The sequence below is a fragment of the Streptomyces sp. NBC_01669 genome (assembly GCF_026339735.1).
Taxonomy (GTDB): Bacteria; Actinomycetota; Actinomycetes; order Streptomycetales; family Streptomycetaceae; genus Streptomyces; species Streptomyces yanii.
The window spans coordinates 630,566-686,362 of sequence record NZ_JAPEQG010000002.1; the positions used below are offsets into that span (position 1 = coordinate 630,566).

Annotated in this window: 53 protein-coding genes, 1 tRNA gene and 7 pseudogenes (2 of these 61 only partly in view); 33 read left to right on the plus strand and 28 right to left on the minus strand. The window is 68.5% G+C overall.

All coding sequences use genetic code 11. The features are described from left to right. Positions 1-18 carry the start of a site-specific integrase gene (locus tag OG972_RS43780; protein WP_266992053.1) on the minus strand. The gene continues 1,116 nt to the left of window position 1, outside the view, so 18 of the gene's 1,134 nt are visible here — the first part of the coding sequence; it begins with the start codon at positions 16-18; its stop codon lies beyond the left edge, outside the window. Between the two features lie 389 nt (positions 19-407). Between OG972_RS43780 and OG972_RS43785 the strand changes: the two genes are divergently transcribed. The 4 genes from OG972_RS43785 to OG972_RS43800 all read left to right on the plus strand — a co-directional run bounded on the left by OG972_RS43785 (position 408) and on the right by OG972_RS43800 (position 2,832). After that, positions 408-704 (plus strand): DUF6225 family protein, encoded by a 297-nt coding sequence (locus OG972_RS43785; RefSeq protein WP_266992055.1) that lies wholly within the window; start codon positions 408-410, stop codon positions 702-704. A gap of 227 nt (positions 705-931) precedes the next feature. Continuing rightward, on the plus strand, positions 932-1,228 hold the full coding sequence (locus OG972_RS43790) for a transposase (RefSeq protein WP_266991198.1): 297 nt from the start codon (positions 932-934) through the stop codon (positions 1,226-1,228). 29 nt (positions 1,229-1,257) lie between these two features. Continuing rightward, positions 1,258-2,157 carry an IS3 family transposase gene (locus OG972_RS43795; RefSeq protein ID WP_266992057.1) on the plus strand — a complete coding sequence of 300 codons (900 nt, stop codon included), beginning with the start codon at positions 1,258-1,260 and terminating at the stop codon, positions 2,155-2,157. Between the two features lie 249 nt (positions 2,158-2,406). Then, positions 2,407-2,832 (plus strand): hypothetical protein, encoded by a 426-nt coding sequence (locus OG972_RS43800; RefSeq protein ID WP_266992059.1) that lies wholly within the window; start codon positions 2,407-2,409, stop codon positions 2,830-2,832. A gap of 261 nt (positions 2,833-3,093) precedes the next feature. Here OG972_RS43800 and OG972_RS43805 read toward each other — a convergent pair whose 3' ends face one another. The 3 genes from OG972_RS43805 to OG972_RS43815 all read right to left on the minus strand — a co-directional run bounded on the left by OG972_RS43805 (position 3,094) and on the right by OG972_RS43815 (position 5,624). Beyond that, positions 3,094-3,861, minus strand: a complete 768-nt coding sequence (locus tag OG972_RS43805; RefSeq protein ID WP_014173938.1) for a dienelactone hydrolase family protein — start codon at positions 3,859-3,861, stop codon at positions 3,094-3,096. A 243-nt stretch (positions 3,862-4,104) separates the two neighbouring features. Continuing rightward, positions 4,105-4,383, minus strand: coding sequence for a hypothetical protein (locus tag OG972_RS43810; protein WP_266992062.1), 279 nt, complete (start codon positions 4,381-4,383; stop codon positions 4,105-4,107). After that, positions 4,380-5,624, minus strand: a complete 1,245-nt coding sequence (locus OG972_RS43815; RefSeq protein WP_266992064.1) for an IS110 family transposase — start codon at positions 5,622-5,624, stop codon at positions 4,380-4,382. Before OG972_RS43815 ends, OG972_RS43810 begins: the two co-directional genes overlap by 4 nt. A gap of 391 nt (positions 5,625-6,015) precedes the next feature. Here OG972_RS43815 and OG972_RS43820 point away from each other — a divergent pair. The 4 genes and pseudogenes from OG972_RS43820 to OG972_RS43835 all read left to right on the plus strand — a co-directional run. After that, positions 6,016-6,435 (plus strand): annotated as a pseudogene (locus OG972_RS43820) (transposase); the annotation flags it as partial. A 157-nt stretch (positions 6,436-6,592) separates the two neighbouring features. Beyond that, positions 6,593-6,955 carry a MarR family winged helix-turn-helix transcriptional regulator gene (locus OG972_RS43825; protein ID WP_014173936.1) on the plus strand — a complete coding sequence of 121 codons (363 nt, stop codon included), beginning with the start codon at positions 6,593-6,595 and terminating at the stop codon, positions 6,953-6,955. After that, positions 6,952-8,385 (plus strand): MFS transporter, encoded by a 1,434-nt coding sequence (locus OG972_RS43830; protein WP_266992068.1) that lies wholly within the window; start codon positions 6,952-6,954, stop codon positions 8,383-8,385. The genes OG972_RS43825 and OG972_RS43830 overlap by 4 nt, the downstream gene beginning before the upstream one ends. 33 nt (positions 8,386-8,418) lie before the next feature. After that, positions 8,419-8,712 carry a DUF1330 domain-containing protein gene (locus OG972_RS43835; protein ID WP_059130497.1) on the plus strand — a complete coding sequence of 98 codons (294 nt, stop codon included), beginning with the start codon at positions 8,419-8,421 and terminating at the stop codon, positions 8,710-8,712. Between the two features lie 94 nt (positions 8,713-8,806). Here the strand turns inward: OG972_RS43835 and OG972_RS43840 are convergent, their stop codons facing one another. Beyond that, complete coding sequence (locus OG972_RS43840) at positions 8,807-9,598, minus strand: Tn3 family transposase (protein WP_266992073.1); 792 nt, start codon at positions 9,596-9,598, stop codon at positions 8,807-8,809. A 145-nt stretch (positions 9,599-9,743) separates the two neighbouring features. Here OG972_RS43840 and OG972_RS43845 point away from each other — a divergent pair, with 145 nt between their 5' ends. Continuing rightward, on the plus strand, positions 9,744-10,562 hold the full coding sequence (locus OG972_RS43845) for a hypothetical protein (protein WP_266992075.1): 819 nt from the start codon (positions 9,744-9,746) through the stop codon (positions 10,560-10,562). 160 nt (positions 10,563-10,722) lie between these two features. Beyond that, positions 10,723-11,652 carry a transposase gene (locus OG972_RS43850; protein ID WP_266992077.1) on the plus strand — a complete coding sequence of 310 codons (930 nt, stop codon included), beginning with the start codon at positions 10,723-10,725 and terminating at the stop codon, positions 11,650-11,652. 192 nt (positions 11,653-11,844) lie between these two features. On the opposite strand, the gene OG972_RS43855 is transcribed toward OG972_RS43850, so the two are convergent. Continuing rightward, positions 11,845-13,257, minus strand: a complete 1,413-nt coding sequence (locus OG972_RS43855) for an IS1380 family transposase (RefSeq protein WP_266992079.1) — start codon at positions 13,255-13,257, stop codon at positions 11,845-11,847. A gap of 2 nt (positions 13,258-13,259) precedes the next feature. On the opposite strand from OG972_RS43855, the gene OG972_RS43860 reads away from it, so the two are divergent. The 3 genes from OG972_RS43860 to OG972_RS43870 all read left to right on the plus strand — a co-directional run bounded on the left by OG972_RS43860 (position 13,260) and on the right by OG972_RS43870 (position 16,581). Next, positions 13,260-13,631, plus strand: coding sequence for a transposase (locus tag OG972_RS43860; RefSeq protein WP_266992081.1), 372 nt, complete (start codon positions 13,260-13,262; stop codon positions 13,629-13,631). Positions 13,632-14,193: 562 nt separating this feature from the next. Beyond that, positions 14,194-15,630, plus strand: a complete 1,437-nt coding sequence (gene ltrA, locus OG972_RS43865) for a group II intron reverse transcriptase/maturase (RefSeq protein WP_266992083.1) — start codon at positions 14,194-14,196, stop codon at positions 15,628-15,630. Positions 15,631-15,780: 150 nt separating this feature from the next. After that, on the plus strand, positions 15,781-16,581 hold the full coding sequence (locus tag OG972_RS43870; protein WP_266992085.1) for an IS3 family transposase: 801 nt from the start codon (positions 15,781-15,783) through the stop codon (positions 16,579-16,581). Between the two features lie 429 nt (positions 16,582-17,010). Here OG972_RS43870 and OG972_RS43875 read toward each other — a convergent pair whose 3' ends face one another. From OG972_RS43875 to OG972_RS43890, 4 genes are all read right to left on the minus strand, one after another. After that, a complete protein-coding gene (locus OG972_RS43875) occupies positions 17,011-18,861 on the minus strand; it encodes a recombinase family protein (protein ID WP_266992099.1) in 1,851 nt (616 codons plus the stop codon). Beyond that, positions 18,797-18,976: a hypothetical protein gene (locus OG972_RS43880; protein ID WP_266977829.1), complete on the minus strand. Its 180-nt coding sequence runs from the start codon at positions 18,974-18,976 to the stop codon at positions 18,797-18,799. The genes OG972_RS43875 and OG972_RS43880 overlap by 65 nt, the downstream gene beginning before the upstream one ends. Positions 18,977-19,070: 94 nt before the next feature. Continuing rightward, positions 19,071-19,574, minus strand: coding sequence for a helix-turn-helix domain-containing protein (locus OG972_RS43885; RefSeq protein WP_266977828.1), 504 nt, complete (start codon positions 19,572-19,574; stop codon positions 19,071-19,073). Between the two features lie 174 nt (positions 19,575-19,748). Beyond that, positions 19,749-20,006, minus strand: a complete 258-nt coding sequence (locus OG972_RS43890; protein ID WP_266977827.1) for a DUF5372 family protein — start codon at positions 20,004-20,006, stop codon at positions 19,749-19,751. Between the two features lie 47 nt (positions 20,007-20,053). On the opposite strand from OG972_RS43890, the gene OG972_RS43895 reads away from it, so the two are divergent. Next, positions 20,054-20,293: an integrase core domain-containing protein gene (locus OG972_RS43895; RefSeq protein ID WP_266992101.1), complete on the plus strand. Its 240-nt coding sequence runs from the start codon at positions 20,054-20,056 to the stop codon at positions 20,291-20,293. Here the strand turns inward: OG972_RS43895 and OG972_RS43900 are convergent. Next, positions 20,273-20,689: a hypothetical protein gene (locus OG972_RS43900; RefSeq protein WP_266992103.1), complete on the minus strand. Its 417-nt coding sequence runs from the start codon at positions 20,687-20,689 to the stop codon at positions 20,273-20,275. The genes OG972_RS43895 and OG972_RS43900 overlap by 21 nt on opposite strands. A gap of 593 nt (positions 20,690-21,282) precedes the next feature. Between OG972_RS43900 and OG972_RS43905 the strand changes: the two genes are divergently transcribed. Both OG972_RS43905 and OG972_RS43910 read left to right on the plus strand, forming a co-directional pair. Next, complete coding sequence (locus OG972_RS43905) at positions 21,283-21,822, plus strand: hypothetical protein (RefSeq protein ID WP_266992105.1); 540 nt, start codon at positions 21,283-21,285, stop codon at positions 21,820-21,822. Continuing rightward, the gene (locus tag OG972_RS43910) at positions 21,819-23,360 is read left to right on the plus strand and encodes a multicopper oxidase family protein (protein ID WP_266992107.1); all 1,542 of its coding nucleotides are present in this window, start codon (positions 21,819-21,821) and stop codon (positions 23,358-23,360) included. Before OG972_RS43905 ends, OG972_RS43910 begins: the two co-directional genes overlap by 4 nt. 29 nt (positions 23,361-23,389) lie before the next feature. Here OG972_RS43910 and OG972_RS43915 read toward each other — a convergent pair. Beyond that, positions 23,390-23,639 (minus strand): annotated as a pseudogene (locus OG972_RS43915) (IS630 family transposase); the annotation flags it as partial. A 78-nt stretch (positions 23,640-23,717) separates the two neighbouring features. On the opposite strand from OG972_RS43915, the gene OG972_RS43920 reads away from it, so the two are divergent. From OG972_RS43920 to OG972_RS43935, 4 genes and pseudogenes are all read left to right on the plus strand, one after another. Then, positions 23,718-24,023 (plus strand): transposase, encoded by a 306-nt coding sequence (locus OG972_RS43920; RefSeq protein WP_266992109.1) that lies wholly within the window; start codon positions 23,718-23,720, stop codon positions 24,021-24,023. A gap of 26 nt (positions 24,024-24,049) precedes the next feature. Continuing rightward, positions 24,050-24,931 (plus strand): annotated as a pseudogene (locus OG972_RS43925) (IS3 family transposase); the annotation flags it as partial. 154 nt (positions 24,932-25,085) lie between these two features. Beyond that, positions 25,086-26,729, plus strand: coding sequence for an IS4 family transposase (locus tag OG972_RS43930; RefSeq protein ID WP_266992111.1), 1,644 nt, complete (start codon positions 25,086-25,088; stop codon positions 26,727-26,729). 67 nt (positions 26,730-26,796) lie between these two features. Next, positions 26,797-27,177, plus strand: a complete 381-nt coding sequence (locus tag OG972_RS43935) for a hypothetical protein (protein ID WP_266992113.1) — start codon at positions 26,797-26,799, stop codon at positions 27,175-27,177. Positions 27,178-27,371: 194 nt separating this feature from the next. Here OG972_RS43935 and OG972_RS43940 read toward each other — a convergent pair whose 3' ends face one another. After that, positions 27,372-28,586: a transposase gene (locus OG972_RS43940; protein ID WP_266992115.1), complete on the minus strand. Its 1,215-nt coding sequence runs from the start codon at positions 28,584-28,586 to the stop codon at positions 27,372-27,374. Positions 28,587-28,637: 51 nt separating this feature from the next. Between OG972_RS43940 and tnpA (OG972_RS43945) the strand changes: the two are divergent. The 4 genes and pseudogenes from tnpA (OG972_RS43945) (at position 28,638) to OG972_RS43960 (ending at position 33,291) form a co-directional block, all read left to right on the plus strand. After that, positions 28,638-29,064, plus strand: a pseudogene (tnpA, locus tag OG972_RS43945) (IS200/IS605 family transposase). 453 nt (positions 29,065-29,517) lie between these two features. Further along, on the plus strand, positions 29,518-29,988 hold the full coding sequence (locus tag OG972_RS43950) for a hypothetical protein (protein WP_266992117.1): 471 nt from the start codon (positions 29,518-29,520) through the stop codon (positions 29,986-29,988). Between the two features lie 778 nt (positions 29,989-30,766). Continuing rightward, positions 30,767-33,019 carry a M4 family metallopeptidase gene (locus OG972_RS43955; protein ID WP_266992990.1) on the plus strand — a complete coding sequence of 751 codons (2,253 nt, stop codon included), beginning with the start codon at positions 30,767-30,769 and terminating at the stop codon, positions 33,017-33,019. Between the two features lie 113 nt (positions 33,020-33,132). Beyond that, positions 33,133-33,291: a hypothetical protein gene (locus tag OG972_RS43960; protein WP_266992119.1), complete on the plus strand. Its 159-nt coding sequence runs from the start codon at positions 33,133-33,135 to the stop codon at positions 33,289-33,291. Positions 33,292-33,323: 32 nt separating this feature from the next. On the opposite strand, the pseudogene OG972_RS43965 reads toward OG972_RS43960, so the two are convergent. The 3 genes and pseudogenes from OG972_RS43965 to OG972_RS43975 all read right to left on the minus strand — a co-directional run bounded on the left by OG972_RS43965 (position 33,324) and on the right by OG972_RS43975 (position 34,578). Next, positions 33,324-33,580: pseudogene (locus tag OG972_RS43965) on the minus strand (hypothetical protein). Positions 33,581-33,621: 41 nt separating this feature from the next. Continuing rightward, a complete protein-coding gene (locus OG972_RS43970) occupies positions 33,622-33,921 on the minus strand; it encodes a nuclear transport factor 2 family protein (RefSeq protein WP_266992121.1) in 300 nt (99 codons plus the stop codon). A 582-nt stretch (positions 33,922-34,503) separates the two neighbouring features. Further along, positions 34,504-34,578: transfer RNA gene (locus OG972_RS43975), tRNA-Trp, on the minus strand. A 405-nt stretch (positions 34,579-34,983) separates the two neighbouring features. Between OG972_RS43975 and OG972_RS43980 the strand changes: the two genes are divergently transcribed. Next, positions 34,984-35,853 carry an LLM class F420-dependent oxidoreductase gene (locus tag OG972_RS43980; protein WP_266992123.1) on the plus strand — a complete coding sequence of 290 codons (870 nt, stop codon included), beginning with the start codon at positions 34,984-34,986 and terminating at the stop codon, positions 35,851-35,853. Between the two features lie 350 nt (positions 35,854-36,203). Here the strand turns inward: OG972_RS43980 and OG972_RS43985 are convergent, their stop codons facing one another. Beyond that, positions 36,204-37,652, minus strand: a complete 1,449-nt coding sequence (locus OG972_RS43985) for an NAD(P)/FAD-dependent oxidoreductase (RefSeq protein ID WP_266992124.1) — start codon at positions 37,650-37,652, stop codon at positions 36,204-36,206. Between OG972_RS43985 and OG972_RS43990 the strand changes: the two are divergent. Together OG972_RS43990 and OG972_RS43995 are read left to right on the plus strand one after the other, a co-directional pair. Beyond that, positions 37,618-38,201: pseudogene (locus OG972_RS43990) on the plus strand (IS110 family transposase); the annotation flags it as partial. The gene OG972_RS43985 and the pseudogene OG972_RS43990 sit on opposite strands and share 35 nt — an antisense overlap. Before the next feature lie 965 nt (positions 38,202-39,166). Beyond that, positions 39,167-39,598 (plus strand): hypothetical protein, encoded by a 432-nt coding sequence (locus OG972_RS43995; protein WP_266992125.1) that lies wholly within the window; start codon positions 39,167-39,169, stop codon positions 39,596-39,598. Positions 39,599-39,806: 208 nt separating this feature from the next. Here the strand turns inward: OG972_RS43995 and OG972_RS44000 are convergent, their stop codons facing one another. Beyond that, positions 39,807-41,006, minus strand: a complete 1,200-nt coding sequence (locus tag OG972_RS44000) for a transposase (protein ID WP_266992127.1) — start codon at positions 41,004-41,006, stop codon at positions 39,807-39,809. Between the two features lie 52 nt (positions 41,007-41,058). On the opposite strand from OG972_RS44000, the gene tnpA (OG972_RS44005) reads away from it, so the two are divergent. Further along, positions 41,059-41,487 carry an IS200/IS605 family transposase gene (tnpA, locus tag OG972_RS44005; RefSeq protein WP_266988239.1) on the plus strand — a complete coding sequence of 143 codons (429 nt, stop codon included), beginning with the start codon at positions 41,059-41,061 and terminating at the stop codon, positions 41,485-41,487. A 109-nt stretch (positions 41,488-41,596) separates the two neighbouring features. Beyond that, a pseudogene (locus tag OG972_RS44010) lies at positions 41,597-41,926 on the plus strand (VWA domain-containing protein); the annotation flags it as partial. Positions 41,927-42,054: 128 nt separating this feature from the next. Here the strand turns inward: OG972_RS44010 and OG972_RS44015 are convergent. The 3 genes from OG972_RS44015 to OG972_RS44025 form a co-directional block, all read right to left on the minus strand. Further along, positions 42,055-42,360 carry a VWA domain-containing protein gene (locus OG972_RS44015; RefSeq protein WP_266992129.1) on the minus strand — a complete coding sequence of 102 codons (306 nt, stop codon included), beginning with the start codon at positions 42,358-42,360 and terminating at the stop codon, positions 42,055-42,057. After that, positions 42,357-42,680 carry a VWA domain-containing protein gene (locus tag OG972_RS44020; RefSeq protein ID WP_266992131.1) on the minus strand — a complete coding sequence of 108 codons (324 nt, stop codon included), beginning with the start codon at positions 42,678-42,680 and terminating at the stop codon, positions 42,357-42,359. The genes OG972_RS44015 and OG972_RS44020 overlap by 4 nt, the downstream gene beginning before the upstream one ends. 121 nt (positions 42,681-42,801) lie before the next feature. Beyond that, positions 42,802-44,028 carry an IS110 family transposase gene (locus OG972_RS44025; protein WP_266992992.1) on the minus strand — a complete coding sequence of 409 codons (1,227 nt, stop codon included), beginning with the start codon at positions 44,026-44,028 and terminating at the stop codon, positions 42,802-42,804. 301 nt (positions 44,029-44,329) lie between these two features. Here OG972_RS44025 and OG972_RS44030 point away from each other — a divergent pair, with 301 nt between their 5' ends. Next, positions 44,330-44,500, plus strand: a complete 171-nt coding sequence (locus OG972_RS44030; protein ID WP_266992132.1) for a hypothetical protein — start codon at positions 44,330-44,332, stop codon at positions 44,498-44,500. A 572-nt stretch (positions 44,501-45,072) separates the two neighbouring features. Here the strand turns inward: OG972_RS44030 and OG972_RS44035 are convergent. Next, positions 45,073-45,462, minus strand: a complete 390-nt coding sequence (locus OG972_RS44035) for a hypothetical protein (protein ID WP_266992134.1) — start codon at positions 45,460-45,462, stop codon at positions 45,073-45,075. A 216-nt stretch (positions 45,463-45,678) separates the two neighbouring features. Between OG972_RS44035 and OG972_RS44040 the strand changes: the two genes are divergently transcribed. Further along, a complete protein-coding gene (locus OG972_RS44040) occupies positions 45,679-46,716 on the plus strand; it encodes a hypothetical protein (RefSeq protein WP_266992136.1) in 1,038 nt (345 codons plus the stop codon). A 66-nt stretch (positions 46,717-46,782) separates the two neighbouring features. Here OG972_RS44040 and OG972_RS44045 read toward each other — a convergent pair whose 3' ends face one another. Then, a complete protein-coding gene (locus tag OG972_RS44045; protein WP_266992138.1) occupies positions 46,783-47,886 on the minus strand; it encodes an IS630 family transposase in 1,104 nt (367 codons plus the stop codon). Positions 47,887-47,920: 34 nt separating this feature from the next. On the opposite strand from OG972_RS44045, the gene OG972_RS44050 reads away from it, so the two are divergent. Beyond that, positions 47,921-48,253 carry a hypothetical protein gene (locus OG972_RS44050; protein ID WP_266992140.1) on the plus strand — a complete coding sequence of 111 codons (333 nt, stop codon included), beginning with the start codon at positions 47,921-47,923 and terminating at the stop codon, positions 48,251-48,253. 34 nt (positions 48,254-48,287) lie between these two features. Here OG972_RS44050 and OG972_RS44055 read toward each other — a convergent pair whose 3' ends face one another. The 5 genes from OG972_RS44055 to OG972_RS44075 form a co-directional block, all read right to left on the minus strand. Beyond that, positions 48,288-48,782, minus strand: a complete 495-nt coding sequence (locus tag OG972_RS44055) for a GNAT family N-acetyltransferase (protein WP_266992142.1) — start codon at positions 48,780-48,782, stop codon at positions 48,288-48,290. A gap of 491 nt (positions 48,783-49,273) precedes the next feature. Then, positions 49,274-49,837 carry a hypothetical protein gene (locus OG972_RS44060; RefSeq protein WP_266992144.1) on the minus strand — a complete coding sequence of 188 codons (564 nt, stop codon included), beginning with the start codon at positions 49,835-49,837 and terminating at the stop codon, positions 49,274-49,276. Continuing rightward, the gene (locus OG972_RS44065) at positions 49,834-52,284 is read right to left on the minus strand and encodes a site-specific integrase (protein WP_266992146.1); all 2,451 of its coding nucleotides are present in this window, start codon (positions 52,282-52,284) and stop codon (positions 49,834-49,836) included. Before OG972_RS44065 ends, OG972_RS44060 begins: the two co-directional genes overlap by 4 nt. Continuing rightward, positions 52,281-53,468 carry a tyrosine-type recombinase/integrase gene (locus OG972_RS44070; RefSeq protein ID WP_266992148.1) on the minus strand — a complete coding sequence of 396 codons (1,188 nt, stop codon included), beginning with the start codon at positions 53,466-53,468 and terminating at the stop codon, positions 52,281-52,283. Before OG972_RS44070 ends, OG972_RS44065 begins: the two co-directional genes overlap by 4 nt. 835 nt (positions 53,469-54,303) lie before the next feature. Then, positions 54,304-55,038: an SOS response-associated peptidase gene (locus OG972_RS44075; protein WP_266992150.1), complete on the minus strand. Its 735-nt coding sequence runs from the start codon at positions 55,036-55,038 to the stop codon at positions 54,304-54,306. A 565-nt stretch (positions 55,039-55,603) separates the two neighbouring features. Here OG972_RS44075 and OG972_RS44080 point away from each other — a divergent pair. Beyond that, positions 55,604-55,797 carry the beginning of a CBS domain-containing protein gene (locus OG972_RS44080; protein WP_266992152.1) on the plus strand. 451 nt of this gene lie beyond the right edge of the window, so the window shows 194 of its 645 coding nt (coding positions 1-194); it begins with the start codon at positions 55,604-55,606; its stop codon lies beyond the right edge, outside the window.

Here is a 55,797-nt window from a genome sequence, read left to right on the forward strand (position 1 = left end):
GCCTGCCAAATTCGTCACGCTCCGTAGATCGCATCTAGCGCGAGAATCTCGCATCGGATGCGAAGTCCGGAGAGGAACGGCAGGTCAGCCATCCGATCGAGTGAAGTGGAACGACACAGGCCCGGCCGTCGGCTACCGTCGCGGCAGGCATGCAGTGGGCGTTCTCTCCGCTGATCAGCGGCTTCCCGGTGTCCGCTCGGTCAATGCAGCGCAAGAGGGCGCCAGTTCGCATCAGATGCGATTCGCGCCGGTTCCGGAATACGAGCGGAACGTGCCACGGCCGCACGATGGCTGCCTCGCGGGGTTACTAGTGCCGCATCAGGCAACGTTCGCCCTGTTTACGCGGCGGCTGGGCGCAAGGTGATCAACGTGGTTGATCAAAGACGCTTGCTTCTATCCTGTGCGGCATGGCTGATGACGTGGGGGTAGAGCGCTACCGGCATGAGACCGTGGAGCTGACAGTGGGGGAACTACGCGAAGCTCTCAACGGATTGCCGGCCGAGACTCCGGTGCGGATCGACGTGCCGCTGCGTCCCAGGTCAGGTGAGATGCGCGACTCGGTCGACTCGGGTGGCAGCCACTTTGTGGTAAGCGGAGTTGTACTTCATGACGCGGAGTACCTCAGGCAGGACGAAGTCGTGCTGCAAGCGGACTTCTCCTCGGAGTGGTACGTCCGCCCGGTCGAGCCGAGTGCCGAGGAGTGACCTCGCCCCGCACGCAATGGCAGCTCAGGCGACGTTTGCCCGGGCGACCACCTCGCGTAGACGCTCGTCCCGCGCCCTTGGTGACCTTGGTCCGCAGGCGTACGGTCGCGAACGTCGACTCGATGGGGTTCGTGGTCCGCAGGTGGATCCAGTGCTCGGCGGGGAAGTCGAAGAATGACCATCCCCTCGTAGCGTAGAGACCGTGACTGTAGGGGAAGTTGGGGGTCATGGCAGAGAAGCGACGGAAGTTCGACGCGGAGTTCCGTGAGGGGGCTGTGCGGATCGTCTCCGAGACCGGTCGGCCGATCGCGCAGGTCGCGAAGGACCTGGGGATCAACGAGACCACCCTGAGCACCTGGGTGTCGAGGGCGAAGAAGGCCGGCGGGGACGGGACGCTGAGCGTGCCCGAGCGTGAGGAACTGGCGCGGCTGCGCAGGCAGGACGCGGAGAAGAACAAGCGGATCAGGGAGCTCGAGATGGAGCGTGACGTCCTCAAACGCTGCATGGTCCTTTGGGTGAAGTAGCTGAGGGGGACCCGGCGTTGCTCGTTGGGGTGATCAGCGACCAGAGGACCGAGTACGACATCCCGCACACCGTCGCCTGCCGCGCTCTCGGGGTATCCGAGGCGTGGTTCTACAAGTGGCGCCGCCGACCGTCCGAGCCCACGAAGCGCGAGGCCAGGAGGAGGCAGCTGGAGGAGAGGATCACGTATTTCTTCCGCGAGTCGGGCGATACCTACGGCTCCCCGCGGGTCACCCTGGACCTGTGGGCCGAGGGCTGGCAGGTCTCGGTGAACACGGTCGCCGAGATCATGGCCGACCTGGGACTGCAGGGCCGTAAGCCGCCCCGCAGGCGACGCTCGCTGACTCGTCAGGGCAAGCGAAGAGCCGCCCCTGACCTGGTGCATCGCCGATTCGACGCGGTCGCACCCGACGTGCTGTGGGTCGGCGACATGACCGAGATCGAGACCGGTGAGGGCAAGCTCTACCTCGCCACGGTCCTGGATCTGTTCTCGCGTCGCCTGCTCGGGTACGCGATGGGATCGCACCACGACGCCGCGCTGGTCGGAGCGTCGCTGCAGATGGCGGTCGCTGTCCGCGGTGGCGATGTGGACGGCGTGATCTTTCACAGTGATCGCGGAAGCGAGTACACCAGCGAGGCGTACAACAACCTGTGCGACAGGCTAGGCGTGGTGCAGTCCATGGGGCGCGTGGGATCAGCCCTGGACAACGCCGCCGCCGAGTCGTTCAACTCGCTGATCAAAGTCGAGTACATCCACCGCCACCAGTTCGCCACCCGCGCCGAGGCCCGGCTGAAGATCGCCACCTGGATCACGGACTTCTACAACCCGCGCCGCCGCCACAGCGGGGCCGCCGGCCTACCGCCAATCGAGTTCGAACGCACCATCAGCGAAGCACGCGCCGAGCACCATCAGAAGGACCAAGCCGCGTAAGGAAGGCCTCTACGTTTCCAGGGGATTGACATCGTCGGCCGCCGCGGCATCGAAGTGGCCGTACAACATCCTCCTGGAGGGCAACAACGCCGCCTTGTTGGGCTAGGCCGTGTCTGACAAATGATCATCTGGCTGGCTCGCGGAGCCGCGTTGTCCGCAGCCTGAAGGCCCAGCAGGTCGCTCGCTGCGGCCAGGCCGGCCGCTCCCCAGCTTTGGGAATCGGGTTTCGGTTGCTGGCAGGATGGCCGGATGGACGACGACACCGCCCCAACCCGGGTCGACGAGGTCAGCCTTCGTGCGGTCTGTCCGCCGGCGGTGAGCGAGGCGCTCAAGCGGCTCGCCGCGGCCACCCGCCAGGACACCGCAGAGTTCGAGCAGGCGCTGTTTGGCCTGGCGCTGCTGTGCGCGGAGGCACCTGTTGAGGCCCTGGAACTACTTGTCGCGGCTACTGCGGCACAGGATGCGATGTTGCGGCGCGCAGGGATCGAGGGCCTCGGCATCTTCGGCCCCGACGCCGTGGCGCACGCGCCGATCATCGCCGCCGCGCTCTCCGACCCGGATCCCGATGTGCGGGCGGCAGCGCAAGTTTGTCTCAAAGCCGTACTCAGGCGGAACGAGCCCGACGAAGAACTCCGCGCTGCCGTTCGCCGAGCCTCGGCAGCCGGGAGAGGCTAAGGGGGTTCAGCCGAGATACGCGTCAACGGGGCAATGAGTGGATCTTGAATCGGCTTAGTGCATGGTCAGCACGGTGGCGCCGCAGTAAATGCGTACACCTCGCCCCGGCGGCCGGAACGGCCCGCCGCAGGTCGCGGTGATCACGGCCGGGGCTCCGTCGCAGTAAATCCGGTATTTACTGCGGTAGTTGTGAATACGTCTCCGCGATCGAGTAACCGCCCGAATGCGTCTCTGCTGTGCGGACTTGAGGGGAGTGGACTGTCAGTGCCCGGGGCCAGCATGCTTACCTGGGTCATGCCCCAGATCCTCCGTCACGGGCAGGCACTCGGCGAGCAGGTCAACGACGTCGCGCCAGGCTCGCTGCGCGTGCCGTGGGTGGTAGCCGACGCCGGGGACCACGGGGTGGCCGACCGGCGGGTGGTGGAAGGCGTGCAAGGCGCCGCCGTAGACCGCGAGGCGCCAGTCGACGCCCGCGGCCTGCATCTCAGCGGTGAACGCGTTCCGTTGCGCGGGCGGCATGATCGGGTCTTCCGACCCGACCCCGGCCCACACCGGGCAGCGAATGCGCGCCGCCTCGCCCGGTCGGCCCGTGGTCAGTGCGTTGACTGTCCCGATCGCGCGCAGGCTGACGCCGCCGCGCCCGAGTTCCAGCCCGACGGCACCCCCCGTGCCATAGCCGACGGCGGCGATCCGGTCGGGGTCGGTCCGCGGTTCGGTGCGCAACACATCGAGCGCCGCATGGCCGATGCCTCGCATCCGCTCGGGATCAGCGAGCAGCGGCAGGCAACGGGCCAGCATCTCCTCGGGGTCGCCCAAATAGCGCCCGCCATGAAGGTCGAAGGCCAGCGCTATATATCCCAGCTCGGCGAGAGCATCGGCCCGGCGGCGCTCGACGTCGCTGAGCCCCATGCCCTCTGGTCCGAGCAGCACCGCGGGCCGGCGGTCGACACCGGCCGGGAGCGCGAGGTGCCCGATCATCGTCAAACCGTCGGCCGGATACTCGACCGTACGCGTCGTAATCGTCGTCATGAGACTGGACTGTAGTGATCGTCGAGCCCGGTCCGGCCGGTGTTCTGCCGCTGGCAGAACAGCGCGGGTATCCCTCTGAAATACGGCGAGGGCCCACAAGAACCGTCACAAACCCCGCCCCCACGGCAGCGCTATCGGATCACCTGCCCGGGCCACGGTGTTGGAGGCTGACCCTCGCAGCAGGATTCTGGGGTATACCGGCCCGCTCCCGTGAAGGGCGTCACCAGCTAGTTCCCTCACGGCTCAGGCAGCCTGGCCGAGACCGGCGGCGGTCAGGTCCTGCTCGCGCAGCGGGGTGAAGTCGACGTCGAGTTTCGGGTCGTACGCCTCGGGCTGGATGGCGAGTTCGTGGGTGCTGTACTCGCCGAACCGGTTGATGTGTTCGGTCAGGTAAGGCGAGATGTGCGCCAGGTCTTCCGGGTCGGACTCTGACGCGTAAATAACCGCAGGTGGGTGGTATTTCAGGCACGACGGTGATCCCAGCGGGGCCGTTCCCGCCGGGTTTCGTTCCGGTTGGTTCATCCGGTGGCCTCCATGGGGTCGAGGGTGACCCGGTAGCCGAGTTCGTTGAGGCGGGTTACGGCCCGGCGTGCGGCGCGTTCGGGGTCGCGTCGGGTGAAGTAGTCGCCGCCGAGCTCGTGGTAGGGCACGTTGTCGGTGAGCATGTGCCAGATCGCGGTGATGATCGAGTGCTCGACGGCGATGAGTGCCTTCATCGGTCCACGGCGGGCGGTCAGCCGCTTGTAACGCGCCTGGAGGTAGGAGCCCTTGGTGCGTGCGGCGCCGAACGCGGCCATCCCCAGCGCACCCTTGGGATGGGCGTTTCCGGGGCGGACCCGGGTGCTCCTGACCTTGCCGGCCGATTCGTGGTGTCCAGGACACAGTCCGGCCCAGGAGGCGAGGTTCTTGGCCGAGGGGAACCGGGTCATGTCACCCCCGGTCTCGGCCACGATCACCTCGGCCACTGCCCTGTTCACCCCCGGGATCGTGTCCAGCAGGTCCAGTACCGGCCGAAAAGGGGCCATCGCCTCCTCGACGCGCACGGTCAGCTGCTTGATCGCGGAGGTCAGCTGGTCGTACTGGTCGAGGTAGAGGCGGGTCAGGAAGGCGTGGTGCTCGCGGAAGCGGCCGGTCAGCGTCTGGCCCAGCTCGGGAATCTTGCTGCGCATCCGGCGCTTGGCGAGGTCGGCCAGGACCTGCGGGTCGCGCTGGCCGTCGATCAGGGCCTGGAGCATGGCACGGCTGGAGACGCCCATGAGGTCGGAGACGACGGCGGACAGCTTGATGCCGGCGTCCTCCAGGAGCTTCTCCAGTCGCTGCACGACCTGAGCTCGCTCATGGGTCAGCTGGGTGCGGGCTCGCGTAAGGTCCCGCAGCTCGCGGACCGGCTGCGGGGGGACGAACGAGGCCCGTACCAGGCCGTGGGAGCCGAGCTGGGCCAGCCAGGCCGCATCCGAGACGTCGGTCTTGCGGCCGGGCAGGTTCTTCACCTGCCGGGCGTTGACCAGGACGACGTTCAGCTCTTCGGCCAGCAGGTAGTAGAAGGGCTTCCAGTAGTCGCCGGTCGCCTCGATCACCACCAGGGTGACCTCGGCGCCGAGGAGGTGTTCGCGCAGGTCGAGGATGGCGTTGGTGGTGGCGCCGAAGGTCGTGGTCTGGTTCGTGAAGGTTCCCTTGCGGCGGGGGCTGGGGGTGCGTACGCACACCTTGGCGTCCCTCTTGCTGATGTCGATACCGGCGCAGCGTTCGTGCAGGACGTCCATGGCCTCGGCTCCGTTCCCGTTCGGTTCCTCGGATGCGTGGCGCCGCTCCGGGAGGGCCAAGGCAGTGCGAAGAGTCTGACGCGCGTGCTCGTGGCAACACTCCACGGTTCCCGTGGGCGGCCCTCAGTACCATGCTGTCGTGCGAGCTCGAAGGCATCACAGAGTCATCGGTCTCGTCCGGAACGAACAGTTCCACGATCCATACGCGAACGTCTCCAGGGCAGGGCGGACAAGCGATCTGCAGGTGTACGACGGCGCATTTACTGTGCCCCCGGCGCACGGCGAAGCCGCGCTGGATTGCTGTCGGGAATCTTGAGGACGGACAGTCAACGATCGTGACGTTGCGTCAGGCTTGTGGGAGCGTTCTGCCCATGTCCCCCAGGAGCCTGACATGTCCCTCCAGCCCCGTCCCGGAGCCGAGATCCCGGCGCTGACCGTGCGGGTCGCCCGGGCCAGCAACCCTCACGGCACCACTGCGATGTGGATCCGCGACCGCCTCGACGGCCTGTTCAGCGACGAGAACTTCACCGCCTGGTACCCGCGCGACGGCCGCCCCGGGCTCTCGCCCGCGCAGCTGGCCACCGTCTGCGTGCTGCAGTACGCGCTGAACCTGTCGGACCGCCAGGCCGCCGAGGCGGTGCGCTGCCGCATCGACTTCAAGTACGCCCTCGGCCTGGAGCTGGAAGACCCCGGCTTCCACCACAGCGTGCTGTCCGACTTCCGCGACCGGCTCGCCGAGGGCGACCGCGCCGACCGGCTGCTGGGCCTGGCACTGACCCGGATCCGGCGGGCCGGCCTGCTCAAGGGGCGCGCCGCCCGCGCCAGTCGACCATTTCCATAAACTATGAATATAAAAATGCTATGCTTTGAGCATGAGTCGTCAAGACACCGCTCCTGGCGCGTCCGCCGCCATCGGGGCAGCCCTCTACGGCCTGGCCACCAGGGCCGCGAGACGCCTGCCCCGGGACATGAGCCTGACGTCCGCCGCCACCCTGGCCACCCTGGACCGGACCGGCCCGCGGCGCATCACGGATCTGGCCGCGGTCGAGGGCGTCACCCAGCCCGCGATGACCGCCCTGGTCCGGGTGATGGAGGAGTCCGGCCTGGTCGAGCGGCGGGGCGACGCGTCCGACAAGCGGGTCACGCTGGTGTGCCTGACCGAGGCCGGCGCCTCCTATGTCCGGACGCGGCGCCAGGCGGGCGTCCACGCGTTCGAGCGGTTGATCGGCGAGCTCACCGGCGACGAGGTCGAGGCGCTGGTGGCGGCCCTTCCGGCGCTGAAGCATCTGGCAGAGCTCGAAAGCCAGGACCGCGAAGGGCCGAAGCAGTGACCGGGCAGCCGGTCGGCGGGGTCGCGGTGAAGGCGTTCCCGGTGGCGCGTTCCGAGGCGCGGCTGCTGGTCCCCGCCCTGATGTTCATCGCTCTGGTCGTGGCGGCGGTCGCCAGCCTCGGGACGCCGCTCATCACCAGCGTGGCGACCTCGTTCCACGTCTCGCTCGGCAGCGCGCAGTGGACGCTGACCGTCGCGCTGCTCAGCGGCGCCGTCGCCACGCCGGTCCTGGGCCGGCTCGGAGCCGGCCGGCACCGGCGGGCCACGATCCTCGCCACGCTGGCGGTCGTCGTCGCCGGCAGCGCGCTCACCGTACTGCCGCTGCCGTTCGCGTGGCTGCTGGCCGGCAGGGCGGCCCAGGGCGTCGGGCTCGGGCTGACGGCGCTGATGATGGGCGTGGCCCGGGACCACCTCCCCGAGGAGCGCAGCGCGGCCGTGATCGCCCTGATCTCGGTGGTCTCGATCATCGGGGCCGGCGTCGGCTACCCGCTGGCCGCACTGCTCGCCGAGCTCGGCGGGGTACGGGCCGCCTACGGCCTCGGCCTGGTCGTCACCGCCGCCGCCCTCCTGACCGCGTGGCGCTCCATGCCCGAAGCCCCCGAAGGCCGCTCCGCCCACGTGGACGTGGCAGGCGCGGTCGTCCTGGCCGCTGCGCTGCTCCTGGTGCTGTTCCTCGCCGGCGAACGGAATCTGTGGAGCCGGCACCTCGCCGTGGCGGCGGGCCTCGCCGTCGTCGCGGTGGTGCTGCTCTGCGTCTGGGCCGTCATCGAGCTGCGCAGCACGACGCCCCTGGTCGATGTGCGGGCGGTGCGGCACCCGGCGGTCGCCGGGGCGAACCTCGCCATGTTCGTCGGCGGGATCGGCATGTACCTCCTGCTCACGCTCATCACCCGGTACGCGCAGACGCCGCACGGCGCCGGCTACGGCTTCGGGCTGACGACCTTCGTCGCCGGGCTGGTCCTCATCCCGTTCTCGGTGCTGGGGTTCGTCGCCGGCAAGCTCACGCCGCGGGTCCGGACGCGGATCGCCGACCCCCTGCTCCTGGCCGGCAGCGCCGTCGTGGTCGGCGGCGGGTTCGCCCTGTTCGCGGCGGCCCGGTCGGACCTGGCCGAACTGTTCGCGGCGATGGGCGTGCTCGGCTTCGGCGTCGGCGGCTTCTCGGCCGCGATGCCCGGCGTCATCCTGGCCGTCACCCCCAAGAGCGAGACGTCGAGCGCCATGAGCTTCAACTACGTCGTCCGCAGCGTCGGGTACTCCCTGGGCAGCGCCATCGGCGGCCTGATCCTCGCCGCGGGCACCGGCCCCGGCCACCTCTTCCCCGACGACAGCGCCTACACCACCGCGGCGCTGGTCGGCATCGGCGCCATGGCGATCACGACGCTGACAAGCCTCGCTCTCGCCCGCCGACGCTCGTCCGAGACCAACCCGTAAGTCAGATGCACTCATCCCAACACTGGAGGTTCCATGCCCAAGGGCTACTGGGTCAGCGCCTACCGCACCATTTCAGACCCTGAGAAGCTGGCTGCTTACAACAAGCTGGCCGGTCCGGCCGTCGAGGCCGGGGGCGGTCGGATCCTCGCCCGTGGCAGTCGGGTCGTGGCGCATGACGCCGGAATCGCCGAGCGCACCGTCCTGATCGAGTTCGACAGCTTCGAGCAGGCCGTCGCGGCGCACGAGAGTGCGGCCTACCAGGAGGCGCTGGTCGCCCTCTCCGACGGCGTCGAGCGCGACTTCCGCATCGTCGAAGGCATCGACTGACCGAGGTCCAGTCGGATCTTCACTGAAGCAGCAGGATTCTGGGGTATACCGGCCCGCTCCCGTGAAGGGCGTCACCAGCTAGTTCCCTCACGGCTCAGGCAGCCTGGCCGAGACCGGCGGCGGTCAGGTCCTGCTCGCGCAGCGGGGTGAAGTCGACGTCGAGTTTCGGGTCGTACGCCTCGGGCTGGATGCCGAGTTCGTGAGTGCTGTACTCGCCGAACCGGTTGATGTGTTCGGTCAGGTACGGCGAGATGTGCGCCAGGTCTTCCGGGTCGATCTCCCATCCCTCTTCCAGCAGCTGGCGGACGATCTCCGCGATGTCCAGGGCATTGTGGAAGATCACCGCGTTCGTGAGCAGGGCGTTGAACTTCATCGCCTTTTCCTGCTCGATGGGGTCGTTGTCGGCAATGACACCGCGGTTGCCGAAGCCAATCCACTGGGAGAACCGGTTGAACGACTCGACCTTGTTGGCCGCCGCGGTCACCCGTCGGCGAAGCGGCGCATCCGAGAGGTAGCGCAGGAGCTGGACGGTGCGGATCACGCGGCCGACCTCGCGGAAGGCGGCGTAGGTGGCGTTCTTCCTCGACCCCGAGCGCAGGCGCTTGAGCAGTGTGGAGGAGGAGATGGTGCCCTCGCGTACGGAGACGGCCACCCGCATCAGGTGACGGAACTGGGACTCGATCAGGTCGAAGTCAATGACGTGCTTGCCCGGCTCGCCGAACAGGGCGTCGATGTGCACGTACTCGCTCTGCTTGGAAGGCCGGTAGAAGGTCAGTTCCTTCCAGTTCCTGATCCTGGGCATCAAGTCGAAGCCCAGCAGGTGGGCGAGCGCAAAGACAGGGAAGCTCTGGCCCTGCGTATCCGCGTGCACCGTGGTCGGCTGCACCTCGCTGGTGGCGCAGCCCTTCGGCGGTTTTGCCCGCTTCGACCTCGCACTGGCCCACTTTGCGGACCGGTTACCGCTCCACAAAAGCGCAATCGTAGGAAGTGCCGCCCTGGTCAGATGCGCATGCGTTGGTGACGATGCTGGGATGGATTATGAGATTGAGGCAAGTCGGAGCATCGTCTCAGCCTGGAGTGTGGCGCGGCTGCCGTTCGAGCCCAGGGGATGGCAGCGTAGGTTCCGGGGCGAACTGCGACTGGCGCTGCGGGCGCTTGAGCCGGAGGGTGGGCACGGGCTGATAGCTGAGTACGACGCCCCGGACGACGCGTTCGTCGATGTGGAAAACGTTCTGCTGTACAACGTCGGAGCTGGGGCCTATGGGCATCTGCTCGGCCCGGGGCTGGTCTGCCGCCGCGGCAGCAGCACCGACGGTCGGCACCATCTGCGCTACGCCCTCGCCTCGGCCATACCTGATCCCGACCCAGGAGCCACCTGCGTGATCGGTGATCTCGCTGCCGACCTTGGCGACGTGCTCCCGCGGACGCCAGGGGAATGGTGGATGCGACTGCGCCCGAGCACAACGATACGAACCGGAAGGCCTGCGGCCGAGCGAGTGGCAGACTCATTCGTGCTGGACCTGTCCTTGACGGGTCCTGACCTTCCCGGTCGGCGCTCGGCAGGGATCGTCAAGGCCCTACTCGACGGCGTGGTCAGCTGCTTCCACGCCCACGACGCCAGCGCGCCCGACGTGCTCCTTCCACGATTGGCAAGCCTCGCCCTTCCCAACCACGCATGGGATCTCGTCTGTGAGCCATCCACTGCAGTCCTCGGAGTGCGGCCTCTGGTCCGCCCACACGGCAGAGGCATCGCGTGGAACCCGGCAGACGAACGCTGTTACGCCTTCCGCGTCGCCTTCACCTATGGCACCCGGTGGAAAGTGCACGCCCAACTCCGCGTCCACGCATAACCGGGCGGCGAATAGGAGCCTTGACCTCAATTCACCTGCGGTCGTGAATGCGTGATGAGTTGTTGGTCGTCCTGTTTGTTCTGACGGGTGCTCCTTACGGTGTTGTGTACGACAGCGGTTTCGGCTGGTCGGGAACGTGAGGAGAGCCGTACGGGTTGGGATGGTTGTGAAGCGATCCTTGGCCCGTACGGCTCTCTCGCATCGTATCTGCACGGGCATCTCGAGGCGTCGACTCGGGGCGCTCATCGCCGAGTTGGCCTGCCCGTGGATGGCGCGGGAAGAGTCCCGGCTGGGCGAACGCCGAGGCCATGAGCGTCTGCGCGCCGAGGGTGGCGGACCCAGCCATCAACTGGTCTTCACCGACCGGGTGATCGCGACCCTGGTGATCCTGCGGTTCCAGCTTCCGCACGCCGCCCTCGCCGTCTTCTACGGCGTGGACCGCTCCACCGTCACGCGGGCCGTCCATGAGATCCGTCCGCTCCTGGCGGCGCGGGGCTTCGCGGTCCCCGGCGAGGCGGGACTGCGTCTGCACACGCTGGCCGATGTCTTCGCCTACGCCACCGCGAAGGGTGTTGAGCTGCGCCTGGACGGCACCGAGGTACGGGTGCGGCGTCCGAAGGCGGGCCGTCCCGGGCGGCGTGCGTTCGTGTCCGGCAAGATGCGGCAGAACACCAAGAAGGCCACCGTCATCACCGACGGACAGGGCCGCACTCTGTGGACCGGCGCGGTCCGGCCTGGCCGTATGCATGATCAGACGGCGGTCAAGACCGAGGGGATCGAGGCCCTCTTCGAGCAATACCCGCAGGTCAAGGCCAAGGTGGATGCCGGATACCGGGGCCTGGCCAAACGGTTTCCCGACCAGATCCAGGCGCCGCCGAAGAAGCCCGCCAAGGACGCGTCGGCCGAGGAGGTCACCGCCTGGCAGGAGGCCCGCAAGAAGCAATCCTCGGAGCGGATATGCGTCGAGCACGCCAACGCCGAGCACAAGCAGTGGAGGCCCCTCCAGCGGCACCTCGGCCGCCGCGAGTACTACACCGAGACCCATCTGGCCATCGCCGGCCTCGTCTCCGACCGCACCGCAGAGCGGTAATCACCCATCAGCCAACCCGCCAGGCCAGCACGCCCCAACCTCAGCCCGGATCCACCGGCTCACTTCGCGGGTGATCATTTCTGGTGGTCCGGGTCGGTGTGTCCGGCTGCGGGCATGAGGTGGCCGCTGGTCTGCCCAGCATTTCCACGGGTCCACAGCTCTCGGGCCCTCGCGGGCGGGTCGGATGGCGGCTCAGGCAGCCGATGGTGGGGCGTGCACGGTCCTGAACAGGGCCTCGAAGGCGTCCTGGTAGGGCCAGCGTTCGGGCAGGTGGAGGGTGAGGTGTCGAGCCGAACGGGCCAGCCGGGCGGGCACGTTGATCAGACGGTCGCGGATGGTCGCGCAGGTGGCCTTGGCGTGGAAGGTGCCGGCGAGGGTTCCGCAGGCGCGGGTGAGGTTGAAGGCCAACGCGGCCAGCGCCAGCCAGGCGGAGTTCGCCTGGAAGCTCCCCGAGGGGGCGTGCGCGAAGGGGCCGTTCTTCAACTCCGCGATCACCTGTTCCACGATCGCGTGCCGCCGGTGGTCGGCCTCGGCGTCCACCAGCGGCAGGCGGGTGTCGGTGAACGCGGCGTGGTAGCGCCAGGCCGTGAACAGCTCGCCCTGCCCCTCGGGCACCGCCGCCGGGTTCAGGCGCTTGACGCGGCGCACGATCAACCGTGCGGTGACCTGCTGCTTCTTCGGCTTGGAGGCGAACGCGGTGTACTCGACCTCGGCGATCTCGGCGTCGGATATCCAGCGTTCCTCCTCGCTGTCCCACACTGCCTGGGGGTACTTGATCGGCCTCCAGGCGTCCTCGCCGATCGCTGCGATGGCCGCTTTGATCGAGGCGTTCATTCGCACCGTCACGGAGAACCGGACGTCCAGGGCCCGGCAGGCGGCAATCACGTCGGCGGCGTAGTAGGCCGAGTCCGCCCGCACGATCAGCATGCCGGCCACGCCGCAGGCACGGGCGGTGCGGATCGCCTCGGCGGCGAACGAGCCCGCCCCACGCACGGAGTTCACACCGCCCCGGCGCAGGCGGGTGGCGGCGATGACCGGGGCGGCGAGTGGCGTGGAGAGCGTCGCGATCAGCGCGTTCAGGCCCTTGACCTTGTTGTATCCGTAGCCGACGCCCTGCTTGGCATAGCCGTGGGTCGGCTTGATGGTGTCGTCCAGATCGAGGTAGGCGACCGTGTCCATGCCGGGCAGCAGCGGGGTATGTGCGGCCAGGCGTGGCAGGAACCGGCGGAAGACGGCGTGCAGTTGCTTCACGTGCCCGTGGGTGAAGGACCGCAGGAAGCTGCCCAGCGTGGACGGTGCCCGCACCCCGGTGAACAGGCGCTTCATCGCTCCGTGCCGCAGCCGGTCCATGTCATCGATGCTGTCCGCGCCCGCCGCCATCCCGGCGATGAGCGCCATCACCTTGGCCGCGGGGAAGGAACCGGTGCCGTTCTTCGAAGCCGGCAGGCGCACCCGCTCGGCGACCAGGCCGGGAAGCCCGCACCGCTCGGCCAGGCGCACCAGCGGAGCCAGCCCGCCGTACGCGATCAGATTCGGATCATCGAACCGTGCGGAGTGAACCGCCCCGGGTTTGATGGAGACATCGAAGACCCGGAAGGATGCCAATCATGGCTGCTCCCCGTAAGTACCCCGATGAACTGCGCGAGCGTGCGACGCGGTTGGCGATCGAGGCCCGTAAGGACCCGGCTGGCCGGGCCGGTGCGATCAAGCGCGTCGCCGACCAGCTCGACGTGCATCCCGAAGCCCTGCGTGGCTGGGTCAAGCGGGCTGAGACCGACGAAGGCATCGTTCCCGGCACTTCCAGCACCGACGCTGCACGGATCGCTGAGCTGGAGCGGGAGGTGAAGGAACTGCGGCGGGCGAACGCGATATTGAAGTCCGCCTCGGCTTTCTTCGCAGCGGAGCTGTGCGCCACGAGGCGCGATGTTGATCGAGAGGTGGTGAAGGACCACTTCCGTCGGGCCGTCGTAGCGGCCTGATCGAAGCTTGGGGGCAGCCTGATCCGGGGAACGCCGGTGAGGGTGGCAAGCGGCCCCGACGACGGCGGGACGTGCCGGAACTACCAGACGGTGCGGGCCCGTTCAGCGAGGTCAGAAGGTGTAGCGAAAGCGAACCAGTGGTTGAAGCTCCGTAACAGCGAAGCCGGGTCAAATCTGGTGGATATGGGCCGGTGTGCAGTGCGTGGGATTCCTCTTTGCGGAGGGGTCTCAACTCCGAAGCCGTGTAGCTCTGACGGTGGGGAGGCCACGTCGAATGTCTGCGGCGTAGACGTGGCGATGCTGCCGGAGTAGAGCTGGGCACCTCCCTGACCGATCGATCACATGGTGAACGTGGGAACCATCCGCGGTCGCCCTCCTACCGGACAGCCAGTCCGGGGGTGGGCAGGTCCGTTGCCGACTGAGGGCCGTGGGATGGGGCGGAGGCCCCGTAGTAGTCGCGGGCGTGACGACCCGCCGTGGAGGCCGTGAGAGACGGCCGCAGGGTGAAGGGGGCCAGCAAGTCAGCAGTCGAGGTTACTGGAATGCCGGGAGGTTTTCGCTGGTGAATACCGACGAACTGCAGCGCGCCGTATATGTGGCGGAGCGACGGGTACTGAATATCCAGACCAAGCTGCACCGTTGGGCTCGTGATGATTCTCATCGCAGGTTCGATGATCTTTACAATCTCGTTTCCGATCCTGGTTTCCTTCTGGTGGCCTGGGATCGGGTGAGGGGCAACAAGGGTGCCCGCACGGCCGGAGTGGACGGGCGCACGGCTCGTTCCGTCGAGGCCGGACAGGGTGTCGAGGAGTTTCTCGATGAGCTGCGGTCGCAGGTGAAGGGCCGTCGTTTCCGCCCGCTTCCGGTACGGGAACGCATGATCCCCAAGACCGGCGGGAAGTTCCGTCGTCTGGGGATCGCGACCATTACCGACCGGGTGGTCCAGGCATCCTTGAAACTGGTGTTGGAGCCTATCTTCGAGGCGGACTTCCTCCCGTGTTCCTACGGGTTCCGTCCGAATCGCCGGGCCCATGACGCGGTAGCCGAGGTGCGCTATCTCGCTTCGCGACCACGCAATTATGAGTGGATCGTGGAGGGGGACATCGCGGCCTGCTTCGACGAAATTTCTCATGCGGCCCTAATGGACCGGGTGCGGCGTCGAGTCGGAGACAAACGCGTCCTGGACCTGGTGAAGGCTTTCCTCAAGGCAGGCATCCTCGGTGAGGACCGCCTTCTGCGGGAGACCACAGCCGGCACCCCTCAGGGGTCGATCCTCTCGCCCTTGCTCAGCAACGTGGCGCTTTCCGTCCTGGACGAATACGTCGCCCAGGCACCCGGAGGGCCCGGAGCTGGGAAGGTGGAACGGGCCAGACGGCACCGCCACGGTCTGTCGACCTACCGCCTGGTGCGGTATGCGGACGACTGGTGCCTCATGGTGTTCGGCTCCCGAGCGGATGCCGAAGTTCTGCGCGAGGAGATGGCAGAGGTCTTGTCCTCGATGGGCTTGCGCCTGTCTGCGGAGAAGACCCTGATCACCCATATCGAGGAAGGGCTGGATTTTCTCGGGTGGCACCTCCAGCGCCACCGAAAGAGAGGCACCAGCCAGCACTACGTCTATACCTATCCCGCGAAGAAGGCCGTCCAGGCCGTGAAGCGGAAGGTTAAGACGCTGTGCCGAGAGGTCGAAGTGAACCAGCCGTTGGATGACCTGCTGCGTCGACTGAATATGGCGCTGCGGGGCTGGTGTGCTTACTTCCGGCCCGGGGTGTCATCCGTGACCTTCGCCTATCTGAGTCACTACACATGGCAGACGGTATGGCGATGGATGCGGCGAAAACACCGCCGGTCCACCTGGAAGGAACTCCGCAACCGCTATTGCGGCGGCGGATGGTGGCCCGCCAGCGAGAACAGGGAGCTGTTCGACCCCGAGAAGGTAGGCACGACCCGCTACCGCTATCGGGGATCGGTTATCCCGACTCCCTGGCCCATCGCGCAATGAGGATGTCCAACACGCTGATCCATTCGGGGCTTGTGGAGAGCCCGGTGCATTGAAAGGTGCCCGCCGGGTTCGGGAAGCGGCTCGGGGAAACGATCCGGTCGAAACGCCGGAACCGCGCCCCGGGCCGACTTTCACGGACCGTCCACTGCGATGAAGGTCGCCTACATCGACCAGTACAAGAATCTGTTCGGCGTCCAGCCGATCTGTGACGTCCTCGCCGAGACGGACGCACCGATCGCGCCGAGCACCTACTACGCCGCCCGCACCCGCCCGTCCTCGGCCCGCAGCCTGCGAGACGAGCACCTCACCGAGGAGATACGCCGGATCCACGAGGCCAACTACAGCGTCTACGGGGCCCGCAAGGTCCACGCCGCCCTCCTGCGCGAGGGGCACGAGGCGGCCCGCTGCACGGTCGAGCGCCTGATGCGCCGGGCCGGACTGCGTGGCGTGATCCGGGCCAAGAGCCCGCGCACCACCCGCCCCGCGCCCGAGACGGCACGGCCGGCTGATCTGGTCGAGCGGGCATTCACCGCGAGTGCACCGAACCAGCTGTGGGTGGCCGACATCACCTACATCAGAACCTTCTCCGGGTGGGTCTACGCCGCCTTCGTCATCGACGTCTTCTCCCGCATGGTCGTCGGCTGGCAGGTCGCCACCTCCCTCTACACCGACCTCGCCCTGGACGCCCTGGAGATGGCCATCTGGCGGCGCCGGCACGCCAGCGGCAGGCACCGCATCAACCGCGGCGGCCACCGGCAGCTCAACGCCACGATCTATCGCACCGTCATCGTCCGCATGCGGTTCCATCAACCTACGATCGACTACGTCGCCCGCCGCACCGCCGAAGGCAAGACGAAACGCGAGATCATCCGCTGCCTCAAGCGCTACGTCATCCGCGAGGTCTACCACCTGATTCGACCCGCTCCACAGACGACCCCCGCAACGAGTTGACAGCTATAGGAGCGTCAACCCGTTGCCATCACACTGCGCTCCTTCGGGATTCTGCGGACAGAGCGGCCTGTTGGGCCGCGATGCGGTCGCTGAGCCTGATGCCCTGGGCGACCTCGGGTGCGGGGTGGTCGGGGCCGGGTGGGTGGAAGAGGTAGCAGTTCTTGTCGTTGTAGGCGATGCCGTGGATGAGGCCGGTGCGCCGCCAGATCTTGACGGTGGTTTCGCTGACGCCGATCGCGTCGGCGTACTCGGTGAAGCTGAGCAGGCCGCGTGCCCGCAGACGGTCGTAGCGGTGGGTGAGGTGGTAGACGTCGCGGATGTTGCGGACCAGCAGGGCGGTGAAGGGCTGGCCCTTGCCGCTGGCGTGACCACGCGCGTTGAGAATCGCGGCGATCTCGCGGTGGGTGTGGTCCTCCAGGAGCTGGTCGATCAGGTCGACGGTGGCCGCGGGGTCTTCCAGACCTTCCCGCCGGCCAGCGGCATGGGGAGGTTCAGGGTGTGGTGCTGCCCGGCGGACAGCCGGATCTGCGCGGTGATCTGGTCGGTGCGAGTGAGGGTGACATCGGTGATCAGGAGGCGGGCGATGCGTTTGCGTTCCCGCATCGGGGTGTCGGCATCGGCCCACAGGCGGTGGACGTCGGCGGCCAGGGTGCCCAGCCGGTCGCGGACGGCTGCCTCGAGCGGGGCGGCCTCGCTCTTGGCGCGTTCGTAGGTGTCCTTGGCCTCGGTGACCTCGCGCAGGGCGCGGTTCCAGTCGGCTTCCAGGGCGTCGGCGACCAGGCGGTTGTCGGGGTCGACGGCGAGGTAGCGGCGCCGGGCGAGGTCGGCGTGGTGCTGGGCCCGTTTCACGTGGCTGGCCCTGAGCTGGTCGGCCTCGGCGGCGCGGGCGGTGAGCTGGTCGGTGACTTTCAGGGCGGCGTCGATGGCCAGCGGGGTGAGAGCGCCCAGGACGAGGCGGGCGACGGCGGCGTCCAGGGCCTTGCCGGGCAGGCGTTCGCAGATCCGGGCGCCGTCCTGGATGGCATGGGTCATGCACCGGTAGTCGGGCAGGAGTTCGCCGCGGTGCAAGCGGTAGCCGACCGTCATCCGCCGGCCGCACTTCCCGCAGATCACCAGCCCCTGCAGCAGCGCCGGCCCTTCCCGCGGCGGCCCGGCCTTGCTCCCCTCGCCCCGGCCGGTCGCGTTGGACAGGAGCAGTCGGCCGTTGTCCTCCCACTGCTCGAAGGAGAGGTAGCCCTCGTGGTGGTCCTCGATCAACGCGGTCCACTGCTCGCGCGGGACGTCGGACAGCGTGGTCTTCCCCTCCGGGGTGCGGCCGGAACGTTTCCGTCCGTAGACGAACGCGCCCGCATAGCAGGGGTTGTGCAGCATGTTCAGTACCCGCCAGTGCTTCAGCGGGCCCCAGACCAGCTCACCCTTGTGGGCGCCGGTGCGGATCCGGGCGGGGAAGGACAGCTGGTCGGCGGCGAAGGCGATGACGACCTGGCGGGCCGAGCCACTCGCCGCGAACAGGGTGAAGACCCGCTCGACAGCGCCGCGGACCGCGGCATCAGGGTCCTTGACGATCCGGTCCAGTGGATCATGGACATAGCCGATCGGCAGGCACTGCTTCAGCTCCCCGCGCCGGGCCTTGGACAGCTGACCGCCCCGAAGACGCGCCTTGAGCAGGTGCAACTCCGCTTCGGACATGGTGCCTTTGAGCCCAAGGACGAGACGGTCGTTGAACGAGCGGGGATCGTAGAGACCGTCCTCGTCCAGGATCAGCGTCCCGGTCATCGCGCAGATCTCCAGGAGCCGATGCCAGTCGGTGTTGTTCCGCGCGAGGCGGGACACCTCCAGGCCGAGCACGATCCCGGCCCGCCCGAGCGAGACCTCGGAGACCAGCAGCTGGAAGCCGTCCCGGCCCGCCGCGGAAGCCCCGGACTGTCCCTGATCGGTGTCGATCACGGTGATCTGGCCCTCGCCCCAACCCAGCGCGATGGCCCGGCCCCGCAGCGCGTACTGCCGCTGGGTGGACTCGGTGTTGTTGACGACCTGCTTCAGCGAGGACTGACGGACATAGAGATACGCCCCTCGCCGGAGTTGATCAGCGGTGACCTTCCCCGCTCCGGACGGCTGATCCTGCATGACGGACTCCCTTACGAGCGCAACACTCCCGGTGACGGTGACGGTGACGGTGACGGTGACGGTGACGGTGACGGTGACGGTGACGGGATCAGGGTGGCTGGAGGCGTCCCAGGACCAGCGAGGCCAGGGCGTCGACGAGTTCGGCTGCGACATCAGCGGTGACATCGCCCCCGGCCGCCGGGGCCGCAGGCCCCGGCGGCTTGTCACGGACGGCGACCAGAGCGAGGATCGCGCGACTCCAGGCGGCCATGCCCGAGCGGGCCAGCACCGCGAAACCGTGCCGCCATCCACCGCCGTGACCGTGAACGACCGCGGACCGCAGCCGCTCGTACTCCTCCGAGGTCCTTGTCCCGCCGTCCGCCTCAGCGGTCGGCGCCTCGTATGTTCTCCTCCTGGCCGTGGGCCCGGGCCTCGCGCCTGCGGGCCAGGGCCCGCTCGACGGACCGCGGGTGCACGGTGATCCCGAACGACTCGGCCACCACGACCGCCAAGGCCGGCGCCTTCAGCCCGGGGTTGGTCTCCAGCAGGGCCTCGAGGTGTTCCATGACCGGCCCGGTCAGCTTGCTGGGGCCCTTCGGGCCGGGCTTGCCCGGCGCCAGAGCCGCCGGGCCGCCCGCGTCCAGCGCGGCGGCGATCGCATAGAAAGACTGCCGGCAGAACCCGAACGCGGGCGCCGCCCGCGCCACGGGCACCTTGTCCACCCGCACCCGGCGCACCATCTCGTACTTGACCTGCACCAGATCGTACGGATCCAGGAACGGCGAGTTGATGAACGCCTCGTCCACCACCTGCTCGGGCCGCGGGTTGAGCGTCCGGGACTCCTCCAGGGCCCGCACCTTCGCCGGATCGACCACTCTCGTCGCCATGCCCGCCTCCTCTCCCGATGCCTGTCACCAGGATTCCGGCGCCACCGGGCCCGGCCAACCCCCAGGCCGATACCACGAGGAGTGAAAGAAGCAGGCCAGCGCATACCCCGGCGAAGAACGCGCCCCCATCCGGACCGGCGAGCTCCCCGAGCCACGGCACGAACACCACGACGCTCACGACGTGATCTCCCCGACACCCCGCAGCCGGTCGATCAACCCGGCCAGCTCCACCAGATCCTGCGTCCGGAACGGACACGAACCCTCGGCGGCGACCACGAACGCGTCCACCGGCGCCACCGACGTCCACTCCGTCGGGATCTTCGACCGGCCGCCCACCTCGTCGAAGTAGTACACCCGGTCCCCACGCCAGCACTGCCGACGCTCGATGAACTCCAACTCCAGCCCCGCCAGGGGATGGAACGGATGCGTCACCCGCACCCGCCCCTGACCTCCGTCTCCAGAGTCGGGATCACTTGCAGTTGACGGATCACGCCAACGCCCTGGCCGAGGCGTTCAACAGCCTGTTCAAGGCCGAGCTGATCCGCAACAAGGGACCATGGACCGGCATCAACGACGTCGAGGTCGCCGTCGCCGAGTACGTCGACTGGTTCAACCAGCGCCGCCTCCACGGCGAACTCGGCCACGTCACCCCTGCCGAGCACGAGGCAGCCCACCACCTCGCGGCCGAACCTCCTGCGTCACTCCAGAAAACCACCTAACTCAGTCTCCACGAAACCCGGGGCTTGACAGAATCCGTCCTTCATGCACTGCAGGCCCACGGTCACCCAGCGGACCGATCCGTCGTCGCCGAGCGAGAACGCGACCGCGGCCTCGAACTCCTCGCTCCCGCACGGGCAGCCGGCCGCACCAGGCTCGTCGTCCTCCCAGGACTCCTCGTTCCAGTACTCCTCGCTGTCCGCGATGAACGCACGGCTCCCGCAGCCAGAACACTCCCGTTCCGCCCCGGACGCATTGACCAGCACGAAGAACACACCGCCGCCGCACCCCTCGCAGGCGGAAGGAGCGATCTTCACCGGACGGCCGTCGACCGCACCCCGCAGGAACACCGCGAGCTCTGCGGGGACACCCTCGCCAACTTGATCATCAGCATGCACGGACACATCGTTCCAGACGCCCCGAACCCCCGCCCGGCCAGTTGACCAAAGAGATAGGGGCATGTAACGGCACCAAAGGCACCACCTTTCCCACCCAGTCCACACCGCCGGCACGCACCGGGCCCGCTAGGCGAGGAGTCGCCAAGACCCGTCTCCAGCAAGCTCACTGCACGTGCTCGATCTGGCCGGCGAGGAGGCCGTCTGCCTGGAAGTAGACCTCGTTGAGCGCTTCGGCGGCGATCTGCTGGAGCTGCCGGTCGGCGGCGCCCCGGGGTATCGAAGGGGCGCACCGCGGGGGGCAGCATCACCGTCAGGCAGATTCGGCCTCCTCACCAGTCGGGCCAATCGGCGCCGTGTAGCTCCTTGCGGGCCCAGGTGATCGCGAAGCGGCAATCCGCTGCGACTCCTGCCGCAACCTCGGTGAGCGAAGCTGGCCGATGAGTCGGAGGCGTTACTGTGCCGCCCGCCGCGATGCCCCCTAGAGGCCCGGTCTGAGGAGCGGGCGGCTCGGCCCCCTGTGTCCAGGCGTAGACGCGCATGAGAGGGCGGACTACGGTTGCCTGCTGATCATCCACTGCCTAGGGGAGACGTCCATGCAGCCGTCGTTGGCCTCCGCCGAGCCGGGCGGCTCCGGCACACGCGAGTCGCCAGACCCGCGACGGCACCCCGCGCGGGCCCGCGGTGCACTGCGCGCGGTGACGACGGTGCACGCCGCGACCCTGTTCACCCAGGCCGTCCTCGCCGGGCGGTTCCTGTCCGGCGACTACAACATGCTCACCGCTCACGCGGTCAACGCCAACGTCATCGTCGCCATCGGCCTCGTGCAGGTCGTGGTGGCGGTGCTGTACTGGCGCCCGGGCCGCGGTCCGGGCTGGCCGGCCGCGGTCAGCGCTGTGCTGCTCGTGGCCGAGGCCGGGCAGGCCGTCCTCGGCTACCAGCGGACCCTGGGGGTGCACGTCCCGCTGGGCGTGACGCTCATTGCCGCCGGGCTGCTGCTCCTGGTCCATGTGTGGCGCCCCCTGCCCCCGGGCCCCGTCCCGGCCGCGCCCGGTGACGGCGGGTCAGTGTCCGGGAAGGGGCCGCGGCCCGGCACGTCCCCGGAGGCGTCGCGGCCCGCGCGGGAGGTCTCGTGAGGCCGGCGATACCGCGCCGCCGCCTCCTCGGCGCCCTGGGCGGGGCGGCCGCCCTGGCGGCGGTGGGCACACAGATCCCGCGGCTGGCCGCCGGCGTCCAGACCGGGGAACTGCTGCGCAGCCTGCTGCCGCTGCCCGCCCCGTACCGGGTGCCGCTGCCGGTACCGCCGGTGCTGACCCCGCGTCAGGATGCCACCACCGACTACTACGAGGTGACGCAGAAGGCCGCCACCCAGGAGATCCTGCCCGGCCACACCACCGCGATCTGGGGGTACGAGGGGATCTTCCCCGGGCCCACCCTCGTCTCCCGCAGCGGCCGGCGGACCGTCGTCCGTCACCGCAACGCGCTTCCTGTGCCCGCCGTCGTGCACCTGCACGGCGGCCGCACCCCGTCGGCCAGCGACGGCTACCCCACCGACCTGATCGTGCCGGACGGGTTCACCGGCCCGCTCCCGCACCACGACCACCGGGCCAGCCTGGCCCACGGCTCACGCGTCTACGAGTACCCCCTCCAGCAGCGGGCCGCCACGCTCTGGTATCACGACCACCGCATGGACTTCACCGGCGCCTCCGTCTGGCGCGGACTGGCCGGATTTCATCTCGTACACGACGACGAGGAGGAGGCCCTGCCCCTGCCGCGCGGGGACCGGGACATCCCCCTCATGATCACCGACCGGGCCTTCGACGCCGACGGCTCCTTCCGCTACCCCGCGACCGACCCGACCCTGCTGCACACCCCGGGCGTGCAGCCGGACTACGTCGAAGGGGTTCTGGGCGACGTGATCCTGGTCAACGGTGCGCCGTGGCCCGTCCTGGAAGTCGACGCCGCCCGCTACCGGCTGCGCATCCTCAATGCCTCCAACGCACGCCGCTACCGGCTGGAGCTGGACCCCCAGCCCGCGGGCGGCGGCGCCCTGGTGCAGATCGGCTCCGACGGCGGCCTGCTGGCGGCCCCGAGAGCGCACGACGCGATCGTACTGGCGCCCGCGGAACGCTTCGACGTCGTCGTCAACTTCTCCCGCTACCGGGTCGGCGAGGAGGTCACCTTGGCCAACCGGCTCGGCAGCGGCACCACCGCCGCGGTCATGCGCTTCCGGATCGCCCGGCGCGCCACCGACGACAGCGCCGTGCCCGCGCGGCTGTCGGGCATCGAGCGTCTGGACCCGGCGCGCGCGACGGCGACCCGTACCTTCGCCTTCCGCGACCAGGGCGACGAGGGCTGGACGATCAACGGTCGGCCCTTCGACCCGATGAGGGCCGACGCCACCCCCCGGCTGGGCGCGCTGGAGGTCTGGCGGTTCACCAGCGACTTCCACCACCCGGTCCACCTTCACCTGGCGCACTTCCAGGTACTCTCCCGCAACGGCGAGGCCCCCGGCCCCTACGACGCGGGCTGGAAGGACACCGTCGACCTGAGCCCGGGCGAGGCGGTCGCCATCATCACCAGATTCACTGGCTACCGGGGGCGTTTCGTCTTCCACTGCCACAACCTGGAGCACGAGGACATGGCGATGATGGCCAACTTCGAAGTCCTTTAGTGTTTTGACCGATGAGGTTCGCCGGTTCTTCAGGCCGCGACTGCGGGTGGGCGTCCGCCCCAGGGATGCCCTTTCCGCTGCGGATGCGGGCGCGGTGTCTTCGTTCGGCGGCCAGGACACGCGGTGGCGGGCGTTGGCGTTGTGCCAGCGGAGGTAGGCGTGGCAGGGCCCGGATCCGCACGGTGTGGTTGGGGTGGTTCGGGTTGGCGATGGTGAACGCCTCGGCGGCCCGAAGTGCGCCTCGATCGGGCTCGCCCACGAGGCACAGGTCGGGGTGAAGATCGACTTGAAGTTCCCCCCGAGGTCAGGACAGCTTGATACTGGGACGTATGGGTCCCGGAGGAAGCAGTCCAGGTAGTGAGTAAGAAGAGCAATACGAGCAAGCGGTACACAGCCGAGTTCAAGAAGGATGCTGTTGAGCTCGTCCGTTCCTCCGGGCGGACGGTGGCCGAGGTCGCCCGGGAACTCGGGGTCAGCACCGAGGGCCTACGGGGCTGGGTCAAGCAGGCGAAGGTCGACCGGGGCGAGGGGCCGGCGGGCGCTTTGACGACAGCGGAGCGCGAGGAGCTGGTCCGGCTGCGGCGCAAGGTCCGCGAGCAGGAACAGACGATCGAGGTGCTGGGAAAAGCGACCGCCTTCTTCGCGCAGCAGAAGACGAAGTAGCCGCACGCTACGCGTTCGTCGACGCGGAGAAGGCGTCCGAGGGCAACCCCGGTGGTTACAGCGTGTCGCTGCTGTGCCGGGCGTTGAAGGTGACGCGCTCGGCCTACTACGCCTACCTCCTGGCCCGTCCCGCCGCTGGGGCACGGCAGGCGGCAGAGGAGGAGCTCGCTGGGGAGATACGGAAGATCCACACGGACTCGCGGGGCGCCTACGGGGCCCCGCGGGTGACCGCGGCCCTGCAACGCGCGGGCAGGCGGATCAACCGGAAGAGGGTCGAGCGGATCATGCGTGAGCGCGACATCCGCGGGATCACCCGCCGCAAACGACGGAGCCTGACCAAGGCCGACACCACAGCCGCCCCGTCCCCGGACCTGGTCGCGCGCGACTTCACCGCCGCCGAGCCCGGCACCAAGCTGGTCTCGGACATCACCTATCTGCCCACCCTCGCCGGCTGGTGGTATCTCGCCACGGTCATCGATCTGGCCACACGCGAGGTGATCGGGTATGCGATGGCCGACCATCACCGCGCCGAACTCGTCGTCGACGCGATGAGGATGGCTGCCGGACGCGGCGCGCTGAAGGAGAACTGCATCGCGCACTCGGACCGCGGCAGCGAGTACACGTCCCGTGAATACCGCACGTTGATAGGGAAGTTGAAGCTGAGGCAGAGCATGGGACGAACCGGGTCATGTTACGATAACGCCGCGGCCGAGAGCTTTTTCGGTTTGCTGAAAGCGGAGATCGGGACCACCGTCTGGGAGTCCCACGAAGCCGCCCGCGCCGACGTCTTCCACTTCATCGAGATCGAGTACAACCGCACCAGGCTCCGCAAGCACCCCGAGTTCGGGTACCTCACCCCACTCGAAACCCGAGCCAGGCTGCAGCAAGACTTCACCCCCGCAGCGTAAGCACCCGCTGTCCAAGATCAGGGGAACTTCCAAGGCCGGGTAGTTAGCGTTTTCGCAGGTCACGCAAGGGGTGTTGACGGGTTCTCGACGTGGGGCAACGGAGCTCGTTGGTACAGGCAGTCGTCCAAGACAGCTTGTCCCGCAAGGAGCTCCGTTGCCTGTTCATTGTGTCTCGCCGTCGGCGCTGACGGCCATCACCCGTACGGTGACTGTGGCCGCGGGCCGGTTCGCTCCCGGACATCTGGGAGAACTGACGCCGATCATGCCGTTCGAGCTGGTCGACGCGGTCTTGTCCGAGACCAGGACCGTACAGCGGCGGTTGCGTGATCTGCCCTCGCGGGTCGGCATCTACTTCCTCCTGGCGATGTGCCTGTTCCCCGAGATCGGCTACCGGCTGGTCTGGGAAAAGCTGACCGCCGGCCTGTCGGGGATGCCGATCGTCTGCCCGAGCACGAAAGCGCTACGTGATCTGCGCCGCAGACTCGGCAGCACGCCGGTGCGGGCGTTGTTCGAGGTGCTGGCCGGGCCGTTGGCCCAGCCGACCACGCCGGGGGTACGGTTCGGCCCGTATCGGACGGTGTCGTTCGACGGCTGCAGCTCGATCAAGGTGCCTGACAGCGAGCGCAACCGGAACTGGCTGGGGCGGTGTCCGCACGGTGGCTATCCCCAAGTCGAGCTCATGACGCTGGTCGAGACCGGCACCCGGGCCGTGATCGCAGCGGTCTTCGGCCCCACCCGAGAGGGCGAGACCTCGTACGCCACCAGGCTGTTGCACCATCTGGGCCCCGAGATGTTGGTGCTGTGGGACCGGGGCTTCGACGGCAACGACTTCCTCGCCGCCGTGCACACCACCGGCGCACGGGTCCTGGGCCGCATTCGCCAGCGCCGCCGCCCACCGGTCCTCCAGCCGCTCGCTGACTCCTCCTACCTCTCGGTCATCGGCGGCGTCCCGGTGCGCATCGTCGAAGCCCGGGTGAGCGTCACCTGCACGGACGGCAGCAACTTCGAGGGCTCCTACCGTCTGGCAACCACGCTCCTGGACGCCCGCCGTCACCCCGCCGACCGCCTCGTGCACCTCTATCACGAGCGCTGGGAGCACGAGAGCGCCTACTACGCCCTGCGCCACACCATCCTGCACGGACGTGTCCTGCGCTCGCACGACCCGGTCGGCGTCGAGCAGGAGATGTGGGCCCTGCTCACTCTCTACCAACTCCTGCGCCGCACCATGGTCGAGGCCGCGGAGTCCAGGCCGGGCACCGATCCCGACCGCTGCGGCTTCACTATCGCCCTCCAAACCGCCCGCGACCTGCTGGTATGCGCGGAAGGAGTCTTCGAGCAGGGCATCGGAGAGATCGGCCGCCGAGTCCTGTCGGCACTGTCGCCCGCACGGCGAACCCGCGTCAGCACCCGCAAGGTGAAGTCACCCATCTCCCGTTACGCGGAAAGGAAACTGGACGGCCGCCCCGACAGCAGCAAGGTCGTGACCTTGATGACGATCACTCTCCTGCCGCCCCCATCGCCAGAGCCCGCACTGCCCGCGACGACCGTCCGGGAGAACACCGGCAACGGCAAGACCGGCAGCCGCATGGCACGTGTCCTGGCCATCCTGCAGACAGAACCCGAACGGCTGTGGCGCGCAAGGGAGATCGCCGAGCTCCTCGGCGATGTCACCCTCGTCGCCACCTATCGACAACTCGCTCGCTGGACCGAGAGAGGAATGATCAAGAGAGTCCGCACGGGCCGCTACACGGCAATCGCGCAGACGACCAGCCCCTTGCGTGACCTGCGAAAACGCTAACTACCCGGCCTTGGGGGAACTTCACAGCGACCGATCAAGCCATCGACCAACCAGTCGGAGGAGACTCATGACCGTGAACACCGTGAAGCCCGCGCAGGGGGCGAAGGCCCGGGCCACCGCACAGTCCGCGGCGCCCGAGAAGGACTTCGCCAGCAAGTCCGTCCCGCGCCACCTGGCGCGCGGCGCCATCGGCTTCGGGCTGATCATCAGCTCGATCGGCCTGGTGCCCGTCGCCGGCCCGGCCACCCTGCTGGCGGCCCCGTTGGCCCTGATCGCCTTCCGCGGCTGCCCCACCTGCTGGATGGTCGGCCTGGCGCAGACCATTTCCCGCGGCCGTCTGGAACGCCAGTGTGTGGACGGCGTCTGCACCCTCACCAAGGCGCACCCGGCGGCAAAGGCCGCAGACGAGCCGACAGCCGACATCAACGTCCCGGCCGCTTCCCGGTGACCAGGCCACGGCCTTTCCCGTGGACCGCGAGCCGGCGAACGCCCGCCCCGTCGGCTTCAACCAGCTCCGCGCGGCGGGCTACGCGAACATCGCGGGCAGTCGCCCGAGGTTCTACCCGCCCGAATTGGCCCGCGATACGAGCCATGACTGGTCGAACGTGACTCCTCCCCCTCATAAATTGAGGGGGCTTCTCGCTATGCCGGTTGGGCTTCGCGACGGACCAGCCCGGCCCGTAGGACGTTGAGAGCCCCGACTGTGTCTGCGTGCGCGGTGTGGCCGCACGAGACGCAGTGGAACTTCTCTTGTGTGGGCCGGTTCTCCTTGGCGGTGTGCCCGCATTCGGGGCATCGCCGGGAGGTGTTGCGGGGGTCCACGGCCATCACTTCCCGCCCGGCGCTCTCAGCCTTTGCGTTCAGGATCGCGAGGAACACCCCCCATCCGGCATCGGCGATCGAGCGGTTCAGCCCGGCCTTCGCGGCGGCCCCGTTGGGCAGGAAGCTGCCCGGCCGGTCGGGGTCCGGCTTCGGGGCCGGGATCTTGCTCATGTTGCGGATCTTGAGGTCTTCGTGTGCGATGACATCGTGCTCGCGGACCAGGGCCAGCGCGGTCTTGTGGGCGTGGTCGAGCCGCTGACGGCGGACCCTGCCGTGCAGCTTGGCGACCTTCTCGACCGCCCGGCGGTGATTGGCCGTCCGCTTGTCCCGTCGGACACGCGGAAACCTGGCGAGTGTCTGCTGTGCTGCTTCGAGCTGCGCGGCGGCGCTGCGTCCGTGACGCGGGTTGGGGACAAACCCGCCGCCTGAGTCAGCGAGGAAGTTGGCTATGCCCAGGTCGATACCGACCACGCTGCCAGTCCTGGGCAGTGGTTCGGGCTGTGGCTGCTCGGCGGTCAGCACGACGAACCACGTGCGGCCCTCGCGCTTGACCGAGACGGTCTTGACCTTGCCGACCACGGGCCGGTGCCGGTGCACCTTGACGTGCCCGACGCCCTGCAGACGAACGCGGGTGACCGGGTTGTGCGGGGTGGAATCCCACCGGCAGCCGTCGCCGTCCTTCGGGAAGTCGACCGTGTCGAACCAGTTGGCCCCACGAAAGCGCGGATACCCCGGCGTCCGGCCGGCCTTGACCCGACGGAAGAACGCCTGCATCGCTTTGTCCAGCCGGCGCAAGGTGGCCTGCTGCGACGAGAACGACCAACGGCCCTGGCGTTCGGGGTCGAACGCCCGGATGTCCTTGAGCTGCGCGGACTGCTGCCCGTACCTGATGCTCGTCTTCGAGGTGTGCCGGTAGGCGTCGCGGCGTTCCTGCAACGCCCCGTTGTAGAGCGAGCAGTGATCAAGCAGCATCTCGCCGAGCGCGATCTGCTGGCCCACGGTGGGCCGCATGAGGAACTTGTACGCACGGATCATCCGGCCCACCCCCTTCCAGCCTGGTTTCGACGATCCTACTACGCTTGGCGTATGCCACCACGCTGGGAACCAAACCCCGATATCCGCACCGTTCGTCACGTCACCTACAGCCTCCACGCACACTTGGTGTTCATCACTAAGTACCGGCGGGATGTCTTCGATGACGACATGCTGAAACGGTGCGAAGAGATCATGCGCGAGGTCTGCGCCGGCTTCGACGGAGCTGCGCGAGTTCAACGGTGAGGCCGACCACGTCCACCTTCTCGTGCACTACCCGCCGAAGATTGCCCTCTCCAGGCTGATCAACAGCCTGAAGGGCGTCAGCTCCCGGTACCTGCGGGCCGAGTACACCGGCCGCATCAACCGGACCGGCACGGGATCCGTGTTCTGGTCCCGCTCCTACTTCGCCGGCTCCTGCGGCGGCGCACCGCTCACCGTGATCCGCCAGTACATCGAAGGACACAAGCGGCCCACCTGACCGTCACCGACATAGACGCAGAGAACTCCGGCGCTCCGCGCCTCCGCGCTCAGGATGCGTTTCCCTCCCCGGCTGAAGCCGGGGATACCCACGCAAGATCAGGGATGGCCCGCGGCCACCACACGATCTTCAGGAGGCCACACAACCCCGATGATCACGCTGTGGCTGTCCCAGCATCCGCACCGGCCCCCAGGCTGTGCCAGGCGATTCGCGACGAGCACCTGGAGCGGGCTCGCGCGGTGCACTCAGTGGCCGGTGGGCCACCGACCAGCTCGCTGCACTGCGCTGTGGAGCCGTCGACCCTCGGGGCTCCGACCAGCTCGCTGTCGACGTTGGGACGGATCCGGGGGCGGATGACAGCAAGGTCGCGGACGAGATCCGTGTTTGCGATGACCTCAGCCCTTTGCGCTGCACTCCACGACTGCTTTCGGCCGTGAGGAAAGAACGTCCTGAATGTTCATTGCCCTGCGCGGAGCGTTCGTTGACCGGCATCATGACGCTATGCCAGTGAAGGAACCCACCAACGCGCAGAAGCACCAGGGCGGGCGTCATCTCGTGCTCGCCGAGGCCCTGTTGCGAGGGCTTTCCTCGCAGCTGCGCGGAGCGGCCACCTACGTCGAGGTGGGTGGGCACGTGGCGCAGGTGATGGTCGCCGCGCAGGGTGCCTGGATGATCGCCGATATCGATGCCACCACCGCCCTCACGTGTGAACGGGTGATCCTGGTCGATGTGACCGATGGGCGCCGTGACTTCTATGTGGCTGAAGGGCCCGCGTTCCGGGCCGGCGTACGCGCGCGCCACGAGGCATTCCTGCAGCAACAGGGCGGAACCCGCCCCCGCAATCCTGACTCCAAACACACCGCGGTCCGCCCGAAGGACGTGGCCGAGTGGCGCGACCGATGGGATCTGCTGCAGCAGGCATAGCGATCACCCACTATTCGCAGCCAGCTCTGCCGTACGCGGCGGTGGGACAGCCCTTCAGCTCTGAGCCTCCTCTGAGCCCTCCCCCGGCCCCCGCAAATCACGAACCCAGCAGCTCGATGGACACTCGTGCGCGCCGCAATGCGGCGGGAATTCGCAGTGCACAGCCCGTGTGCAGGAATGCCCCGGCTGGTCGGGGGAGGCCGGCCGGGGCAGTCGATCGGGGTACGAAGGGCGGTCGCCTCTCGGCGAGGGGCTCCATGGGGCTTCAGCCGGACGGTCTTCTCCATGGGCCATAGGTGAGGCCCGGGGGCACTGTCCCCTCCGCACCCACACACAGATGAACGGCCAACCACCCGGTAGGTGTTCCAACCCAGCCCTCCCTTGGGCGAGTGACCTGCATCACGGTGGACAGCTGGCACTGCGGTTGCGCGCAGCGGTGCCAGCTTGCTGAGGCGCAGGGCGGCGGCGGAGGAAGATCCGGCGGTGCCGGAGTATTGCCGCTGCACCACCGTGCGCGGCGGCCAGGACCGCAGGGAGTCACCCGGGCTGTCGGAATCCGGCATGTCAGGAACCCGACACCATCAAGGACATGACATGCACAGGTTAACAATGGCAGGCTCTTGATCGGCCGCACGGGGCTAGGCGTTCCCCACAGGGATCTCGCACCGCTGCGGTCATGTCCTCCTCACCGCACCGCCAGCTCTACTCGGACAGTACCCCCTGCCCGGGCTGTCTCCGGCCGCAACCCCGGTCGCCGCAGAAGGAGTTCCGCGTGAGAATGACCCCCCGCAAGGCTGTTGCCGCGAGCGCGCTCTTAGCGAGCGCCGCGATGATCGCCGTTGCGCTCCCCACGTCCGCCACCGCCGGCACCCAGGCCGACGCGCCCAAGCCGCAGGTCCGGGCCGGCGCGCTGCAGGTCCAGCTCAGCCCGAGTGAGCGCGCCACGCTGCTCGCCGATGCGCAGGCCACCGTCGCCACCACCGCCAGGACCCTGGGCCTGGGCGGCCAGGAGCAACTGCTGGCGAAGTCCGTCCTGAAGGACGCCGACGGCACGGTGCACACCCGCTACGAGCGGACCTTCGCGGGCCTGCCGGTTCTCGGCGGCGACCTCGTCGTCCACGCGGCGGCGAACGGCGCCGTCAAGGGCGTCAGCAAGGCGACCAAGGCGACGGTGAAGGTCGCCTCGACCACCGCCGTGAAGAGCGCCGACTCGGTGAAGTCCTTCGCGCTCGGCCGCGCCAAGGCCAAGGGCACCACCGCCCCGAAGGCCGACACCGTCCGCAAGGTCGTCTGGGCCGCCTCCGGCAAGCCCGTGCTGGCCTGGGAGTCCGTGATCGGCGGCGTGCAGCACGACGGCACCCCGTCCGAGCTGCACGTCATCACCGACGCCACCACCGGTGCCAAGCTGTTCGAGTACCAGGGCATCGAGACCGGCACCGGCACCGGCCAGTACAACGGCCAGGTCACCCTCGGCACCACGCTGTCGGGGTCGACCTACGAGATGACCGACGGCACCCGCGGCGGCCACAAGACGTACGACCTGAACGGCGGCACGTCCGGCACTGGCACGCTGTTCACCGACGCGGACGACGTCTGGGGCAATGGCCTGCCGAGCGACCGTCAGACCGCCGGTGTTGACGCCGCGTTCGGGGCCCAGGCCACGTGGGACTACTACAAGGACGTCCATGCCCGTAACGGCATCAAGAACGACGGCGTCGGCGCCTACTCCCGCGTGCACTACGGCAACGCCTACGTCAACGCGTTCTGGTCCGACTCCTGCTTCTGCATGACCTACGGCGACGGCTCGGCCAACGCCAAGCCGCTGACCGCCGTCGACGTGGCCGCCCACGAGATGACCCACGGCGTCACCTCCAACACCGCAGGCCTGATCTACAGCGGCGAGTCCGGCGGCCTCAACGAGGCGACCTCGGACATCATGGCCGCAGCCGTCGAGTTCTACGTGAACTCCGAGACCGACCTGGGTGACTACCTGGTCGGCGAGAAGATCGACATCAACGGCAACGGCACCCCGCTGCGCTACATGGACCAGCCGAGCAAGGACGGCAGGTCCAAGGACGCCTGGTACTCCGGCATCGGCAGCATCGACGTCCACTACTCCTCCGGCCCGGCCAACCACTGGTTCTACCTGGCCTCCGAGGGCAGCGGCGCCAAGGTCGTCAACGGCGTGAGCTACAACAGCCCGACCTCCGACGGCCTGCCCGTCACCGCGATCGGCCGCGACGCCGCCGCGAAGATCTGGTACCGCGCGCTGTCGACCTACATGACCTCCTCCACCAACTACGCCGCCGCCCGCACCGCCACCCTGCAGGCGGCCGCCGACCTGTACGGGCTCGGCAGCGACACCTACAACAACACCGCCAACGCCTGGGCCGCCATCAACGTCGGCAGCCGCATCGTCCAGGGTGTGACGGTCACCGACCCCGGCCTCCAGACCACACTGGTCAAGAAGTCCGCGAGCCTGCAGATCCAGGCCACCAGCACCAACCCAGGCGCGCTGACCTACACGGCCACCGGCCTGCCGGCCGGCCTGTCGCTCAACGCCTCCACCGGCCTGATCTCCGGCACCCCCACCAAGCTGGGCACCAGCACGGTCGCAGTCACGGTCACGGACTCGACCAACGCCTCCTCCACCGCGACGTTCACCTGGAACGTCGTCAGCGTGATCAAGACCTTCGAGAACACCACCGCCGTCGCCATCCCGGACGGGGCCGCCGCGGTCTTCTCGGACGTCAACGTCACCGGGATCGCCGGCAAGGCACCGAGTGCCCTCAAGGTCGACGTGGACATCAAGCACACCTGGCGCGGTGACCTGGCCATCGACCTGGTGGCCCCTGACGGCACGCTGTACCGCCTGAAGGATTCCAACATCAGCGACTCGGCCGACGACGTGCTCGCCACCTACACCGTGGACGCCTCCAAGAAGACCGCCAACGGCACATGGAAGCTCAAGGTCCAGGACATGTTCCGCGGCGACAGCGGCTTCATCAACAGCTGGAAGCTGACCTTCTGACCTCAGTAGCAGCACACTGAGGCGGCGGGACCCCTCCCGCCCGGGCCCGGCCGGCCATGACCGGCCGGGCCCGAACGCCGCTCCGGGCTCCGGGCCGCGAGACCCTGGACGAATTGCAGATCCACCTGGTCCCTGTGCCGCTGGGCGGTGGAGTGCGGCTGTTCGGAGTGCGGCTGTTCAAGGAAATAGGCGACTATACCCGCGAGTTCGAGACCACCGGGGTCATCGACGTCCCCGGGGTCGCCCACGTCCGGCTACGCCCCGTCAAGTGACGACCGGCGGTGCGGGCCGCCGGTCGCCCGACTCAGTGGGCGTCGCGGATGAGGGAACGCAACCGTCGGCACGTGGTGTTGGACGGCGGGTGGCTCCCGATCCGGGCGGCGGTGGCGCATATCCGCCGGTTACGAGCCTGCTCGGCGCGGTGGACACCCGCGTCCAGCAGCGCGATGGCCAGGCGCAGGCCTTCAGGCTGCGGTTGTGGGACTCGTACCATTCGCGCGGCTGCCCGTCAGGCAGCCGCTTCTTCTTCAGCGGCTTCGTCGTGACTGCGGCTACGGCCATCAGCGACCTCCAGCCGGCCGGTGGCCGGGAAGCCCCGGAACTCACCGCGGTACGTGCCCCGGATCGTCGGCCGCACCGCGACCCGGTCGCCCGAGCCGAAGACGTCGCCGATCGGACCTCGAAGTCGTGGCGGCGGCACGCAGCACCTCGGCGTTCCGCCGCCACGCGTCGCGTCCCCGCATCTGGAAGGGCATCCCCGCGATGTCGATGACGAAGTCTTCCGTCATCAGCCGGGTGCAGGCGTCGAGGTCATGGCGGTTCAGCGCGGCGAAGGCGGCACGGACGAGCGCCACGGGGTCCTGGTCGGGCCGGGGCGCGGGCGTGGGGATGAGGCTGGTCATGGCGGGTCTTCGTCGGGTCGGCGGTGGGCGGGGACCGGTGGGGACCGGCGCGCGAAGACCCGCCGGCCGGAGGTCCGCCAGGGGCACGGCGCTGGTGCACGACCAGGACACAGACGAGGGGCACAGTCACACTTGCGCCGCAACAACCTGTCAGTCACCGGTCCACCCCTCGCCATTGGCCGCTCTGTCACTCACAAGCCGCGTGGAGCGCCCGGCCACCGTGAGCCGGCTGACCGTGCAGTGGCAGGCCGACCACACCACGTTCCAGAACCGTGGCCTGTCCACCACACGTGTAGGTCTGGGCGGAGGGTGGTCACCTCTCGGCGGACGGCTCCATGGGGCTCCAGCCGTCGAACCCGCATGTGCCCCGACCAGCAGCACCCTCTCTCCCCGAACAGGTGGAGCACGACGCAATACCGCACCGCCCGCATCGTCCTCACCCCCACCCTCCGGGATGAGCTGGAGATGCCCGGGGCCGATTTGAGCTGACGGCCCTGATGCACGCGCAACGCCGCAGGCTGCCGAGTGGCCGGCGGGCCCCAACTGAATGGGACAACAAGCCCATGTCCGGGGCAGGAAGGGCGGAGCCGACCGGATTCGAACCGGCGTCCTCGCGGTTTTGGAGACCGCGCGCGACGACCTCTGCGCTACGGCTCCGCCCGGCCCGACACCCTAGCCCATACACCACAGGCACCCAGCTCACACAGGCCCGGACTCCCAGCCCGGGCCTTCTGCCGTTCCAGCGCGCGCGACAGCATGCAGTTACTGACCTCCATACGGGCCGGTTCCCCGGCTTGACTGCGCCTCACGTTCTCGCCGGAGCGGCTCGAGCCCTCTGCCGCCCTGGCTCTGTGGGGGGTTTCGTAACGGGGGGTCAGGCACAACGGCCGACCCTGCCGCCGAAGGGCTCCGCCACGCCGTACCGCGGCAGGGCGGATGTATCAGAACGACGCAGAAGGCCGCTGAGGCGTGGCCGAACCCGCGGCCGATGCCGCGCGCGGCGCGCCATGTCACCCGAGCGCGTCGGCGCTTCGCACTTAAGGTGAGGCCCGGAGGTGGAGAATGCGAGTCGGGTTGCACGCGCTCGGTATCGGTGACGGTGCCCGTCCCGAGGTGATCCGTGCGGTGGCCACAGCCGCGGAGACGCACGGCTTCGCGAGGCTATGGTGCGGCGAGCACGTGGTGCTCGTGGACGCGCCCGCCTCGCGCTACCCCTACTCCGCGGACGGCCGGATCGCCGTGCCCGCGGACGCGGACTGGCTGGACCCGCTGCTGGCCCTGACCTTCGCGGCGGCGGTCACCAGCCGGATCGAGCTCGCCTCCGGCGTACTCCTGCTGCCTGAGCACAACCCGGTCCTGGTCGCCAAACAGGCCGCCACACTCGACGTGCTCTCCGCCGGGCGGTTCAGCCTCGGCGTCGGGGTAGGCTGGTCGGCCGAGGAATTCGCAGCGCTCGGAGTCCCGTTCGCCAAGCGCGGGCGGCGCACCGACGAGTACCTCGCCGCGATGCGCGCCCTCTGGGCCGAGGATCCGGCCTCCTTCACAGGGGAGTTCACCCGCTTCGACGCGATCCGGATCAATCCGAAGCCGCTGCGCGGCGGCCGGCTCCCGGTCGTGGTCGGCGGCAACAGCGACGCCGCCTTGCGCCGCGCGGCCACGCTCGCCGACGGCTGGTACGGCTTCAACGTCCCGGCGGCCGACGTCCCGGCGCGCATTGCCGTTCTCGCCGACGAGTGCGCCCGCCACGGTCGCGCTTTTGACGAGCTCACGGTCGCCGTCGCGCTGAGCGACGGCATCCCGGAGCACGTCCCCGCACTCGGTGCGGCGGGCGTCACCGAACTCGTCGTCGTCGGCGCGCCCCCGCCCGCTCCCGGCGCGGCGGCCACCTGGGTCGCGGAACTCGCCCGGACCTGGATTCGCCGGGAGGAATAATCAGGGTCGGCCGGAGCACCAATCGCACCCTTTCACGCCCGTAAGGCGTCTCCCAGGGACAAGATGACTGACCTGGGCCCCGACGGGCGCGCCACATGGTCGTACAGCAGGGAGAAGGTCCGCAGGCTCCGCCATGTCGTGTGGCACCGGACAGCGGATGTCGTGGGGGTGGGCCGAGCTCCCGGGCCGGCCAGTCGCGTCAAGTGAGCGTTTGATTCTTTGTTGTCCGTTTCATTTGTGGTCAGGTGTCGCGCGCGCCAATGGAATCAAGCCTCCACAGGCCCCCGGAACGGTTCAGTGTTCCTTTCTGCGGAAGCTGCCGAGAGCGAGTGGAGTGGGAGGGAAGCCGGTCATGACTCTGTGTGTGACAGGTGCGCGGTTGGTACGGCCGCCCAGCGATGCTTGATGTTGACGGCCGAAGCCTTGGCCACTGCCACGGGGTTCAAGAAACGCAGCGGACCGATCAGACGGGATGCAAACAGATACAGGTGCCGCGCCACCGACTCATCGCGCGCTGCCGCCGAAAACATCAGCCGCTCCAAGGGATTGAACGGACGGGCGTTGGCGTAGTCAGCGGCCAGATACTGGTGACCGCGCAGCCGGCGCCGGTGTCTGCGTGCATACACGACGAGCGACCTATTGAGGTCGCCCCGACCGGTTGCGGCCGAGGCGACCGCCTCTGCCAACCATTGCGCGGACTGCAGAGCCCAGCCGCATCCCACTCCCCACAGGGGATCGCCGGTCAGGGCGGCGTCGCCGATCAACGCGATGCCCGGTGCGGTCGGCTCGCGGCTGAGAAGCGGGTAGTTGACAGTGCCGGTGATCTTCGTGATGCGCTCGGCGGAGTCGATGGGTGGTGCCTCAGGCAGGGCGCGGACGAATTCGAAGAAGCTGCCCTCCAGATCTGCCCGGAAGGCCGGCAGCCGCTTCTTGTCCGGGAGCACCGCGATCACCGTCACCCCGTCGTCGTTCGGGAACGCGTACGCCATGTCGGGCTCGAGGAACCAGGCGTGACCGATCCCGCCGTGCAGTGGAAGATTGCGGAAGTGCGTGAGATAGCCGAACCGCGCGTTCTCGTACTGCCGAGCAGGCACCCCGGCGAACTTCGCAACGGCCGAGTCCTTGCCATCGGCGCCGACCACCAGACGGGCCCGGATCTCCCGCTCGCCCTGTGGTGTCGACGCGCGCACCCCCACGGTTCGCCCGGCTTCCTGGACCAGCCCGGTCACATGGTGGCCGAGGAGCAGATCGACGCCAGGGGTCTCCGACGCATGGGACCTGATGAGCGGGTCGAGGGTGCTGCGCCGAATGTTGTACGCGTACGGTAGCTCGGGGCCTGCCGGCGCGGCCCTCGGCTCGATCCATCCCCAGCGGGTGTACCAGCGGGCCTCGTTGCGGACGGCTCCAGCCTTCTCGAGAGCGGGGACAAGGCCGAGTTCGTCCAGCACCGGGTAGGCGCTGGCCTGGAGGGAGTGGGTGCAAAGCACCTTGTACGCTTCGGGGTCCGAGCGGCGTTCCAGCAGTGCGACGCGAACCCCGCGTCGAGCGAGCAAAATCGCTGCGGCGCTGCCTGCGAGGCTAGCTCCGCTGATGACGACGTCGTAGTCGTATCCCGCGCTCTCAGGCTTGGTCATGCGCTGATCGCCCCCTTCGGGGTATGCCGTTCGTGGGAGTGGTGCAGTGCCACTGGTGTCAGGAGCATGCTCAATTGTCAAGAGCTGTGGATCGGGTGATGTGTGATCAGGCTGCGAAGAAGTCGCTGCGATGAGCCGGATATGGGCGGGGATCGACAGCGGCAAGGGACATCACCACGGCCTTGCGCTGGATGCCGACGGCAAGACCCTGCTGTCGCGACGGGTCACCAACGACGAGCCCGAGCTGCTGAAACTGGTCGGCGCCGTTCTCGACCTGGCCGGCGACCGTGAGGTCACCTGGGCCATCGACATGACCGGCGGGGAGCCCGCGCTGCTGCTGGCCCTGCTGATCAACCACAGCCAGGAAGTCCTCCATCTCCCCGGCCGCCTGGTGAACCGGGCATCCGACGGCTACCGCGGCGAGGGCAAGACCGACGCCCGCGACGCCAGAGCCCTGGCCGAAGCCGCCGTCGAGGCCGCCGAGCGCCAGCACACCGCTGTCCCTGGGGAGAAGACCATCGCCAAGCTGGTCCACACCCTGGCCGAGGAGGTGATGACCCTCAACGAGCAGATCCGCGAGATGGGCAAGCTCATCGAGGGCCGGTTTCGCGAGCACGAACTCGCCGACATCGTCCTGAGCGTCCCTGGCATCGGCACGATCCTCGGCGCGGATTCCTCGCCGCCGTCGGAGGCAGCCTGGACGAGTTCGAGTCCCGGGAGCGGCAACCTCCACCGAGGTGACCGGTGCGCACCGCCGAGTGGCTGTGGCTCTCGCCGGCCGGGCGGAGGCCCGGCCGGCCGTAGCACTGCACAGTGTGATCAGTCGGATGACGCTGCTGCGGCTACTGATGGCGCTTCCTGATCCCTCTTGGGAGGTGCCCAAGGTGCTCGGATCCATGATTTCGCCACCCGCCGCGGGCAGCAATACGGAACCGTGCTCATCGACTGCGAGACCCGCAAACCGCTCGGCCTGCTGCCAGGACGGGACGCCGAAATCCTGGTCACATGGCTGCGTGAGCATCCTGGGGTCGAGGTGATCTGCCCAGCGCGCGTTCGTTCCCACCTTCACCGACCCCGGCCGGGCCGACGACGAGCTCGAAGTCGCGCAGCATCTGCTGTCCGGGCCAGGCCTGTGCGGCGATGCGGGCAGCCCAGGCCGCCAGCCGGGCGACGCGTTAGGCTCATTTTGTAGGCACGCGTTGCGGCCGCCGAGGCGGCCATGGGCCAGAACGTCAAGTACCCGACGCCGTCACAGGCCGAAGGGGAGAGGCTGGAAGGGAACACGGATCCCGCCGAGGCCGAGTATCCCGCCATGTGGCGCACCCGGCCGTCCCAGACGGAGGGTGAGCGCCTGGCGGAGCATACCGAGAGCTGACAGAGACGGCGGCCGTACAGTAGGGATCCTTGCCGGTTCGCCCTGGCAGGGGCTCTGTGCTCGCCCTGTTTCCCGGCTCCGCCGCAGCCGAATCCCGTGAAGTCAGCGGCCTAAGAAAGGGGCGCTGCACTGCGCGACAGCGATCGACACCACGCCGCCCATGTGCTGTGCGCCGGTGGCCGGCCCGGACTGGCGGCCGTGACCGGCAAGGCCACTGTTCGCCAGGACGGTTCCGAGGCACTCGGGACGAGCCTGCGTTCGATTGTCCACTTCGCGCGCCCGTACCCGAAGGAGGTGCGCCGGTATGGATTCGGAACGTGCCGGCCGTTTGGTGTCGGCGCTTCGTGCCCGTGGCGTGATGGCCCATCTGGTGGAGGCGGGCGTCTACGAGTTCGGGATCCGGGTCGTCCTCAACGAGGGAATCGAGGCGCTGTGGGACGTCGACGGGGCCTCGGGACTCGACGCGGAAATCGTCAGCGACGGAGTACTCATCGGCTTCGTACCTCATGTGTCCGGTTCGGAGAGCTTCACCGAAGAGCAGCTCGTGGAGAGCATCGCCACGACGCAGTACTCGGCGGAAGGGCTCCGTCCGCCCAGCGACACGCCCGCCCCGACCCCGCCGCCGACCGGCGAGGCCGCGCCGTCGCACGGTCCAGCGGTCACCCCGCCAGTCGCCCGCTACCAGCGCCGGGCGCACTGGATCCGGCGCGGCCACAAGGACGGTCCTCGGCGCTGACCAGGCACCTGGCGCATCGCCCGACGCGCCCGCCTGCGACGTGGTCGGCCGCCGTCTCGTCACAGCGGAGCTCACACCTCGAAGAAGGAGACGAGGGCGGCGAAGGGGATCCGGCCGCCCACACATAGGCGGGCGAGTCATCAGAGACGAACCGGAGTCGTTGTCCGGCAGCGTGACTCCTCCCCCTCGTGAACGAGGGGGCTTCTCGCTATGCCGGTGCGGCTTCGCGACGGACCAGCCCGGCCCGTAGAACGTTCAGGGCGCCCACCGTGTCCGCGTGCGCGCTGTGGTCGCACGAGACGCAGTGGAACTTCTCCTGTGTGGGCCGGTTCTCCGCTGCGACGTGCCCGCATTCGGGGCAGGTCCGGGAGGTGTTGCGGGGGTCCACAGCGATCACGTCTCGTCCGGCACTTTCAGCCTTGGCGTGCAGGATCGTCAGGAACACCCCCCATCCGGCATCCGAGATCGAGTGGTTGAGTCCGGCCTTTGCGGCGGCCCTGTTGGGCAGGAAGCTGCCCGGCCGGTCGGGGTCGGGCCTCGGTGCGGGGGCCTTGACCATGTTGCGGATCTTAAGGTCTTCGTGCGCGATGAAGTCGTGTTCGCGGACCAGGCCCCACGCGGTCTTGTGTGCATGATCGAGGCGCTGACGGCGAACCTTTCGGTGCAGGTCCGCAACCTTCTGGACGGCCTTCTTACGCCGGTTGCTGCGGCGCTTGCACCGAGCGACAGCCTGCTGTGCCGCTTCGAGCTTCGCGGCGGCCTTCCGCCCGTGCCGGGGGTTCTCGATGAACTCGCCGCCCGAGTCGGCAAGGAAGTTGGCTATGCCCATGTCGATGCCGACCACAGAGCCGGTCGCGGGAAGCGGCTTAGGCGCGGTCTGCTCGGCGGTCAGGATCACGTACCAGCGCTTGCCCTCACGCTTGAGGGACACGGTCTTGACCTTGCCGACCACCGGCCGGTGCTGGTTGACCTTGACGTGCCCGACACCTTGGAAGCGGACGCGGGTGACCGGGTCGTGCGGAGTGGAGTCCCAGCGGCAGCCGTCCCCGTTTTTGGGGAAGTCGACCGTGTCGAACCAGTTCACGCCACGGAAGCGCGGGTAGCCCGGCGTTTCCCCCGCCTTGACGCGGCGGAAGAACGCGGCGAATGCCTTGTCGAGACGGCGAAGCGTCGCCTGCTGGGAGGAGAAGGACCACCGGCCCTGACGCTCCGGGTCGTGCACCCGGATCTCCTTGAGCTGCGCGGACTGCATCCCGTACTTGATGCTCGTCTTCGATACGTGCCGGTACGCGTCACGGCGTTCCTGCAAGGCACCGTTGTAGAGGGAGCAGTGATCGCGCAGCATCTCGCCCAGTGCGATCGTCTGGCCCACGGTGGGCCGCATAAGGAACTTGTACGCTCGCATCATCCGACCCACCCCCCTTCCACGTTGGCTCGCTTGATCATACTACGCTTGGCGTATGTCACCACGCTGGAAGCCAAATCCCGATATCCGCACCGGACGGCACGTCACCTACACCCTCCACGCACACTTGGTGTTCGTCACCAAGTACCGGCGTGACATCTTCGATGACGCCATGCTCAAACGGTGCGAGGAGATCATGCGAGAGGTCTGCGCCAGCTTCGAGACAGAGCTACGCGAGTTCAACGGCGAGGCGGATCACGTGCACCTGTTGGTGCACTACCCGCCGAAAGTCGCCCTGTCTAAACTGATCAACTCCCTCAAGGGCGTAAGCTCCCGGTACCTGCGGGCCGAGTACACCGGCCGCATCAACCGGATCGGCATGGGGTCAGTGTTCTGGTCCCGCTCCTACTTCGCAGGATCATGCGGCGGTGCACCGCTGACCGTGATCCGCCAGTACATCGAAGGCCAGAAGCGGCCTATCTGACCGCAACGACAGAGGCGGAGCGAACTCCGGCGCTTCGCGCCTCCGGGCTTAGGATGCGTTTCCCTCCCCGGCTGAAGCCGGGGATACCCACGCAAGAACAGGGATGGAGTCCGGCAGCCGCTCGCCCGCCCTGGTCATCTTCCAGACCGACGGCGGGCCCACCAGCAAGCTCGCCGCCGAACGCTACCTATGCAAGGCAGCACGGCTCCCCCTGTTCTGGCAGTTCGTTGGCTTCGGTGACCCCGGCAGCAACGAGTTCGCGTTCTTGCGGAGGCTGGATACCCTCGCCGTGCCAGCCTGCCGCGTCGTCGACAACGCCGGCTTTTTCCACGCCGGCCGCACCCCGAAGGCCACTGGCGACCACCAGCTCTTCGACCGGCTGCTCCACGAATTCCCCGACTGGCTGGCCGCCGCCCGCACCGGCGGCATCGTGCAGTGAAGTCTCAGGACGGCGCCAGCCCGTACCGGCTGGCCTCAGTTCACAGCCACGCCAAGGAACCTGTTGACGCGATCGCCCGTCCGGCAGGAGGCAGCCGGCCCCGGCGACGGTGCGCCCCCGAGAGCGGCTTACGGGTTCATCCAGCGGCCGAACGCGTCGACCAGGCCCGCATAGAACTTGTCGCCCGGGACAGATCCCGGATTCTTGCTCGCGTCGTAGAAGGCGACGTTGGTGAAGGTGGCCGAGGCGGAGGCGTTCAGGTTCTTGTAGAAGGCCAGCTTGCCGCGGCCGAAGCCGACGAACAGCCAGAAGACTCCAAGGGTGGCGGTGTTCTGCAGAAGGGACCGCACTTCGGCCTTGTCCCATGGTTCGTCGCCGACCTGGACGACCGCGAAGGCGGGATCGGATGCTCCGGACTCCTGATAATGGCTCACCGTCCGGCGCATGGCATCGGCCACGTTGCCACAGCCCCAGTCGACCTGTGTGTGCAGCTGCCGATACGGCCGCGATAGTTGTCCAGCCGGATCTCCTCGAGGAACGGCTCACGCCCGCTGGAGAAGATCACCGGCACCATGCCGTCGTCATCCAGGTTGACCGACAGCGCCAGCACCCGCTCGGCGAACGCCTGAACAGCGAACGACTCGTACAGCTCCTCCATGTGCCAGTCATGGTCAAGGACCAGATAGACAGCGGCCCGCTGCCCAGCGAGGCCGCTGCCGTCGTCGGGGTGATCAGCGACCAGAAGACCGAGCACAAGATTCCGTACCGGACCTCCTGCCGAGCGCTCGGCGTGTCGGAGGCGTGGTTCTACAAGTGGCGCCGCCGCCCCGCCCAGCCGACGCAACGCGAGGTCAGACACCCCATGTCGTTTGGTGTCAAGCGGCTTGGGGGTGGGCGTGGTGGGACCAGGCGGTTGCTTCGTCGTAGCGGGTGCGGGTTTTGAGGCAGCCGTGGAGGATGCCGACGAGTCGGTTGCCGAGTTGGCGGAGGGCGGGGTTGTAGCCGACTTCGCGGGCTCGTTGTTTGTCGTAGTAGTGGCGGGCGCCGGGTGAGGCGCGCAGGGCGGAGAACGCCTGGGTCTGGAGGGCGTCGGCGAGGCGGTTGTTGCGGACGTAGCGGGCCTGGACGGTGTGGCTCTTGCCGGAGGCCCGGGTGATGGGGCTGGTGCCGGCGTAGTTCTTGCGGGCTTTCGCGCTGGTGTATCGGGTGGGGTCGTCTCCGAACTCGGCAAGCACCCGGGCGCCGGTGATCTCCGCGATGCCGGGCATCGAGAGGTAGATCTCAGCGTCCGGGTGCGCCAGAAAATGCGTCTTCACCTGCTCTTCCATCGCGGCGATCTGCTCGTTCAACGCGATGATCAGACGGGCGTGAGCGGTGGCGGTGGCCGCGTAGGCGGCCGTGACCGGCTCGGGCAGGCCGAGCTGCCGCTCACGCAGCGCGGTCTGGATCGTGGCCGCTTTCGCGGCACGGTTGTGGCGGCGGTGCCGGGTCAGGACGGCGGTGATCTGGGTGCGGGTCAGCTTCGCCGCCGCGGCCGGGGCAGGCGCCTTGATCAGCAGTTCCAGCGCGTCTGTGCTGGTCAGGGTCAGGTCCGCGTAGGCGTTCAGGGCGGCGGGGAAGTACTCGCGCAGGGTGGTGCGCAGCCGCTGGAAGGTGCGGGTGCGTTCCCAGATCAGGGTCTGGTGGGCGCGGGCGACGACCTTGACGGCCTGGGCCTGCTCGCTGTCCCCGGCCACCGGCCGCAGCTGGGCCCGGTCGATGCGGACCATGTCGGCGAGCGCGTGCGCGTCGCCCTTGTCGCTCTTGGCGCCGGAGGAGGCATACCGTTCCTTGAAACGGGCGACCTGCCGGGGGTTGATCGCATAGACCTGGTAGTCGGAGGCGATCAGGGCCTGCACCCAGGAGCCGCGGTCGGTTTCGATCCCGACCACCACCTCGCCCGGATCCAGGTCCTCGCCGCCGTGGCGGGCGAGGAGTTCGTGCAGTTTGGCGATGCCCGCCACTCCCTCGGGCAGGTTCGCGGCGGCCAGCTTCCGGCCGGTCTCGTCCTGGATCTCGACATCGTGGTGGTCCTCGGCCCAGTCATCACCGATCAGCAGCAACAGACCCTCCCCAGTCACGTACTTGACACAGCGGTGCAGCCTGCGGAAGGCACGGCACGCGGCCTAATGGATCCAGTGCTCACACCCTGACGGGCGGGCACGCCACCCCATCAGCGGTCTGGCCTCCCGGCCGACCAGCAGGGGCACGGTCTGACCTCAGAAGTCGATGCTTCCGGCGGCGTTAGTGCTCACCTGCTGGCGGCTACGGAACCGAGCATTCCCCAGTTCCGTAGCTCCCATTAGGCGGCAGGCGCTGGCCGAGCGGATCCGCTCTTCCCGCCCCGCTTCCCTATACGACCTGATGTGCAACCTGGACGACGCCGCCACCATGCGCGCGGTCCGCGCCCGGACGTCCGACCCGGTCACTGTGAGCGCGCTGGACAGCGAGCTCGTCGACCTCGACCGCGAGCACGTCAGCATCCGCCTGGCGCTGCTGAGCCGGTTCGAGGGCGTGGACCACGACCACATCTGACCCGCAACGAGACGGCCTCGCCTACCGGCGGGGCCGTTTCGTTCTGCCGGGCCCGGTGCAGTCGCCCGGCCGAGGCCGACAAGAAAGCAGCCTCGCCGACGGGGGGCGGCGAGGCTGCAGCCAGTGTGGCAGGACCAGGCCACCGTTGTGCCCGATTCGCCGTGCGGAGCGGAGCGGCGGCGAAGAGGCGGCGAAGCGCGCCAGTTGGCGGCCGGACGTCGCCAGGGACGCGCCCGGGCGCGCAGCTGGCGGAGGCAGCGGCCGGCCGACACGGTCGGAGCTCGAGGGAGCGGACCGAGCAGCGAGGAAGGGCCGACAGCGCGAGCAGGCCGCGCCGGGCCGTCAGACAACAAAGCCTCTTCCTCCGACTAACGCGGAGAAGAGGTGTCGGTGTACGAAAAGGGCTTGCCCATGGGGTCTGACCAGGCAAAACGCTCAAGATCACAAAAGGGGGGTTCACACCTCCGGTAGTATCTCCGGTGCAACTTTGGGTCCCCCTGTGCAGACAACTGTGCAGACAACCGTGGGTGCAACCCTCATCCGGGGTGCGCCGCAGCAGGCTTGCCCGGACGTCATGAGCCGTCCGAGCCGCCGAAGCGGCCGAGGAACTCGGCCAGGCGCCGGCGCTGGCGCCGCTCCTCGGCGAGCTGCCGGGCGAGCTGCGCGCGGTCGATGTAGAGCTCCACGGCTTCGAGCACCAGGCGCTGGAGCTCGGCCGGTTCGAGGGCTTCGACCTCCCACTGGACGGGCCGACAGACGTCGAAGCCGTACCGGCGGGCGAACGTCGGCCAGCGCGGGTCATCACGCTTCCCTTCGGCCGCGGGCAGTTCGTACGTCAAGACCTGCTCGCGGGTGAGCAGGACCCGCTCCACCGTCGACCAGCAGTTGGTGCGCGCCACCCAGTCGCGTTGAATGTCGTCGCCCGAGCAGTCGAAGTCGCCGACGTTTCTCCGGGGCGCCACGAGCGTGCGGTAGGAGTTCACGCAGCTCAGAAGCGGTCAGGACGACCATAGCGTGTGCAACAGGTGTGGTGCACGAAGCTCCGCGCAAGATTCACTCGGCGGAAGGCAAGCCAGAGTCGGGCCGCTTACCTTGTCGTTTAACGTCCGGCTTCGAACAGGCGGACTGGAAGGTGGCATGATCGGCTCCGGTTGGACTCGGCGGTGGGGTGATGTGACGTGGGCGAATGGCGGACCGATCCGACGTTCGCGATGTGCCGGGCATTGGCGGACGGGGCGGATCTGTCCTCGTTCGCGGGCGGGCCGTTCGATGTGCGGGCGGTGGTGGCCGCCATGCGGCCCGAGGCCAAGGACGGAGTCCTGCTCGGCCAAATCCCCTGGGAGCGCTTCCCGCAGGGGGAACACGTCAGGGATGCCGTTCACCTGCTATACACCGAGGGACCCCTTCGCTCCGGAACGGGCGTTGTGAGCGGCATGTGTGCCAACGACATGCGGGCCGCCGCCGTTCTCGCCGTACCGTTCCTGATCCGCATCGCCGCCGACACCCGCCACTCTTATCGTGCCGACGCTCTCGCCGAGGCCTCCTGCCCGGCCCGCGCCCGCCACTTCGGTATTGCCTCCCGCGACGCACTGCTGCTCCACCGCGCCGACACCCGGGACGGCGCTCTGTACGACGATTACGACGACTACGGCGTCGAGGTGACCGGCTACCCTGCGGGCTGGTCGGTCGCCGCCGCCCGGGCCGCGATCACCGCCGACACCGCTCTCCTGCACCCCCTTCTCGACGACCCCGACCCGTCGATACGTATCGACGCCGCCTACACACTGGCCACCGCCGCAGACCTCGACCGCGCGGTCCGTTCCGCCTTCCGTGCCCGGCTCGCCGCCGAGCAGGACCCGATCGTCAGCGCCGCCTTGGTCCTCGCCACCGCCGAAGCCACCCGCTCCCAGCCCCACTCGCCGACCATCGCGTGGATGCGGGAACAGTGGCGGGACCGGACACGAGCGCCCGAGGTCCGGCTGGCCGCCGCGATCGGCTGGCTCTGCCTCACCGACGAACCCGTCCCCGACGACTTGCGCGCCATTGTCGACGACCTCGCCACCGACGAACGCGCCCACGCCCTGGACGACCTGCCCTGGATGGCCAACGCCGGGGGATCCGAGGAGACCGGACTGCAACATTGCGTCCGAGAGATGCTCCACCCCGACCAGCCCGATCCTGATGATTGCGACGACCCGTGGGCCCCGCGCCACTGACGGCGAGGGCAAGCCACCAGCGCTAGTGCTGCCCCGCGCAAGTTCGTGGAGGGGTGTTGGGTCTGATCAGGCGGTCTTGAGTGGGCTGCCGTCATAGGTCCATCTGTACGGCTTCGCGGTCTCGTTGCGGCCGATGACGTAACTCTCCAGCTTGTCGATGAGGTCATCGCGGCTGGAGAAGTCACCGTGTCGCAGCACGCGGCGGGTCAGGACGGAGAAGAACAGCTCGATCTGGTTGAGCCAGGAGGCGTGCGGCGGGGTCCAGTGCACGTGCCAGCGCGGGTGGTTGGCCAGCCACGCCTTGGTGTGTTTGGCGGTGTGGGAGGAGCCGTTGTCCAGCACGACATGGATGTCCTGGTCTGGGGCGATGGCCGTGTCGAGCTGGTCGAGGAAGGCAGTGAACGTCGCTGCGTCGTTGCGGGCGATGATCTCGGTGAGGACCTCGCCGGTACGCACGTCCAGGGCGGCGACCAGTGAGGCGGTGCCGTGGCGGCGGTACTCGAACTCCTCGCGAGCGGGCTCGCCCGGCCTGGCGGGACGACCGGGGTGGCGCCTGGCGCGGGCGGCGATCGCGGTCTTCTCGTCGATGGACAGCACCACCGCCCCTTCAGGCGGGTCGCGGTACAGGTCGCACACGTCCGCGACACGGTCCCAGAAGTCAGGGGTGTCCCGGCGGGTGAGCCAGCCGCGGACCCGGTGCGGCTTGAGGTCCAAGTCGGCCAAGATCCGACCGACTTGGGAGGCAGAGATGGTGACGAAGACAGTGCCGGCGACCTGGGCGGCGATCGTGCGGTGCGACCAGGTCGCTTCCGGGTGCGGGGGCGCACTGGTGGCGGCGGCCACGATCGCCAACGCCACCTGGGGCCCGTATACCTTGGGCCGGCCCGAGCGGGCGGCGTCCTTCAGCCCGTCCCGGCCCAGAGTGGCGAACCGTCCGCGCCACTTACGGACCGTGTTCACGCTGACCGCCAGGTCCCGCGCGATGGCCCCATTGCTCAGGCCCTCAGCCGCCGCCAGCACGATCCGCGCCCGGAGCACCGCCCGCACCTGCGCTTTCAGGGAAACCGCTGTACGGATCAGACGCTCGCGCACCCTCTCGTCCAACTCCACCACGACCGCCTCAACCATCCCGGCCACACCCTCGCCCGCCCCGACCAAAGTGATGATCATGGCGTATGCGGGGGTGACCCAGCAGGATGGACCCGTGCCGAAGAATCCGCCCGAGTCCATGCAAGATCACCTGCGCCACCGTCTGAACGTCCGCGCCAAGGAACGCTGGCCCCAGCTCGCCCGCGTCCAGGTGCGCTTCCGCTCAGGATTCGCCTACGTGGCGGGGGAACTGCCGGGCGAGGAGGAACCGCTGCCGCTATGCCGCCTGCGCTTCACCGGCGTCCTGCACACCTGGGGCTTCGCCCTCTACCTCGCCAGCCGAGGCAAGTACGAGGACAACCTCCTGCCCACCGGCCTACCTATCGGCAGCCCCGAAGACTGCATGGACTGTGCCTGCTACCTCTACCTCGGTGACCAGCCGGCCTGACCAACACCCCTTCACGAACTAACGCGAAGGAGGACTACCGCGCATCGAAGGCAACCCATGTGTTCCCCGGCAGCTCGGGCTTCCCAGGCACCGGTCGCCGCTCCTCGGTCCAGGCCTCGCCCGCGACTTCGGAAGCGACGTGACGCCAGAAGCGTGCCGCGCCCGCGTTCTCCTCCTGAAAAGCGATCTCCCATCGGCCAGGGTGCGCGGCCAGGACGGCCTGCACCGCTCGCAACCCGAGGCCCGACCGGCGTGCCCCACGCACCACGAAGAAGCTGTTCAGCACGCGCGCATCGCTGTCCAGCGCGCGTACGAACGCAAAGCCGACCGGCCGGTCACCAGACCATACGAGATAAGCCGACCAGGTGGGATCGCCGATCGCCGACTCTAGCCACTCGCGGCGGTATGTTCCGTCCGGGTTCGGCAGGACGCCCCAGAACTCCGACAGGTCGTGCAGGAAAAGCGGCCAGAGTCGTTCCAGGACGTCGCGGTCCTCGGCGCCCGCTCTGCGGACAACAAAGTCTGCCATCTGATCCTCCTCGAGAACGCGAGAAGCCTTCCGGCAGACCGGAAGGCTTCGAACTATCGAGCGGACCTTATCGTGTCTACGACCTGGACACACAGCTCGCAGATCCAGGCCGCGCGGACGGTGTCTGCGTCGGCACCGTCACGTTCAGCCGACTTAGCGGACGCACGGAGGTTCACCTGCACCCCTCCACGAACTAACGCGGCACAGCACTAGATCTTCGTTCAGGGACTCAGCGAGGCTCAGAGGAACTCACGGGATATCTCGCAGTTGTCTGCTGCCTGGTCTCGAACGTATTTCACGCGTGCGTGGGGTTTGCCCAGATCAGGGCGCGCGGGCCCAGCCTTCTGCTGATGCTGTGCTCCGTCACAGAAACACCGCTCAGCGGGAAGGCCGTGGAGATATGCATTGTCACCAAGCATCAGTTCTCGCACAGGCAGTTACTCAGAAGCGCCGTGGCGTCCTTTTGCCCAAGAGGCCGTTGATCTGCTGTTTCACCCCGTAGGTGTGGGCGGTTCGCGTACGCAGTTGAGCTGGGCCATCAGCTCACGGTTGGCTGCGCGGGCGGCGGCGAGGTCGTCGTCGCGGTCCTGGAGCTTGAGTTCCAGATCGATGGCCTGCTGTTCGAGCGTGGTGATCCGAGCCTGAAGCTGTTCGGTGTTGTCGGGGCCGCCGATGCCGGACTCCCTCCAGACCTGTTCGCCCAGGGCCTGGCTGAGGCGGCCTTCGAGGCGCCGGATGTGCGCGGCGAGGCGGGCGGTGCGGGCCTCGGCGGCCACCAGGTCGGTTTGGAGTGACGCCCGGCTGACGGCCGGGCCCCGGTCGCCGGAGATCGTGGGCGGCTCGGCGGCCTGGGCGTGGATCTGACCGAGCAGGTCGCGATGGCGGTAGAGGAAGGTACGGTCGACGCCCGCGCGGCGGGCAATCGCCGCGACGCTGACTTCGGAGCCGTCCTTCGCGGATTCGGCCAGAGCGGCGAGGACGCGCTGGCGACGTCGGCCGGTGTCGGCTCGTCGGCCATCCAGCATCGCCTGGACGGCGGGGTCGGGTGGGGTCATGCGGGTCGCTCCGGTCGCAGGTCGGGCAAGGGCTGAGGGATGCGGGGCATGCCGAGGAAACCCTGGCGGGTCTTGCGGATCATGGCGGCGGCCTGCTGGATCTCGGCGCGTTCGGCGTCGGTGAGCTTGTCGACTTCCTCGGTGACGCGACGGATCAGCCGCCGGACGCGGGAGATCTCCTCCTCCGACGGGGTGGCCTCGGTGCGCGCCCAGTCGTCGGCCTCGGTCATCGACCGCAGCCTCTCGCGCTGCCGCAGCAGACCGTCGAGGTAGGCGGCGAGCTCGGGGAGGTAGGAGATGTCGGTGGAGTAGTGGTCGCAGCCCATGCAGCGGAACCGCAAGGGGCAGGCACCGCCTCCGGCGGCGACGTTGGAGGGTTCGGAGCAGGTGCCGAAGGGGACTTGCACCGATCCGATAGCCAGGCGAGTGCGCTCGGCGTCCAGCAAGGTGGTGACCGCTCCCCAGACGCGCTGTCCGTGGCGGTCGAACTGCATGGTGGTGACCTTGTCGACGGCTTCGCGCAGTCGTACTTCCTTGACCCGGTAGTAGCAGCGGGTCGACTGGTAGGAGTCGTGATCCATCAAGGGTGACAGGACCTCAATGGAGACTCCGGCGTCCGCGTGACGCTGGGCGAAGGAGTGCCGGTAGGCGTAGGGGAAGATCTCCTCCTTGTCGAAGACGGTGCCGTCGTCCAGGTGGAACTCCGGCAGGACGGTGACCCACTCACGGTGCATCCCGCTGAAGTGGTTGGAGTCGATGCCCTTGTTCCCGAGCTGGTTAATCACCGACGACGGCAGCAGGGCCAGCTGGGACAGCGGCCTGTCCGGGTAGAGGAGGCGGACGCGTTCTTGCTGCTCGCGGATCAGCCGGGCAGTGGGTTCGTGGATCGGCAGCTCACGCCGGATCCGCTGTTCCTTCCAGTTGTTGTAGACCAGGACGGGTTTATCCTGCCGGTCCCGGTTCAGGCAGTGGAACTCCAGCTTGCAGATCTCCTCCGGGCGCCGGCCGGTGTCCATCATCAGCTCCACCGCGACGCGCAGTTCGCGGCACGTCATCTCCTCGAACACGTCCAGCTGAGCGCAGAGCTGCCGCATCACCTCCGGCGGCAGGTCCTGGCCCTCCTCGGAGGGCTCTGGCGGTTTCGGAACGTCGTGCCGGGTGATCACGAAGTCGTCGGGAAGCCCGGCCATGGGCCCATCGGCCCTGGTCAGGCCCATCACGCGGGACTGCCTCAGCACGTTGCGGGCGGCCCGGACGTAGGTGGTGCGGGTGCCGGCGGCGATGCGGCCGTTGGCCTCCAGGAACGTCATTCGGTTCAGGTAGTTCTCGATGTCCGCCCGTCCCAGCGCCGCCGTGTCTGTGCCGTGGTCCTGGCGGGCGTCGAGGCTGCGTGACAGGAAGGCCAGGGCGGTCAGGTGCTGGCGGGCGTGGGAAGACGTGCTGCGGGAGCGTACCCGGGTCAGGTAGTCGCGGGCCCAGCGTTTCGCGGTCTCCTTCAGCCAGGGCTGGTGGACGGCGGTGAAGTCCACCGAGCCGCGGTGCCCAAAGACCGCCAGGTCCCAGATGTCCTTGCCGTACTCGCCCTCCGGGGACTTGAAGGCCCGCAGCGCGTAGGCGGTCAAACGGCTGAGCAGGACCATCGCGGTGCCGTTCGATTCCGGTGCCGGGACGTCCTCCAGCCCTCCCGCCCGCGAGGGGCGGATCGTGCGATCGATGAGCGAGCGCAGCCCGCCGACGTCGGTCTTCGCTCCCCGCTGGCAGCGGCGCTGCAGGCCGAACAGCAGCTGTGCGACGACCAGGTCCGGCAAGCCCCGGAAGCTGACCTCGGCACCGCTGCAGCCCGACGGCGCGGTCCGCAGCCACATCTGCTCGTCGACGGGCCCCTCCTTGCGCAGCTGGTTGAGCTGTTTGCCGTGCGGGTGACAGAGCCGGTGGCCCATCGCGGTGACGGCCTGGCGGGTGCAGGCGAGCACGCCGCAGCCACCGAAGCCGGGCAGGGCCCGGGCCGTAGGGCCGGTCATGAACTCCGCCATCGTGCCGCCGAACTGCTGGTACTGGTACCAGTGCGAGCGACACAGCGGCTGTTTGCGGGAGTTGATCCAGGTCCGCTCACATCCGTCGACCCGGCACTGGCCCGGGACGACACGCGAGGCGGTGCGCGGGAGCTGGATGAACTCCTGGAGCGGCAGTCCCGACTGTCGGTGCTGGTCCTGGCAGGTCCGGCACAGACCGCGGGCCTTCGACGGCAGGTCGCACCTCGGCACCGGGCAGGCCCGCATGCCCAGCGTCGGGTGGTCGATCGGCGCGGTCAGGACAAGCCGATCAGTGTCCCAGCCGACCCCTTTGAGGAACTTCGGCTCGATCAACGACCACAAGAACGCGGCTCTGTCCTCCTCGGATGCGCCTGGGGACGGCGGCACCGCCGGCAGCGACACGGTCGCGGTCACCGGGCGCCTCCCGCCAGCTCGCGCGGCGAAGGCACCCGGTCCACCGCCTCCCGCAACCGGCCCGGGTCGGGGTGCAGATACGGCTCCGCGCTGGACAGCCGTGCGTGATCGAGCAGGGCGGCCACCTCGTCCAGAGTGCCGCCGGCGTCCGCGACGTTGCTGGCCATCGCGTGTCTGAGCATGTGCGGGGTCACGATCCGCGACAGCCCGGCCCGCTTCGACAGCCGCTGAAGCAGCTCCGTGACGCCGTCCGGGCTCATCGGGGCGCCCAGCGGCTCGGCGAACAGGTTCACCAGCACGAAGTCGCTCGCCGCTCCGTGCGGCAACGCCATCCGCTCGATCACGTACTGGTCGTGGGCCTGGACCACCAGGAAGTCGACCGGCTTGGCCTTCCCCGGACCTGCGGACTGCTGGCGTTTGGCCCACGCCCCGTTGACGTTCTCCCGCCGCAGCACGTGCAGGTGCGAGCCGGCCACCCGGCAGCCGAGCGCGGAGGAGTCCGGCATGAAGTGCATGTCCTCGCGCCGCAGGCCCGCCGCGGTGCCGCGGCGCAGTCCGGCCCGGGCAAGCAGCAGCACGATGAAGCGGTCCCGGGCGTTGCGGCAGGCCAGGAAGAGGGCCACCGCCTCGGCGTCCATGGCCCGGTCCCGGCGCTTACGCGGCACCTGCACCCGGTGGCGGGCCTTGAGCCGGTAGCTCATCCCCTCACCGCAGGCCTCCTCGGGCAGGTCCCAGTCCTCAGCCACCTCGTAGAGCTGGACCAGCACCTCCGACGGCACGGTCTTCGCGGTAATGCCGTGCAACAGGAACTGCCGAACCCCGGTCAGCACGTTCCCGATCCGCCCCGGCTGCCGGTGGGGCTCCGCCCCCGGCCCGGCCATCACCACCCCGCGACCCGCGACCGGCCGCTCAATGCCGGTGGCCTCCGGTGTCCCGTACTTCAGCCACACGGTGAACAGCCCCAGATCCTGCGCGGCACTCCGCCAGTCCCGGCCGGTCCGGGCACACCAGCGCAGGTACAGCGCGACGTGCCCAGCGTACGTACGCGTCGTCAACTCCGCCTGATCCCGGCCGAACCGCACGTACCGCAAGAACGCATCTGCCGCCGGCACCACCGCCAAGTCTTCGTCCAGCACCGTCCAGTACCCCGCACCCGAAGGCAACTGCACACGAAACGCCCGCAAGGCTCTTCCTCCACTCCATCTGCAACGTGTCGCAACGATCACGACAGCTCCAGAGATGCGAGGAAGAACCCCAGCTCACACGATCAGACGCAGCGTCCTGCGACACGTCGGAGCGCCAGGGAGAACGACGTAGAGCAGGACCGTGGGACGCGGGTCGCGGGCAGTGCGCGCTCGGACGATATCGACGTAGGACTGGGAGCTGAATCCGTGTACGCCAGGACCGGGATGCCGAGGTCCGCGAGCCAGTCGGTGAACATGCGGCGCAGGGTGTCTTTCTCGGCCGCGACGTACAGCGCCGCCTTCTGGCCGGCGGTGCGGTCCAGGGCGAACCAGTCGGTGACGTCACCAAGGAAGTCGCGGGCGTCGGCCCAGGCCGGGGCACGTGGACTTCGCGCAGGGTGTCGATCAGGTCGGGGAAGTGGCCGTCGCGGCGCGCCTGGGCCAGCCGGGAGGACAGACGCCGGTAGGTGGGCGGGGTGTTGGGAATGCGGCCTTCGGCGACGAGCCGGTAGTGGACCTGGCGCAGCGTGCAGCCCATCTCCCCGTAGCCGGTCACGATGTCCCGGGCGCGGCCGACCATGTCAGGCCAGTGGAGTACATGTACCCATCGGCCGTTGTTCCAGGTCAGCGGGTTGGGCAAGCCTCGATCGGCGCACGGTGGGCAAGCCTGAGATGTCGTGGGCAAGCCCTCGCTTCGATTCGTAGTTTGGCAACTCCTTCGGGCGGGCCAATCCGGACCTGGCGGATAGGCGACTGCGACCGTCGTGTGACGGAGCCCTGTAGTTGGCCCGTCTGGCGGGCTACATGCTCACTGCCGTTAAAGCGGGCGGCGTAATCAGGCGACCTCGTCCAACAGGTGGGGGCCGTTGTTGCGGACGTTGTTCACGGCCGTGGAGACGGGCCGGGCGTTGAGCAGGCCACCTGCAGGCTGGCTGAGCAGGGCGCGAAGGTCTTCGGTGTTCTGGTGGTGCGGGTCGAGCCAGGTGTCGTAGTGGTCCGGGGTGAGGGCGAGCGGCATGCGGGGGTGCACCCGGCCAGCCGCGTCGGTGGCCTCGGTCGTGATGATTGTGCAGGTGATCAGCCAGGCGGCCGGGTCCTCGTCCTTGTCGATGTCAGGGTCACGCCAGTACTCGTACAGGCCCGCCAGGGCCATCACCTCGCCGTCGGTGGGATGGATGAAGTACGGCTGCTTGCGTGTCTTGCCCGTTCTTTCGTCCTTGAGCGGCTCCCACTCGTAGAACCCGTCAGCCGGCAGCAGGCAGCGCCGCTTGACGAAGGCACGGCGGTAGGCGGGCTTTTCGTGCACTGTCTCCACTCGGGCGTTGATCATCCGGGCCCCGACCTTCGGGTCCTTCGCCCACGAAGGGACCAGTCCCCACCGCAGCTGCCGCAGCTCTCGCCGTACCTCGTCGCCTTCCTCGCGTCCGGCGCGCTCGAGAATCGCGTAGACATCGTCGGTAGGGGCCACGTTCCAGCTGGGCGCCAGACTCTCGTCGGGAAGCCAGTCAGTGGCCTGGAAGAGCCGGGTCAGGTCCTGGGGACTGCGGGTGGAGGCGTAACGGCCGCACATACCGCCACTCTGCCACGGCATCGGACCGTGCCGGCTGAAGAGCGGTAGACGCGCCACCGGCTGTGAGCGTTCCCGGGCGAAGGGGCATCTGTTGGGTCGCAGGGTGCGGCGGGGTGTCGTACACAGGGAGCATGAGCGAGGAACGCACGTCATGGCATCCGGGCGAGCTCGTGCCGGAGAGCGGGATCTATGAGTGTGATTGCGGTGCGGGTCACCACTGGAGCACGGACGTGAAGGGACACCGCTTCCCACCGCTGCCGGCGGGCTGCCCGGGCGGCGCGTGGGCGTTGCAGACGGATGCGCACCCCGACTCCTAAGAGGCACCGGCTCATTATTCAGCGGATAGGGCCGTCGCATGCACCAACGGTCGGCCGCTCACGATCGCCCACTGGCCGGGACGTCGCCAGGTCAAACGTCACTGGTCGCCGGAGCGGCGGGGTGCTGTCATGGGTAAGGAAGACGCGTTGACGAGTTGGCAGGTCCGCAGAGGCCGACGCGCCGCGCGCCGTCCGCTCGGGCGGTCCGACCGCGCCCGCCCCGTCGCAAAACGGAGGAGGCCGACGCCATGCTGCACCGCCGCACGGTCGGTGACGTGATGACCGAGGAGGTCGTCACCCTCCGCCCCAGCACACCGTTCCAGGAGGTCGTCGGCCTGCTGGATGTGAACGACATCGTCGCGGCCCCGGTTGTCGACGACGACGGTGCCCTCGTCGGCGTCGTGTCCGCGTCCGACGTGCTGCGGCACGAGACCGGCATGCC

Coding starts and splice junctions, on each gene's coding strand:
- OG972_RS44045 (WP_266992138.1), bottom strand. CDS start 47,886: ATGATCATCACTTTGGTCGGGGCGGGCGAGGGTGTGGCCGGGATGGTT.
- OG972_RS43850 (WP_266992077.1), top strand. CDS start 10,723: ATGGTTGTGAAGCGATCCTTGGCCCGTACGGCTCTCTCGCATCGTATC.
- OG972_RS43860 (WP_266992081.1), top strand. CDS start 13,260: ATGGCTGCTCCCCGTAAGTACCCCGATGAACTGCGCGAGCGTGCGACG.
- OG972_RS43955 (WP_266992990.1), top strand. CDS start 30,767: ATGACCCCCCGCAAGGCTGTTGCCGCGAGCGCGCTCTTAGCGAGCGCC.
- OG972_RS43950 (WP_266992117.1), top strand. CDS start 29,518: ATGTTCATTGCCCTGCGCGGAGCGTTCGTTGACCGGCATCATGACGCT.
- OG972_RS43790 (WP_266991198.1), top strand. CDS start 932: ATGGCAGAGAAGCGACGGAAGTTCGACGCGGAGTTCCGTGAGGGGGCT.
- OG972_RS43995 (WP_266992125.1), top strand. CDS start 39,167: ATGGATTCGGAACGTGCCGGCCGTTTGGTGTCGGCGCTTCGTGCCCGT.
- OG972_RS44030 (WP_266992132.1), top strand. CDS start 44,330: ATGTGCAACCTGGACGACGCCGCCACCATGCGCGCGGTCCGCGCCCGG.
- OG972_RS44000 (WP_266992127.1), bottom strand. CDS start 41,006: ATGATGCGAGCGTACAAGTTCCTTATGCGGCCCACCGTGGGCCAGACG.
- OG972_RS43815 (WP_266992064.1), bottom strand. CDS start 5,624: ATGGACGTCCTGCACGAACGCTGCGCCGGTATCGACATCAGCAAGAGG.
- OG972_RS43885 (WP_266977828.1), bottom strand. CDS start 19,574: ATGGCGACGAGAGTGGTCGATCCGGCGAAGGTGCGGGCCCTGGAGGAG.
- OG972_RS44075 (WP_266992150.1), bottom strand. CDS start 55,038: ATGTGCGGCCGTTACGCCTCCACCCGCAGTCCCCAGGACCTGACCCGG.
- OG972_RS43970 (WP_266992121.1), bottom strand. CDS start 33,921: ATGACCAGCCTCATCCCCACGCCCGCGCCCCGGCCCGACCAGGACCCC.
- OG972_RS43935 (WP_266992113.1), top strand. CDS start 26,797: ATGACCGTGAACACCGTGAAGCCCGCGCAGGGGGCGAAGGCCCGGGCC.
- OG972_RS44060 (WP_266992144.1), bottom strand. CDS start 49,837: ATGACCCCACCCGACCCCGCCGTCCAGGCGATGCTGGATGGCCGACGA.
- OG972_RS43980 (WP_266992123.1), top strand. CDS start 34,984: ATGCGAGTCGGGTTGCACGCGCTCGGTATCGGTGACGGTGCCCGTCCC.
- OG972_RS43845 (WP_266992075.1), top strand. CDS start 9,744: ATGGATTATGAGATTGAGGCAAGTCGGAGCATCGTCTCAGCCTGGAGT.
- OG972_RS43825 (WP_014173936.1), top strand. CDS start 6,593: ATGAGCCTGACGTCCGCCGCCACCCTGGCCACCCTGGACCGGACCGGC.
- tnpA (WP_266988239.1), top strand. CDS start 41,059: ATGTCACCACGCTGGAAGCCAAATCCCGATATCCGCACCGGACGGCAC.
- OG972_RS43870 (WP_266992085.1), top strand. CDS start 15,781: ATGAAGGTCGCCTACATCGACCAGTACAAGAATCTGTTCGGCGTCCAG.
- OG972_RS43810 (WP_266992062.1), bottom strand. CDS start 4,383: ATGAACCAACCGGAACGAAACCCGGCGGGAACGGCCCCGCTGGGATCA.
- OG972_RS43785 (WP_266992055.1), top strand. CDS start 408: ATGGCTGATGACGTGGGGGTAGAGCGCTACCGGCATGAGACCGTGGAG.
- OG972_RS43835 (WP_059130497.1), top strand. CDS start 8,419: ATGCCCAAGGGCTACTGGGTCAGCGCCTACCGCACCATTTCAGACCCT.
- OG972_RS43800 (WP_266992059.1), top strand. CDS start 2,407: ATGGACGACGACACCGCCCCAACCCGGGTCGACGAGGTCAGCCTTCGT.
- OG972_RS43905 (WP_266992105.1), top strand. CDS start 21,283: ATGCAGCCGTCGTTGGCCTCCGCCGAGCCGGGCGGCTCCGGCACACGC.
- OG972_RS43940 (WP_266992115.1), bottom strand. CDS start 28,586: ATGATCCGTGCGTACAAGTTCCTCATGCGGCCCACCGTGGGCCAGCAG.
- OG972_RS43805 (WP_014173938.1), bottom strand. CDS start 3,861: ATGACGACGATTACGACGCGTACGGTCGAGTATCCGGCCGACGGTTTG.
- OG972_RS43875 (WP_266992099.1), bottom strand. CDS start 18,861: ATGTCGCAGCCGAACTCGTCGACGCCCTGGCCTCGCTGGTCCTGGGAC.
- OG972_RS44055 (WP_266992142.1), bottom strand. CDS start 48,782: ATGGCAGACTTTGTTGTCCGCAGAGCGGGCGCCGAGGACCGCGACGTC.